54 protein-coding genes, 3 tRNA genes and 1 pseudogene (1 of these 58 running past the window's edge) are annotated in these 56,681 nt (G+C 67.9%); 26 read left to right on the top strand and 32 right to left on the bottom strand.

Features of this window, described 5'->3' with window-relative positions:
- From ACT3UN_RS10915 to ACT3UN_RS10905, 3 genes are all read right to left on the bottom strand, one after another.
- A protein-coding gene (locus ACT3UN_RS10915; protein ID WP_444657050.1) for a helix-turn-helix domain-containing protein crosses the window boundary here: on the bottom strand, nt 1-198 show its 5' portion. It extends 156 nt beyond the left edge of the window; the window shows 198 of its 354 coding nt (coding positions 1-198); its start codon is at nt 196-198; its stop codon lies off the left edge, out of view.
- A complete protein-coding gene (locus ACT3UN_RS10910; RefSeq protein WP_444657049.1) occupies nt 198-434 on the bottom strand; it encodes a helix-turn-helix transcriptional regulator in 237 nt (78 codons plus the stop codon). Before ACT3UN_RS10910 ends, ACT3UN_RS10915 begins: the two co-directional genes overlap by 1 nt.
- Before the next feature lie 469 nt (nt 435-903).
- Entirely contained in the window at nt 904-1,143 is a 240-nt protein-coding gene (locus ACT3UN_RS10905) for a hypothetical protein (protein ID WP_444657048.1), read from the bottom strand.
- 151 nt (nt 1,144-1,294) lie between these two features.
- On the opposite strand from ACT3UN_RS10905, the gene ACT3UN_RS10900 reads away from it, so the two are divergent.
- The 4 genes from ACT3UN_RS10900 (at nt 1,295) to ACT3UN_RS10885 (ending at nt 4,267) form a co-directional block, all read left to right on the top strand.
- The gene (locus tag ACT3UN_RS10900) at nt 1,295-1,846 is read left to right on the top strand and encodes a hypothetical protein (protein WP_444657047.1); all 552 of its coding nucleotides are present in this window, start codon (nt 1,295-1,297) and stop codon (nt 1,844-1,846) included.
- A gap of 3 nt (nt 1,847-1,849) precedes the next feature.
- The gene (locus ACT3UN_RS10895; RefSeq protein ID WP_444657046.1) at nt 1,850-2,233 is read left to right on the top strand and encodes an ImmA/IrrE family metallo-endopeptidase; all 384 of its coding nucleotides are present in this window, start codon (nt 1,850-1,852) and stop codon (nt 2,231-2,233) included.
- 167 nt (nt 2,234-2,400) lie between these two features.
- Nucleotides 2,401-3,021, top strand: a complete 621-nt coding sequence (locus tag ACT3UN_RS10890) for a DUF4352 domain-containing protein (protein ID WP_444657045.1) — start codon at nt 2,401-2,403, stop codon at nt 3,019-3,021.
- 97 nt (nt 3,022-3,118) lie between these two features.
- Nucleotides 3,119-4,267 carry a tyrosine-type recombinase/integrase gene (locus ACT3UN_RS10885; RefSeq protein WP_444657044.1) on the top strand — a complete coding sequence of 383 codons (1,149 nt, stop codon included), beginning with the start codon at nt 3,119-3,121 and terminating at the stop codon, nt 4,265-4,267.
- Here ACT3UN_RS10885 and ACT3UN_RS10880 read toward each other — a convergent pair.
- Nucleotides 4,268-4,343 (bottom strand) — tRNA-Val (locus tag ACT3UN_RS10880).
- A gap of 51 nt (nt 4,344-4,394) precedes the next feature.
- Nucleotides 4,395-4,823 carry a DUF3052 domain-containing protein gene (locus ACT3UN_RS10875; RefSeq protein WP_301443325.1) on the bottom strand — a complete coding sequence of 143 codons (429 nt, stop codon included), beginning with the start codon at nt 4,821-4,823 and terminating at the stop codon, nt 4,395-4,397.
- Nucleotides 4,824-5,175: 352 nt separating this feature from the next.
- Here ACT3UN_RS10875 and aceE point away from each other — a divergent pair, with 352 nt between their 5' ends.
- The 3 genes from aceE to ACT3UN_RS10860 all read left to right on the top strand — a co-directional run bounded on the left by aceE (nt 5,176) and on the right by ACT3UN_RS10860 (nt 9,335).
- Nucleotides 5,176-7,989 carry a pyruvate dehydrogenase (acetyl-transferring), homodimeric type gene (gene aceE, locus ACT3UN_RS10870; RefSeq protein ID WP_301443324.1) on the top strand — a complete coding sequence of 938 codons (2,814 nt, stop codon included), beginning with the start codon at nt 5,176-5,178 and terminating at the stop codon, nt 7,987-7,989.
- Nucleotides 7,990-8,098: 109 nt separating this feature from the next.
- On the top strand, nt 8,099-8,452 hold the full coding sequence (locus ACT3UN_RS10865) for an acyl carrier protein (protein WP_301443323.1): 354 nt from the start codon (nt 8,099-8,101) through the stop codon (nt 8,450-8,452).
- 4 nt (nt 8,453-8,456) lie between these two features.
- On the top strand, nt 8,457-9,335 hold the full coding sequence (locus tag ACT3UN_RS10860) for a serine hydrolase domain-containing protein (RefSeq protein WP_301443322.1): 879 nt from the start codon (nt 8,457-8,459) through the stop codon (nt 9,333-9,335).
- Here ACT3UN_RS10860 and ACT3UN_RS10855 read toward each other — a convergent pair.
- The 3 genes from ACT3UN_RS10855 to ACT3UN_RS10845 form a co-directional block, all read right to left on the bottom strand.
- Entirely contained in the window at nt 9,320-10,345 is a 1,026-nt protein-coding gene (locus tag ACT3UN_RS10855) for an SRPBCC family protein (protein WP_301443321.1), read from the bottom strand. The genes ACT3UN_RS10860 and ACT3UN_RS10855 overlap by 16 nt on opposite strands.
- 69 nt (nt 10,346-10,414) lie before the next feature.
- Nucleotides 10,415-11,017, bottom strand: a complete 603-nt coding sequence (locus ACT3UN_RS10850) for a hypothetical protein (protein ID WP_301443320.1) — start codon at nt 11,015-11,017, stop codon at nt 10,415-10,417.
- A 220-nt stretch (nt 11,018-11,237) separates the two neighbouring features.
- Nucleotides 11,238-11,309 (bottom strand) — tRNA-Asn (locus tag ACT3UN_RS10845).
- 205 nt (nt 11,310-11,514) lie between these two features.
- Here ACT3UN_RS10845 and ACT3UN_RS10840 point away from each other — a divergent pair.
- The 10 genes from ACT3UN_RS10840 (at nt 11,515) to ACT3UN_RS10795 (ending at nt 20,088) form a co-directional block, all read left to right on the top strand.
- A tRNA-Ile gene (locus ACT3UN_RS10840) sits at nt 11,515-11,588 on the top strand.
- A gap of 145 nt (nt 11,589-11,733) precedes the next feature.
- On the top strand, nt 11,734-12,960 hold the full coding sequence (locus ACT3UN_RS10835; protein WP_444657043.1) for a tyrosine-type recombinase/integrase: 1,227 nt from the start codon (nt 11,734-11,736) through the stop codon (nt 12,958-12,960).
- Complete coding sequence (locus ACT3UN_RS10830; protein ID WP_444657042.1) at nt 12,957-13,520, top strand: hypothetical protein; 564 nt, start codon at nt 12,957-12,959, stop codon at nt 13,518-13,520. The genes ACT3UN_RS10835 and ACT3UN_RS10830 overlap by 4 nt, the downstream gene beginning before the upstream one ends.
- 144 nt (nt 13,521-13,664) lie before the next feature.
- Nucleotides 13,665-13,859 carry a helix-turn-helix domain-containing protein gene (locus ACT3UN_RS10825; RefSeq protein WP_312978339.1) on the top strand — a complete coding sequence of 65 codons (195 nt, stop codon included), beginning with the start codon at nt 13,665-13,667 and terminating at the stop codon, nt 13,857-13,859.
- Nucleotides 13,860-13,861: 2 nt separating this feature from the next.
- On the top strand, nt 13,862-14,473 hold the full coding sequence (locus ACT3UN_RS10820; RefSeq protein WP_444657041.1) for a hypothetical protein: 612 nt from the start codon (nt 13,862-13,864) through the stop codon (nt 14,471-14,473).
- Nucleotides 14,474-14,817: 344 nt separating this feature from the next.
- Nucleotides 14,818-15,894 carry a DUF3631 domain-containing protein gene (locus ACT3UN_RS10815; protein WP_444657040.1) on the top strand — a complete coding sequence of 359 codons (1,077 nt, stop codon included), beginning with the start codon at nt 14,818-14,820 and terminating at the stop codon, nt 15,892-15,894.
- The gene (locus ACT3UN_RS10810) at nt 15,891-16,361 is read left to right on the top strand and encodes a hypothetical protein (RefSeq protein ID WP_444657039.1); all 471 of its coding nucleotides are present in this window, start codon (nt 15,891-15,893) and stop codon (nt 16,359-16,361) included. Before ACT3UN_RS10815 ends, ACT3UN_RS10810 begins: the two co-directional genes overlap by 4 nt.
- Complete coding sequence (locus tag ACT3UN_RS10805; RefSeq protein ID WP_442338100.1) at nt 16,358-16,600, top strand: hypothetical protein; 243 nt, start codon at nt 16,358-16,360, stop codon at nt 16,598-16,600. Before ACT3UN_RS10810 ends, ACT3UN_RS10805 begins: the two co-directional genes overlap by 4 nt.
- Nucleotides 16,584-16,982 carry a hypothetical protein gene (locus ACT3UN_RS10800; RefSeq protein WP_444657038.1) on the top strand — a complete coding sequence of 133 codons (399 nt, stop codon included), beginning with the start codon at nt 16,584-16,586 and terminating at the stop codon, nt 16,980-16,982. Before ACT3UN_RS10805 ends, ACT3UN_RS10800 begins: the two co-directional genes overlap by 17 nt.
- Nucleotides 16,983-17,256: 274 nt before the next feature.
- The gene (locus tag ACT3UN_RS10795) at nt 17,257-20,088 is read left to right on the top strand and encodes a DNA methyltransferase (RefSeq protein WP_444657037.1); all 2,832 of its coding nucleotides are present in this window, start codon (nt 17,257-17,259) and stop codon (nt 20,086-20,088) included.
- A 330-nt stretch (nt 20,089-20,418) separates the two neighbouring features.
- Here ACT3UN_RS10795 and ACT3UN_RS10790 read toward each other — a convergent pair whose 3' ends face one another.
- The 3 genes from ACT3UN_RS10790 to ACT3UN_RS10780 form a co-directional block, all read right to left on the bottom strand.
- Nucleotides 20,419-20,715 carry a metal-sensitive transcriptional regulator gene (locus ACT3UN_RS10790; RefSeq protein WP_367620321.1) on the bottom strand — a complete coding sequence of 99 codons (297 nt, stop codon included), beginning with the start codon at nt 20,713-20,715 and terminating at the stop codon, nt 20,419-20,421.
- 182 nt (nt 20,716-20,897) lie between these two features.
- Nucleotides 20,898-21,566, bottom strand: a complete 669-nt coding sequence (locus ACT3UN_RS10785; protein WP_301443667.1) for an MBL fold metallo-hydrolase — start codon at nt 21,564-21,566, stop codon at nt 20,898-20,900.
- Entirely contained in the window at nt 21,563-22,675 is a 1,113-nt protein-coding gene (locus ACT3UN_RS10780; RefSeq protein WP_301443666.1) for an S-(hydroxymethyl)mycothiol dehydrogenase, read from the bottom strand. The genes ACT3UN_RS10785 and ACT3UN_RS10780 overlap by 4 nt, the downstream gene beginning before the upstream one ends.
- 147 nt (nt 22,676-22,822) lie before the next feature.
- Here ACT3UN_RS10780 and ACT3UN_RS10775 point away from each other — a divergent pair.
- A pseudogene (locus ACT3UN_RS10775) lies at nt 22,823-23,053 on the top strand (hypothetical protein); the annotation flags it as partial.
- Between the two features lie 161 nt (nt 23,054-23,214).
- Here ACT3UN_RS10775 and dnaG read toward each other — a convergent pair.
- Entirely contained in the window at nt 23,215-25,200 is a 1,986-nt protein-coding gene (gene dnaG / locus ACT3UN_RS10770; RefSeq protein WP_441582168.1) for a DNA primase, read from the bottom strand.
- A gap of 66 nt (nt 25,201-25,266) precedes the next feature.
- Here dnaG and ACT3UN_RS10765 point away from each other — a divergent pair, with 66 nt between their 5' ends.
- Nucleotides 25,267-25,713: a ribonuclease domain-containing protein gene (locus ACT3UN_RS10765; protein ID WP_441579680.1), complete on the top strand. Its 447-nt coding sequence runs from the start codon at nt 25,267-25,269 to the stop codon at nt 25,711-25,713.
- A gap of 8 nt (nt 25,714-25,721) precedes the next feature.
- Here the strand turns inward: ACT3UN_RS10765 and ACT3UN_RS10760 are convergent, their stop codons facing one another.
- Nucleotides 25,722-27,023 carry a deoxyguanosinetriphosphate triphosphohydrolase gene (locus tag ACT3UN_RS10760; RefSeq protein ID WP_301444138.1) on the bottom strand — a complete coding sequence of 434 codons (1,302 nt, stop codon included), beginning with the start codon at nt 27,021-27,023 and terminating at the stop codon, nt 25,722-25,724.
- A 40-nt stretch (nt 27,024-27,063) separates the two neighbouring features.
- Nucleotides 27,064-27,732, bottom strand: coding sequence for a YdcF family protein (locus ACT3UN_RS10755; RefSeq protein WP_301444137.1), 669 nt, complete (start codon nt 27,730-27,732; stop codon nt 27,064-27,066).
- 50 nt (nt 27,733-27,782) lie between these two features.
- On the opposite strand from ACT3UN_RS10755, the gene ACT3UN_RS10750 reads away from it, so the two are divergent.
- Both ACT3UN_RS10750 and ACT3UN_RS10745 read left to right on the top strand, forming a co-directional pair.
- A complete protein-coding gene (locus ACT3UN_RS10750; protein WP_441579678.1) occupies nt 27,783-29,879 on the top strand; it encodes a TPM domain-containing protein in 2,097 nt (698 codons plus the stop codon).
- A gap of 110 nt (nt 29,880-29,989) precedes the next feature.
- Complete coding sequence (locus tag ACT3UN_RS10745) at nt 29,990-30,511, top strand: dihydrofolate reductase family protein (RefSeq protein WP_301443418.1); 522 nt, start codon at nt 29,990-29,992, stop codon at nt 30,509-30,511.
- A gap of 20 nt (nt 30,512-30,531) precedes the next feature.
- Here the strand turns inward: ACT3UN_RS10745 and ACT3UN_RS10740 are convergent, their stop codons facing one another.
- Together ACT3UN_RS10740 and ACT3UN_RS10735 are read right to left on the bottom strand one after the other, a co-directional pair.
- Complete coding sequence (locus tag ACT3UN_RS10740; protein WP_301443417.1) at nt 30,532-31,125, bottom strand: hypothetical protein; 594 nt, start codon at nt 31,123-31,125, stop codon at nt 30,532-30,534.
- A gap of 19 nt (nt 31,126-31,144) precedes the next feature.
- Nucleotides 31,145-32,527, bottom strand: a complete 1,383-nt coding sequence (locus ACT3UN_RS10735) for a glycine--tRNA ligase (protein ID WP_301443416.1) — start codon at nt 32,525-32,527, stop codon at nt 31,145-31,147.
- Between the two features lie 483 nt (nt 32,528-33,010).
- Between ACT3UN_RS10735 and ACT3UN_RS10730 the strand changes: the two genes are divergently transcribed.
- Nucleotides 33,011-33,427, top strand: coding sequence for a Fur family transcriptional regulator (locus tag ACT3UN_RS10730; protein WP_301443415.1), 417 nt, complete (start codon nt 33,011-33,013; stop codon nt 33,425-33,427).
- Between the two features lie 44 nt (nt 33,428-33,471).
- Here ACT3UN_RS10730 and ACT3UN_RS10725 read toward each other — a convergent pair whose 3' ends face one another.
- From ACT3UN_RS10725 to ACT3UN_RS10650, 16 genes are all read right to left on the bottom strand, one after another.
- A complete protein-coding gene (locus ACT3UN_RS10725) occupies nt 33,472-34,626 on the bottom strand; it encodes a VIT1/CCC1 transporter family protein (RefSeq protein ID WP_301443414.1) in 1,155 nt (384 codons plus the stop codon).
- Nucleotides 34,623-35,348 (bottom strand): isoprenyl transferase, encoded by a 726-nt coding sequence (locus ACT3UN_RS10720; RefSeq protein WP_301443413.1) that lies wholly within the window; start codon nt 35,346-35,348, stop codon nt 34,623-34,625. The genes ACT3UN_RS10725 and ACT3UN_RS10720 overlap by 4 nt, the downstream gene beginning before the upstream one ends.
- 25 nt (nt 35,349-35,373) lie before the next feature.
- Complete coding sequence (gene recO, locus ACT3UN_RS10715; RefSeq protein WP_301443412.1) at nt 35,374-36,177, bottom strand: DNA repair protein RecO; 804 nt, start codon at nt 36,175-36,177, stop codon at nt 35,374-35,376.
- A gap of 64 nt (nt 36,178-36,241) precedes the next feature.
- Complete coding sequence (locus tag ACT3UN_RS10710) at nt 36,242-36,886, bottom strand: DUF4282 domain-containing protein (protein WP_444657036.1); 645 nt, start codon at nt 36,884-36,886, stop codon at nt 36,242-36,244.
- 269 nt (nt 36,887-37,155) lie between these two features.
- Nucleotides 37,156-38,079 carry a GTPase Era gene (era, locus tag ACT3UN_RS10705; RefSeq protein ID WP_441579722.1) on the bottom strand — a complete coding sequence of 308 codons (924 nt, stop codon included), beginning with the start codon at nt 38,077-38,079 and terminating at the stop codon, nt 37,156-37,158.
- A 65-nt stretch (nt 38,080-38,144) separates the two neighbouring features.
- Nucleotides 38,145-39,548: a hemolysin family protein gene (locus ACT3UN_RS10700; RefSeq protein ID WP_301442233.1), complete on the bottom strand. Its 1,404-nt coding sequence runs from the start codon at nt 39,546-39,548 to the stop codon at nt 38,145-38,147.
- Complete coding sequence (gene ybeY / locus ACT3UN_RS10695; RefSeq protein WP_301442232.1) at nt 39,541-40,155, bottom strand: rRNA maturation RNase YbeY; 615 nt, start codon at nt 40,153-40,155, stop codon at nt 39,541-39,543. The genes ACT3UN_RS10700 and ybeY overlap by 8 nt, the downstream gene beginning before the upstream one ends.
- The gene (locus ACT3UN_RS10690; RefSeq protein WP_301442231.1) at nt 40,152-41,267 is read right to left on the bottom strand and encodes a PhoH family protein; all 1,116 of its coding nucleotides are present in this window, start codon (nt 41,265-41,267) and stop codon (nt 40,152-40,154) included. Before ACT3UN_RS10690 ends, ybeY begins: the two co-directional genes overlap by 4 nt.
- A gap of 52 nt (nt 41,268-41,319) precedes the next feature.
- Entirely contained in the window at nt 41,320-42,141 is an 822-nt protein-coding gene (locus tag ACT3UN_RS10685; protein ID WP_301442230.1) for a 16S rRNA (uracil(1498)-N(3))-methyltransferase, read from the bottom strand.
- Nucleotides 42,142-42,153: 12 nt separating this feature from the next.
- The gene (gene dnaJ, locus ACT3UN_RS10680; RefSeq protein WP_301442229.1) at nt 42,154-43,299 is read right to left on the bottom strand and encodes a molecular chaperone DnaJ; all 1,146 of its coding nucleotides are present in this window, start codon (nt 43,297-43,299) and stop codon (nt 42,154-42,156) included.
- Nucleotides 43,300-43,425: 126 nt separating this feature from the next.
- A complete protein-coding gene (gene hrcA / locus ACT3UN_RS10675; protein WP_441579655.1) occupies nt 43,426-44,460 on the bottom strand; it encodes a heat-inducible transcriptional repressor HrcA in 1,035 nt (344 codons plus the stop codon).
- An 87-nt stretch (nt 44,461-44,547) separates the two neighbouring features.
- A complete protein-coding gene (gene hemW, locus ACT3UN_RS10670) occupies nt 44,548-45,828 on the bottom strand; it encodes a radical SAM family heme chaperone HemW (RefSeq protein WP_301442227.1) in 1,281 nt (426 codons plus the stop codon).
- 61 nt (nt 45,829-45,889) lie between these two features.
- Nucleotides 45,890-46,552, bottom strand: a complete 663-nt coding sequence (locus ACT3UN_RS10665) for a hypothetical protein (protein ID WP_301442226.1) — start codon at nt 46,550-46,552, stop codon at nt 45,890-45,892.
- A 127-nt stretch (nt 46,553-46,679) separates the two neighbouring features.
- Nucleotides 46,680-48,506, bottom strand: coding sequence for an AMP-dependent synthetase/ligase (locus ACT3UN_RS10660; RefSeq protein ID WP_301442225.1), 1,827 nt, complete (start codon nt 48,504-48,506; stop codon nt 46,680-46,682).
- A 219-nt stretch (nt 48,507-48,725) separates the two neighbouring features.
- Nucleotides 48,726-48,941: a hypothetical protein gene (locus tag ACT3UN_RS10655; RefSeq protein ID WP_441579654.1), complete on the bottom strand. Its 216-nt coding sequence runs from the start codon at nt 48,939-48,941 to the stop codon at nt 48,726-48,728.
- 35 nt (nt 48,942-48,976) lie between these two features.
- Nucleotides 48,977-51,097 carry a M3 family metallopeptidase gene (locus ACT3UN_RS10650; RefSeq protein WP_441579653.1) on the bottom strand — a complete coding sequence of 707 codons (2,121 nt, stop codon included), beginning with the start codon at nt 51,095-51,097 and terminating at the stop codon, nt 48,977-48,979.
- A gap of 81 nt (nt 51,098-51,178) precedes the next feature.
- On the opposite strand from ACT3UN_RS10650, the gene ACT3UN_RS10645 reads away from it, so the two are divergent.
- From ACT3UN_RS10645 to ACT3UN_RS10630, 4 genes are all read left to right on the top strand, one after another.
- Nucleotides 51,179-51,910: a TetR/AcrR family transcriptional regulator gene (locus ACT3UN_RS10645; protein WP_301442222.1), complete on the top strand. Its 732-nt coding sequence runs from the start codon at nt 51,179-51,181 to the stop codon at nt 51,908-51,910.
- 4 nt (nt 51,911-51,914) lie between these two features.
- Nucleotides 51,915-53,444, top strand: coding sequence for a carboxylesterase family protein (locus tag ACT3UN_RS10640; protein ID WP_444657035.1), 1,530 nt, complete (start codon nt 51,915-51,917; stop codon nt 53,442-53,444).
- Nucleotides 53,445-53,516: 72 nt separating this feature from the next.
- Nucleotides 53,517-54,731 carry a MalY/PatB family protein gene (locus ACT3UN_RS10635; RefSeq protein WP_301442220.1) on the top strand — a complete coding sequence of 405 codons (1,215 nt, stop codon included), beginning with the start codon at nt 53,517-53,519 and terminating at the stop codon, nt 54,729-54,731.
- 17 nt (nt 54,732-54,748) lie between these two features.
- Entirely contained in the window at nt 54,749-56,671 is a 1,923-nt protein-coding gene (locus tag ACT3UN_RS10630) for an ABC transporter ATP-binding protein (protein ID WP_444657034.1), read from the top strand.
- Nucleotides 56,672-56,681: the final 10 nt, after the last annotated feature.

The following is a 56,681-nucleotide window of genomic DNA, read 5'->3' as shown; positions in this document are numbered from 1 at the left end:
GATCAGGTCAGCCAGGTCGACGTGCAGGGCTGAGGCCCAGAGGGCAATGCCGTTGAAGCGGGCCTTTGAGGCGTCTGCCTCCATCTCGGACAGGGACGAGCTCGAGCAATGTGCGTCGGTGGCGACGGTGCTCTGGGACAGGCCTCTTTCCTTACGGACGTAGGCGAGGTACTGGCCGATTTTCTGTGCGTGGGTCATCAGCCCACCGCCGCATCGCGGTCGCTGCGGGTACGGATCTGCGACTCTGACCAGGCGTCGACGTCGGCCTGTCGGTAGTAGACCCGGCGCCCGATCTTCGCGAAGTCGGGGCCGGTGCCCATGTAGCGGCGCTGGGCCCAGGTCTGGGCGGTGGTGCCGGGGAACTGCTCGCACAGGTCGGCCGGGGTGAGCAGGCGCGGGGCGCCGGTGGAAGTGACTGGCGTTAGGCTAGTCATGGTCTCCTCCTCATTTCTCAAGGGGTGTGTGACTGTGCACCGCCGACGCGCACATGTCCTGGCAGACAGCGTCGGCGGTGCTCGTATGTAGGGGGTCGAGGTGCAGCGAGCGCCTCTCAGGTGAGATTGGACCTGGTCCTGGGGCGCGTCCGTCGAGGTGGTTGTGAGCCCCTCGGTGTCACGGACGGCGACGCCTGTTGATCAGGTGTCCGCTGCTTTCTCCGGCAGAGGGAAGCGCTGGAAAACCTCCAGCCGTGCGCACACCTCGACCCCGGTGCCCTACCCCGGTCATGAACCGGTACCGGACCTGGTCCGGCAGTAGGGCGAAGGTGTCTTACTTGCACTGTTCAGTTCTCAAATATCGAGGACACGTGTGGTCCTGGTGCTCTACGTCGGCCATGACGCCGGTGACAGCCTGCGCTGCGCGTGGAGCGCGCCCCTGCCCGCTTCCCCACGGACGGGGACGGAGTCAGGCGGCCGTGGTGGTGCGGGAAGGCACGTACTCAACCCACTTGCTCAGGTCGAACCCGGTTCCCTGCACGACGGCGACCTGGGCCGCCATGATCGGGCTGATCGCCTCACCTCGTCGCATCCGATCAACCTCTTCGACGCTGACTCCGAGGATCGCCGCGACCCGGTCGTCGGTATCGAGCGCGCGGTCCTGCTTGATCTGGTCGATGACGCCTCGGCGGAGTCGCATCTTCTGCATGTCCTCACCTCCCTAAGCGGATCATTTCGGTCTGTCTAGGATCATTATGGTCCTGATTGGATCGAAACGCAAGGCGTCGTCCCCGAATCGGGAGCATTCTAGATCCCTACCCCTATTGACATGCTGAAACAAGAAGTGCAAAATGATCCTCATGGAACATGAGACCTGGATCAAGAGCATCAGCCCCGACCTGAGCCCTACCGCTGCAGCGAAGACTGCCGGCCTGTCCCACACCACGGTGCTGCGGCAAGTGGAGAAGGGGCGCCTGAGCGCGGACAACGTCATCGCCATCGCGCGCGCCTACGACGCGAGCATTGTGGATGCCCTGGTCGACACCGGGCACATCCAGGCAGGAGAGGTGGAGATCGTCGGGGTAGTCCAGGCGCTCGGATACGCCACCAATGCGGAGATGCTCGACGAGATGCACAAGCGCGTTGATCCGGAAGCCGTCCGCCTATTCCACGGCGAGGACGGCGAAGTGACCACCCACTTCGACGACGAGGACGCCGACGTCCTCAAATTCCCCTCAGATGACGCCGATACCCCCGAGGGTGTTTCTGGTGAGCAGCAGGAGCACGAGGAATCCACCCCCGATGTCCATGGCGAGGGGCATGATCTCGACGAGGTGCTCCGTAAAGCGAACCAGCTGAAGGGCGCCGCACAACGACGGACCCCACGACTCGAGGAGCCTGAAGATCCCTAAACCATGAAGCAGCTGAAAGCTAAGGCCAAGGAGCTCGGAGTAGCGGTCTACGAGACGAACAAACTTCGCGGCGACCTGAACGCGATCTACATGCACGACGACCGGGTCATCCTCCTACGGGACGATCTCGACCCCTACACAAAGCGATCGGCTCTGGCGCACGAGATCGGGCATGCGCGCTACGGGGACGAGCACTCGGATGACCCGCGCCTAGAACGCCGGGCGGACCTGTGGGCAGCGCAGCTGGTCATCAGCGAGCCTGCCTATCGCGAAGCCGAGCAGGACTACGGGCCCCATCCCGGCGCGCTGGCCTGGGCCCTCGGTGTCACCCGCGACGTGGTCGACACCTGGCGCACTCTGACACTCAAGAGGCGGGAAGCGTCATGACCGGCACATCGTGATCTAAGTTCACCCGACCGCCCCTGCTTATACCCCCCGTGGCTTAAGATAATACGGATCTGGAAACTACCAGAATCAGCCAGAACGCCGAGATGCTCGGCCCCCACGATCTCGCCGTGACGTGGCGAGTGACCGTTCGAGAGGACCTATCCCCTATGACTGACCAGAACCAGTACGGGCAACCCCCGCAGCAGCCCGCCAAGGAGAAGAAGCCGTTCTATAAGCGCGCATGGTTCATCATCCTGCTAATCATCGTTGTGATCATCGTCCTGGCTTCCGCGCTCAGCGGCGGCGACGATGACGACTCGAGCAGTTCCGACAACTCGTCGAACAGCCAGGACAACAGCGGTGACAATGGCGACAACGGTGATGATCAGGCCAACGGAAACGGTGGCGGAGACGAGGGTGCCGCACAGCTCGGCGACACCGTCCACACCGATAAGGCCGACATCACCGCCAGTAACCTTCGCCCGTCCAGCAGTGCCCTCGGCGGCGAGTACCTGTGCGTCGACGTGAGCTTCGAGGTGACAGGTGACGACTCACTGAGCCTGAACGGTGCGATGGACTGGAAGCTCACCGACCCCAACGGGGTGACTCACAGCCAGACGTTCACCGAAGAGGCGAACTACGACACCGTGGAGGTCGGCCCCGGCGGTAACTACTCCGGGACCGCGTGCTTCGAGTCAGCAGCCGCCCCCGGCGACTACCGTCTGAACTTCGAGGAGGCCATGGCCTTCCTCAACTCAGCCGAGGCGGAGTGGAACGCCACTCTCTAAGAGAGACTCCACACGACTGAAAGGCCCCCACTGCCGGGCAAGGGCGGTGGGGGCCGGAGTGTCCACATGAAGCAGCAGACATGAGAGAGGCTACATCATGGCTGATCCAGAGCCGTACATGACCAATGCGGGGAAACGGTACAAGATCCAGTACCGCAAGCCGGACCGGAAGCTCACGACCAAGCGCGGTTTTCGCACGAAACGCGACGCACGCGAGTGGCACGCACAGAACGTCGTCGACATCAGCGACGGGTCCTACACGAGCCCGACCGCCGGGCGCGTGACCTTCACGGCCGTCGGTGAGGACTGGCTGGCGACCAAGCACAACATCCAGCCCAAGACGAAGCGGGCCTACGAGCAGGCGCTGGCCCGGATCGGCAAGACCGGGTACATCGGCGAGACGTACGTCAAGGACATCAACGCCAAGCTCGTGCGTGACTGGGTGAAGCAGGCCAAGGCGGACTTCGCGCCGCGCACGGTGGTGAATGACCACGCCGTGCTGCACCAGGTGCTCAAGATGGCGGTGACCGACAAACTGATCAAGACGAACCCTGCCGTCGGTGTCGACCTCCCGAAGATCGTGGAGTCCGAGATGGTGCCGCTGACCGTCGAGCAGCTCTACGCGATGGCGGATGCCGCGGGCCGGTATCGACCGGCAGTGCTGACCCTCGGCCTGGCGGGACTGCGGTGGGGGGAGCTGGTGGGCCTGCAGGTGCGCGACGTCGACGTGGCGAAAGGGCACATCTACGTCCGCCGACAGAAGTACGAGTCCGGTGGAGAATTGATCGACGGGCTGCCGAAGTACGGCAAGAAGCGGTTCGTCCCGCTGATCGCTGACCTGGTGCCCGTCATCGTCCCCCTGCTGTCCGGGAAGAAGAAGACAGACCTCGTGTTCGCCACACCGAGCCTGACGCCACTGTGGGTCGGCAATGCCCGGCGCGACTGGTTCGATCCGGCGGCAGAGAAGATCGGCATGGAGGATCTGACCCCGCACAAGATCCGCCACACGTATGCGTCGTTGGCGATCCGGTCAGGGGCCAACGCGAAGGTGCTGCAGCAGGCGATGGGTCACAGCTCTGCGAAGCTGACGATGGATCGATACGGCGAGTGGTTCCCGGACGACATGCAGTCGTTGGCCGTGGCGATGGGGAACATGATCTCCGCGGAACGTAGTCAAAATGTAGTCACGGAGGCCGTTTCCGGAGGGGACCAGGTGTCCAACGTCATCTCGTTGCCTGGTCAGTAGTGGTGCGCACTGACGGGTTCGAACCGCCGACCTGCTGGGTGTAAACCAGCTGCTCTTCCAACTGAGCTAAATGCGCGTCATCCCCACGCGGCCACTCCTGGGCCGACCGTCGGGAACCTGTAGAACTCTAGCGCTTCGTCCCGCCGGGGACCAGACAGGCCCCCTGCCAGGCGCCGAGGCGCGTCGAGATCGTCTGGACGAGGCCGGCGACCTGGGCGGACTCGGCGATCTCGCCCGGTTCCACCGTCCCCGGCGTGCCTGCGGCCGGGGTCAGCAGCCAGATACGGCCAGACTCCCCCAGGTTCCTGGTCGCGTCGACGAGTCCGTCGACGAGGTCGCCGTCATCGTGGCGCCACCACAGCAGGACGACGTCGACCATTTCGTCGGTCTCCTCGTCGAGGAGAGCCTCTCCGATGATCTCCTCGAGTCCCTCACTGATGGAGCTGTCGGCGTCTTCGTCCCAACCGAGCTCCTGCACGATCTGGCCGTTGGACACGTCCAACAACTCTGCCCAGTCCTGTCCTTCGTGCACTGCTGCGCCGGAGGCGTCTCCCACTTGCGGTTCCCTGACCTTTCCTCTGATATTTCTGGTGCCATTACTTCTTGCACCCCCAAGGAGGGTGCTTCGTGACGATCCCCCGAGTGGCGTATTTCACCATCCGGGCACTGCCCCGAGCCCGCGCGGGCCGCGCCTGGCGCGACACCCGCAGATCAAGGCACTGATCTCCCCTGCATAGTAGGGGAAGTATCTGGTCATGGCTAGGCGGTGGGCCAACTTGCCCGGCATCGCGCTGTAAATACCTACCCCGGTCTTCCGTAGTATCGAACAGTGACAGACCGTCGACAGGCCCCGCAGCCGCAGTCCAGGACCGCGGGCCAAGTCCTTTCCCGTACCCAGGAGGAGCGTCATGACATCTGCGTCCAGCAGGTCACCCAAGTCCGACAAGTCGGACAGCAATTTCAGCACCATCCGCGATGGCGTCGCGTCCTATCTCCGGGACTCCGACCCTGACGAGACCCAGGAGTGGATGGACTCCCTCGACGGTCTCCTCGGCGACGCGGGCCCGGACCGCGCCCGTTACCTGATGCTGCGCCTGCTGGAGCGCGCCTCCGCCAAGCGCGTCCCCATGCCCCCGCTGCTGTCCACGGACTACGTGAACACCATCCCCACCACCATGGAACCGGAGTTCCCCGGTGACGAGGACATGGAGAAGCGCTACCGCCGCTGGATCCGCTGGAACGCCGCGGTGATGGTCCACCGCGCCCAGCGTCCCGGCATCGGCGTGGGCGGACACATCTCGTCCTACGCCTCCGCCGCCGCCCTCTACGAGGTCGGCTTCAACCACTTCTTCCGCGGCAAGGACCACGCCGGCGGCGGCGACCACGTGTTCTTCCAGGGCCACGCCTCCCCCGGCATCTACGCCCGCGCCTTCCTCGAGGGCCGCCTCTCCGAGGAGGAGATGGACGCCTTCCGCCAGGAAAAGAGCAAGCCCGGCATCGGCATGCCCAGCTACCCCCACCCCCACGGCATGCCCGACTTCTGGGAGCACCCCACCGTGTCGATGGGCCTGGGCCCGATGAACGCCATCTACCAGGCGCGCTTCGACCGTTACCTCAACGACCGTGGCATCAAGGACACCTCCCAGCAGCACACCTGGGCGTTCCTCGGCGACGGCGAGATGGACGAGCCGGAGTCCCGCGGCCTCATCCAGCAGGCCGCCCTCTACAACCTCGACAACCTGACCTTCGTGGTGAACTGCAACCTGCAGCGCCTCGACGGCCCGGTCCGCGGCAACACCAAGATCATCCAGGAGCTCGAGAGCTTCTTCCGCGGTGCCGGCTGGAACGTCATTAAGGTCGTCTGGGCCCGCGAGTGGGACGACCTGCTCGCCAAGGACAAGGACGGCGACCTGGTCAACGTCATGAACACCACGCCGGACGGCGACTACCAGACCTTCAAGGCCAAGGACGGCGGCTACGTCCGCAAGTACTTCTTCGAGCAGAACCCGGAGACCGCCAAGCTCGTCGAGGACATGACCGACGAGGAGATCTTCGCCCTGCGCCGCGGTGGCCACGACTACCGCAAGATCTACGCCGCCTACAAGCGCGCACTGGAGACCAAGGACCAGCCGACGGTCATCCTGGCCCACACCATCAAGGGCTACGGTCTCGGCCACAACTTCGAGGGCCGCAACGCCACCCACCAGATGAAGAAGCTGGCCCTGGAGGACCTCAAGCAGTTCCGCACCAAGCAGGAGATCCCGATCTCCGACGAGGAGCTGGAGAAGGACCCGTACCTTCCCCCGTACTTCAACCCCGGTCCGGACTCCCCGGAGGTCCGGTACATGCTCGAGCGCCGCGAGGAGCTCGGCGGTGCCGTGCCGGAGCGCCGCAACTCCTACACGCCGCTGAAGGTCCCCGAGGTCAAGGACGGCGTCCGCAGCGTCCTGAAGGGCTCCGGCAAGCAGGAGGTCGCCACGACCATGGCGCTCGTCCGCGCGCTCAAGGACCTGATGCGTGACCCGGAGATCAAGAAGCGCCTCGTGCCGATCATCCCGGACGAGGCCCGCACCTTCGGCATGGACTCCTGGTTCCCGACGCTGAAGATCTACAACAACCACGGCCAGAACTACACGCCGGTGGACGCCGACCTGATGCTGTCCTACAAGGAGGCCACCTCCGGCCAGATCCTGCACGAGGGCATCAACGAGGCCGGCTCCATCGCCTCGTTCACCGCCGCCGCCACGTCCTACGCGACCCACGGCGAGCCGATGATCCCGCTGTACATCTTCTACGCGATGTTCGGCTTCCAGCGCACCGGCGACGGCATCTGGGCCGCCGCCGACCAGATGGCGCGTGGTTTCCTCATCGGCGCCACCGCAGGACGCACCACGCTGACCGGCGAGGGCCTGCAGCACATGGACGGCCACTCCCTGCTGCTCGCGGCGACCAACCCGGCCGTCGTGGCCTGGGACCCCGCCTTCGGCTTCGAGATCGGCTACATCCTGCGCGACGGCATCCAGCGCATGTACGGCGAGGGTGCCGGCAAGGACGGCCAGGGCGAGAACGTGATCTACTACCTCACCGCCTACAACGAGCCGATCCACCAGCCGGCCGTGCCGGAGAACCTGGACGTCGACGGCCTGCTCAAGGGCATCTACCTCTACTCCCCGGCCGACCGTCTGATCGGCACCGGCGAGCAGTCCGCCGGCGACGTCGGAGCCGCCCCGCAGACCGACCTGGTCGCCAACATCCTGGCGTCCGGCGTGGGTGTGACCGAGGCGATCCGCGCCAAGGAGATGCTGCGTGAGAAGTTCGACGTCAACGTGTCGCTGTACTCGGTGACGTCCTGGACCGAGCTGGCGCGTGAGGGTGCCGCGCTGTCGCGCGAGGCCCTGCGCCACCCGTCGGCGGAGACCACGAAGCCGTTCGTCACCGAGGTGCTGGACAAGGCCACCGGCCCGTTCATCGGTGTCTCCGACTTCGCCGCGGACCTGCCCGAGCAGATCCGCGCCTACGTCCCCGGCGACTACACCACCCTGGGTTGCGACGGGTTCGGATTCTCCGACACCCGTGCCGCGGCACGCCGCTTCTTCAACTCGGACGCCGAGTCGATCGTGGTCGCCGTGCTCGCCTCCCTGGCACGCGAGGGCAAGGTCTCCTGGGACGACGTCAACGACGCCGCCGAGGAACTGAACCTGACCGACCCCACCAAGGCCTGATCTGGCCTGATCTGGCCTGAGCAGGCGCAAGCGGGTTCCATCCACCTGATTGGTAAAGTGGTCCCCGACAGTGACGGGACCGCACGACCCTCTAGAAAGGTGGATGTCCGTGGAGATTTCACCGGATGCCCGAGACAAGCTCGCCGAGAAGCTCGGCGGGGAACCTGCCGACGATGCCGCGAAGGGGTCACGCCCCGCGCGCAACGCCCGCAGCGCCTCGGTCGACCCGGTGACCAGGATCTCCATGATCATCGAGGACGCCACCGGTGTCGACGTCGAGGAGATCAGCGCCGACAGCGACCTGACCGACGACCTCCACATCGACTCGGTCTCGCGCATCGACATCGCCATCCGCATCGAGGACGCCTTCGGCGTGCGCGTCGAGGAGGAGGACCTCGACTCCGCGCGCACGGTGCGTGACATCGTCCGGTTCGTGGAGGCCCGCTCCACCACGGACGCGTAGGTCCATGACAGCGCAAGACGCCGCGAGCGCCGACATCCTCGCCGCGGTGGACGCCTGGCCGGTCGACACCGTCGCCGCCGGCCTCCTCGCCCCGGGCGGTACGGCCACCCACGGGGATGTCGACCGGTTGTTCCCGCTGGCCAGCGTGAGCAAACTGATCACCGCCTACAGCGTCCTGATCGCCGTCGAGGAGGGCGCCTTCGCCCTCGACGACACCGTCGACGACGTCGTCGCCGAATACGGTGCGACGGTGGACGGTCCGTCCGACGCCACCGTGCGTGAACTGCTCAGCCACGCCTCCGGCGTAGGTATGAGCTCGCGGGAACGCGAGAAGCCCGCACGGACGCGGCGGATCTACTCCTCGGCCGGATACGAGATCCTCGCCGACCTCGTCTCCGCCACCGGTATCGACTTTGTGGACTACACGCGCGCCGCCGTGTGCGAGCCGCTGGGTATCCCGGAGGCCGACCTGGACCTCTCCGGCTCGGCCGGGCACGGTTTCAGCGCCACCGTGGCGGCGATGACACGCATCGCCGCCGAGTTCCTCTCCCCCACCCTGATCTCCGGGCAGACCTGGGACGAGGCGCTCACCGCACAGTTCGCCGACCTGGACGGCATCGTGCCGGGCTACGGGCGCCAGACGCCGTGCCCCTGGGGGCTGGGCGTGGAGATCCACGGCACCAAGTCACCGCACTGGGTGGGTTCCTCGATGCCTCAGGACGTGGCCGGGCACTTCGGTCAGTCCGGCACCTTCCTGTGGTTCCACCGTCCCAGCGGGCAGGCCGCCGTGGTGCTGACCGACCGTGCCTTCGGCCCGTGGGCGAAGGAACGTTGGGCCGGCTTCAACGACGACCTGTGGGACGCGCTTCAGACCTCCAGCTGATCGAGGCGGGCGTAGCTCGTCTCCATGCCGTCGACCATGCCGGTGCCGAGGATCATGTCCCGGGCCGCGACGCCCGGGTAGGTGATCAGCAGCGTGAGCAGCGTACCCTCCGCCACCGGGGCGAGGGACAGTTCATTGCGGGTCACCGGGCCGTCCGGCACGGGCGTGCCCTCCCCGTCGGTCATCATCTCGGTGGTGACCGCGCGGTAGGGTTCCTCGGCCTCCAGGACCTCGCCGGTGAAGCCGAACGCCGGGGCGGGCTCGGCGGTCGCTGAGGCGTCCGGCGTGGCGTCCGGCGTGGCGTCCTGCTGCCATCCGAAGCGGTAGGACTCCCCGACGGTGCTGGACACCTCGCACACGGGCATCGACCAGCCGTCCGGGCCCAGCTGCCACCTGCGCAGGACGTCCGCATCGTGGTGCGCCCGCCAGGCGTGCCGCACGTCGCCGGCCAATACCCGGGTGATGCGCACGACGGTGTCGGAGATGACCGTCAGCTGCGTCCCGGTCCCGGGCGCGGCGGAGTCCGGGTCGGCGAGGACGCCGTCCAGCTGCCCCATAGCTGCCTCCAGACCCTCCGCCATGCCCATGCCCACGAGTTTGTCCATGTCCTCGGAGCTGGCGAAGGAGGTCACCATGGTCACCGTCGCGCCCTCCTCCGTCGCGTCGAACCGGAAGGACATCGTCATCTCCGGGGCGTCGGTGTTGGGGTTGCCGGAGGCGTCGGCGAAACCGTCCGTCACCACGAAGGAGTGTGGTGCGTGGACCTCGGTGAAGGACCAGTACCCGTGGGAGGTGTCCCCCTCCGGACCGGTCATGTAGTAGTGCGTGTGGCCGCCGACGGCCATGTCGTTGCGCACCACGGTGGCGGGGTAGGTCGGTGGTCCCCAGAAGCGTTCGAGCTGCGAGGGGTCCGCGTAGGCGTTCCAGAGACGGGACGGGGAGACGGGGTAGTCGCCGGTGATCTCGATGCTCGAGGTCTCCGGTCTCATACTGACGGTTCTGACAGGCATGACGACGCTCCTTAGGCGGGAGGTCCAGTATATGCACAGCGCACAGGCCTGGAACAGGGCCAAACGGACTCACGCGTTGCGTTGCTTCAACTCACGTTCAGCGGGGACGGCCTCAGTTCCTGTGGGCGCGGGGCTGTGCCGGAGAAGGTCTGCGAGCACCCACACGACCAAGAGCACGTGAAGGGTGATCATCACTACCAGCGCGACGATATCCGTCCCAGGAGTCTGGATACTCGCCGGTCCGATCAGCCCCTGTGCCGAAATCCACAATCCGTAGCTGGAGACCAGGACGACGCCGACGGCGCCGAGCGCAGCCAGTGGGCGTGCTGAACGCTGCAGGCCGGCGCACAACCCGGTCACGCATCCCACGGCCACACCCGTGAGGGTCCAGTACGCAACGGCTTCGACTGCGAAGTCCTCCAGCGTGCCTAGTGCCAGCTGTACCGGGTAGTACGTCGCGCCTGCTATTCCGGTGGACGCTGCGCCGAGCACCGCGGCACGAAGTGGTCGGGCCTGCCGGTCGACCAGGCGAACAACGAGATAGCCCCACCAGCTCCAGAGCCAGGCAACTCCGAAGATCTGGCTGAGTACCGCCGACCCGGGAAGCACGCCTGTGTACGTCACAACAGTGACCACGGTCAGGGCGACACCCGCGCCCAGAGCGATGAACACGGATCGAATGAAGGAAGAAACGGTGAACCCCCGGATATAAGAGCGGTACCCCGCAGGAGCGAGGTCCTACTTCAACGTGACAACGACGAGACTACTGGGGCAGACCAGTAGGAGTTGCCGGTTCCGTCAACCTGGATCCCTGCTGGTTGGGCTGAGCGAAGCAACTAAACGAAGAACCCCAGGTGGCACAACCATTGGTCGCACTACCTGGGGTTAGATGCTCCTCCAGCTGGACTCGAACCAGCAACCCTTCGATTAACAGTCGAATGCTCTGCCATTGAGCTATGGAGGATTATGTCGGCGGGGCATGCTCTGCCCTGCAACGGAATGGAACTTTACAGAGCGTGGCGCGAAGGATCAAATCAGTGCCTTCACCTGCAATGACACCGGTGTTCGCCGCACCCTGCTCACGGGCGCCGGCACGGGCGGAGAACCCCCTCGGCGACCAAGGGGCACCTGCCCGGAGGGCTCATCGCCGTGTGCTTAAATGTGCCTACGGGGCTATAGCTCAGTTGGTTAGAGCCGCGGACTCATAATCCGCTGGTCGCGGGTTCAAGCCCCGCTGGCCCCACAACATACCCCCGGTTCCCACCCACGGGACCGAGGGCTTTCTCGTATCTACCTGCAGGAACGGTTTAGGGGTACGGTGGACACAAGGGGACAGGAACCCCCATAAACTCCCACCCATTTCCCACGTATCTCCCACGGAGGATGACATGCCGAGGAAGAAGGCGCGTACCCGCCGCTCATTCGGGCAACTCGACCGGCTCCCCTCCGGGCGTTGGCGCGCCCGCTACACCGCACCCACCCAGGAACGGGTTACGGCACCCCACACGTTCGCCGAGCAGATCGACGCCGAGGGGTGGCTCGCCGAGGAGCGACGCCTCATTGATCTAGGCACATGGATGCCGCCTCAAGAACGGGAGAAGAAGAGGGCAGCGGACGCCCTGACCGTCCGAGAGCTCTGTGACCGGTGGTTGTCCTCCGGCTACCTCAAACAGTCCACCGTTGCATCCCACCGCCGGAAACTCGCTAGTCGCGTCCTTTGCACCTCGTTGGCAGAGGAACCCGTGGTCGGGGTGGACCGCGCCCGCGTCGCCCTGTGGTGGTCTGAGGTACAAGAGAAGTGGCCCGACACGGGTAACACGAACTCGACCTCGTACAAGCGACTGCACACCGCGTTTCAGTTCGCCGTGGACACCCTCGACATCATCCCCACGAACCCGGTGCAGGTGAAGGGGGCGGGGAAGGCTCCCCGCCCGAAGACGAGGGACCGACCCCTGATCACCCTTGCCGAAGCTGGGGCACTGACCGATGGGATGCCTGACCGTCTCCGCGTCCCGATGCTGCTGCTGTTGTGGTCCGGGCTCCGGCTGGGGGAACTGCTGGAACTCCGGCGTAAGGATCTCCGTGGCCTCACCGGGAGCGAACTGGTGACCTTGCAGGTCCGTCGGACCGCTCAGCGCATGGAAGACCCTGACTCTCACCGACAGGTCATGGTCCCGTTCGACACTCCGAAGACGGAAGCCGGGAACAGGGACATCGTGCTCCCGAAGACCGTCTCGACGGCACTCCGCTCCCACTGTCGGGACAACGTTGCCGACGGTGCTGAGGCGTTGATCGTCACGACGACGACGGGCGCGCCGATGCTCGACACGACGTTTCGGAACCGCCTCGCCCCCGTGAAGAAGGCGGCGGGTAGGCCAGACATCACCCCGCATGACTGCAGGCGGTTCTACGGCACGCAACTCGTCACCGAAGGTCGGGTATCGCTGGAAGAGGCTAGGCGTCTCATGGGGCATGAAACGGTGGAACAACTGCTCGACTACCAGCGTGCCGCTGCAGGGTACGAGAAGCGGGCGGCGGCGGCATTGGACGCCCTCGTTCCGCCGGTGAAGGCGAACGAGAAGAAGGCACCGAGGAAGACGGAGGACGCGGCATGACTGACAACGACGACTGCAAGAACTACACCGATGACGAGGTGGAGGACATCGTGAGGAAGAGTATCTCCTCGTTCCCCGGGCCCTCGTATGCTCAGTTCGATGGCCCGCCGCCAGTGCCGTTCACTCCGCCCTTGTATGTGAGGATCACGGACGGAGACGAGGTGCGGGCAGTGTTCCGACTCGTCCCGGTCTACGACGATGACGAGGGTGTCCTCGTTGACGAGAAGGCGGGTATCCGGGTGCGCCTCGACCAGATCGAACCGGGGAATGATGCAGGGGCAGGTGACCGCGTAGCCCGGCGCGACCGGCCCACCGTGGTGACCTACGACGCCGAGGAGCGTACCGCCCGGCGCCTGCCGATGCTGTGGGTGATGTACGACGAGGTGCAGGGCATCTACCGGTTCGACATGCGCCCCCTCAACGAGAAGAGGGAGCGTGCCACCACGGGGCACCTGTTCGATGCCCGTGCTGACCGCCTCGCGTGGGTGCTGTGGGTGCTCAACGAGGAAACTGTCGCCGTGGACCTTTTGCGCGCCGGGCTGGACCGACGCACCCCCTGACGGTGGACAGATAGGCCCATAGGAGGGCATACTGGCCGTGCGGACATAGGGCCGTGGGACAGAAGACCTGCTCTCAATCGCGCTGCCACCCGAAAGGATGTGGCAGGGCGCAAGCGTGCCACCGGCACGAGAGAGTAGGCACCGTTGTCTACGACGACCACCGAATACCTGTCCTTGAAAGAAGCCGCTGACCGATGGGGGGTCAGTTCCAAGACGGTCCGCCGTCGCATCGCCGAGGGAAACCTCCCCGCCTACCGCTCCGGGCGCATCATCCGCGTCCGTGCTGCAGACGTTGACGAGATGATGCAGCCGGTCAACCCGTGGGCGGCGGTGAAGTAACCGTGACGATCACAGAGAAGACCCCGCCGCGGGGAAACGACGGGGCCGAAGTGCTGGGGAGCAACCACCCCCAGGATACCAACACGAGGCCCACCACCCGATACGTGGAACTGACCCTCGTCCGCGCCCTGCTCAACGCACGATCAGGCGACATCGTCACCTTGTGCGCCGGGCAGAGCATCCGTGCCCTGTACTCCGATGATCGCCGTCTCGTTCTCCGCGAACTGCTGGCCTACGCCGCCGAGCAGGTCCGTGATGGGCACCCGGAACAGCCTATGGCGCCTGCAGCCGTCATGGCTCGCGTACAGGCTGCCGGTGGGGGCACTGCCGCGATGCAGGAACTCACCGACGCACTCACCGGCCCGATTGACGGGATGCAGGCGGGCACGGCCGATATCTTCGCCGTCCCGGATCTCTGGCGGGCCGTGAACCTTGAGCGCCTGTGGCGCGCGATGGACTCCCACGGCTATGCCCTCCGTGAGGCCGCCGCCAGTCGTGATGTTGGCGCCGTCCCCCGGCTGCTGGACTCGCATGCGCCCCTGCTCCTCGATCTCGCCGAGGTCGCTGGACTCGTCCCGAACATCTCCGACGCCGAGGGGAGGGAAGACCGATGACCGAGATTCAGACCGCGGGCAGTCACCTGCTCGATACGGTCACCGAGTGGCTGGGAACCTACATCCGGACCGCGAACACCGGTGACCTGCACACCCTGACCCTGTGGGCGGTACACACCCACCTCGTCACGGAGACGTACACCACCCCGCGCCTACTGCTGGACTCCCCAGCACCGGGAGCGGGGAAGACGACGACGCTGGACCATCTGCAGCGACTCTGTCACCACCCGGTACAGGCGGCGTCCCTGTCGTCGCCGTCGCTGCTCGCCCGACTGCTGCAGAACGGGCCGAGGACCATCCTCGTTGACGAGGCTGACCGCACCCTCAACCCGAAGAACGAGGGGGTGGGTGACCTGCTCGCCGTGCTGAACTCCGGGTACCGACGAGGTGCGTCTCGTCCCGTGCTGGTTCAGGTGGAGGGGAAGAACTGGGAGCCTGTGGAGATGTCCACCTTCGGGCCTGTGGCAATGGCGGGGAACTCTCCGAACCTGCCGGATGACACCCGAAGCCGGTGCATCCGCGTCCTTCTGCTCCCTGACTATGAGGGCACCGTCTCCGACAGTGATTGGCAGTACATCGAAGATGACGCGGCGCTGCTCCGGGAGCAGGTCGAAGCGTGGGCCGACGAGGTCCGGGACGAGGTGCGGACCAACCGCCCGACGTACCCGGACGGACTCACCGGGCGGAACCGGGAGCGGTGGGCGCCGCTGTACAAGGTCGCGCTTGCCGCCGGGGGTGCGTGGCCCGACCACTGCCGGAACCTCATTGCCGCGGACCTCGCCGACATGCAGGCGGACCGGGAAGACGGACTCACCCGGGTACCGCGGCATGTGCAATTGCTCCGGGACATCGCGGCGGTCTGGCCCGACGGTGAGACGTTCTTCCCCACCGGGGAACTGCTCGACGCGATACAGCGACGACAGCCCGGCATGTGGGGTGCCGCGTCTCACCTCGGTGCCCTGACTCCACAGGGCATGGGCCGGGTGTTGGTGACGCACTTCGGTATCCGCGCATCCCGACTGACCGGTAACCGGTCGCGGGGCGGAAGGGGTTACTACCTGCAGGTTTTCGTCTCCGCGATGTCCTCGTTCGGCATCCCGGTCCCCGGTAGACCGGGGGTCCCGGGGGAACCGGTCAGAGTGGTCCAGCCGGTCGAACCGGTCGTGAATCTGACCGGTCTGACCGCCTCAACCGGTTTGACCGGTTCACCTAGGACCCCCACCGAACCGGACGACGGGACCTCTGCCGCTGTCCTCGCCGCACTGTCCCCCACCTTCGGGCAGACCCTCGGACACCTCATGAAGGTGATCAGAGACAAGACCGGCGATGGCTCTCTAGTCCCCGATATCCTCGACCGACTCACCGCCGACGGCAGAGTCACCGAAACCGATGGACGCTACACACTCCGGGAGGACCTGTGACGAATCAGAAACGCGACCCCGCCCGGAACTCGCCAGGGCGCATCGAAGCGCGGGAGAAGGCGACTCAGGCGGTCACGCTCCGCACCCATGGGCTGTCGTGGGCCGAGGTCGCCCGGCGCGCCGGGTACCCCACCCCGGACGCCGCCCGAGTTGCCGTGTCCCGGACCCTCGACCGCGTGGAAGCACGCAACGTTGCCGATCTCCGCGCCGAGGAGGACGCACACCTGATGCTCATCCGACAGGCGGCACTGCCCTCCGCGCTCGACGGTGACCCGCACTCGTTGGCCGTGCTGCTCCGCATCTCCGAATCACGGCGGAAACTGCACGGTGCCGACCGGCCCGCGCACTACAACGTCAACGTGAGCCAACAGGAACAGGACCTCACCCGACAGTTGGTGGACGCCCTCAACGAGAAGTTCGCCCGGGAGCACGGCACGGCCCTGCTGACAGAGAGCGATGCCCCGTGAACCCTCCGAAGCACCATGACGCCACCACGGAGATGCAGCACCTCGACTACCTCCGTGCCGTCCTCGCCGAGGGAGCGCCCACCGCGCGTATGCGTGCCGCTGCCGCGGACCTCGCCGACACCTTCGCGGACATCCTCGCCGCCCCCTACGCCGTACAGGCACTCTGTCTGGAAGAAGTAACCCGCGCCCTCCGGCGCATCACCTCAATGGAAGGAACCACCCATGACGACGACAACTGACCTGACCGCCCTTGTTCGTGAAGCCGCGTACTCCGGCATCACCCTCCGCACCTCCGCGGACCGCAACGACGGCACCACCGAGTACATCGTCAACGGTCCCGTGGGTTCCCCGGCGCGGCATCCCTCCGCCGATACTGCTGCCGCGGACCTCACCCGCCGCATAACCTCCGTGCAGGACGCCGCCGACGCCGCCATGACCCGTGCGGGCCGATGGGCCGAGGTCCGTGCCACTGTCGCCGACGATGTGGAAGCGTGGCGCGTCCTTGCTACGGACATCAACGAGGTACTGCCGACGGGGTGCAGCATCCCGATGCCCAACGACATGGACCGGTACGGCGTATGCGGGTGGGGAACGATCACCTCGGGTCTGCTGCATGGATAGGTGACATCTGATCTGGCTTGCCTGGGAAGGCCGGCCTGGAAGGATGATCGTCATGACCAAGCCCTATCCCCAGGAGTTCCGCGACGATGTCGTGCGCGTCGCGAGAAACCGTGAGCCCGGAGTGACGATCGAGCAGATCGCGAAGAACTTTCATAGGAACAGATAGCCCACGGACGGTAGCTGACCATCAAGTTAGAACATGTCGAGGGAGGTCCAACGAGCCCGTGGGTGTCATGGTCCCCCCGGAGCCGTGTCATGGGATAGTTTTCTACCTGTGACTGCTTCCTCCCCCACCCAACTCGACCGTGGCACCGTTAGACGCAACCTCGACAGCTTCGCCACCGACTGGCGCGCCATCATCAACGACTGGCGTGTCACCGGGGCCAAGCACACCGAGAAGTCCCACGCCCAACAGTTCTGGTCGGACTTGCTGCGCTGTTTCGGCGTGATCCCCGAGCGCATCAGGCTGTTTGAGCGTGACGCCACCCGCGCTTCGACCGGCAACACCGGTTACATCGACCTGTTCTGGTCCGGCGTGGTCATCGGTGAGGCAAAGTCCCTGGGCAAAGATCTCGACGCTGCCGAACAACAGGCCCTTGACTACCTCGCCGGTGGTTCCATCGGCCAGCACGAGTGGCCCCGCTACGCCATCGTCGCCGATTTCGAGAACCTCCGGGTCACCAAGCTCGGCGATGACGGCTGGACGGTCGCCTTCACCATCGACGAGATCACCGATCACGTCGATCAACTGATCTTCCTTGCCGGCCAGGAGACCGTCACTAAGGCCGAGGAGGAGGAAGCCTCGATCCACGCCTCGAAGCTCATGGCGAACCTCTACACCGCCATGCTCGGCGACGCCGATGCTGACGAGGCTGTCGGTGACGACGCCCCCACCGACCCCGAGGAAGAGGACTGGCAGGTCCAGAAGACCTCGGTGTTCCTCACCCGCGTGCTGTTCCTGCTCTACGGCGATGACGCCGGACTGTGGGAGGAGGACCTGTTCTACCGCTTCGTCCTCTACGACACCACAGGCGAGACTCTCGGCTCGCGTCTCAACGCCCTGTTCCAGGTCCTCAACACCCCCGAGAACCGACGGCGGCGGGTACCCGAGGAGATGGCGAAGTTCCCCTACGTCAACGGCTCCCTGTTCGCCGACCAGTGGCCGCAGGACTTCTTCGACGACGAGATGCGCGACGCGCTGTTGGACGCCTGCCGGTTCCACTGGACGCGGATCTCCCCGGCCGTGTTCGGCTCGATGTTCCAGCTGGTGAAGTCGAAGGAGGCCCGCCGGGGCGATGGGGAGCACTACACCACCGAGACCAACATCCTGAAGGTCATCGAACCGCTGTTCCTCGACGAACTGCGCGACAAGGCCAACCGGCTGGTCCACAACAAGTCCACCACCGTCAAAGCCCTACGGGAGTTCCGGGACTCGTTGGCACAGATGGTGTTCCTCGACCCGGCGTGCGGTTGCGGCAACTTCCTCGTCGTCGCCTACCGGGAACTACGCGCCGTCGAGACCGACATCATCGTCGCGCTGCGTGCCAAGGAAGGGCAACAGACAGCGTCGATGGACGTGTCGCTGGACCAGCGGATGAACATCGGCCAGTTCCACGGCTTCGAGCTGAACTGGTGGCCGGCGAAGATCGCTGAGACGGCGATGTTCCTCGTCGACCACCAGGCCAACCGGGCGCTGGCCGCCGCTGTTGGTGATGCGCCGGATCGTCTGCCGATCACGATCACTGCCCACATCCGCCACGGCAACGCACTGCAGATCGGATGGGAGTACGAGATCCCCCGCACCACTGGGGCGACCTACGTCTTCGGCAACCCCCCATTCCGTGGGGACGGTCGGACCAAAGAACAGCTCGCAGAGCTCCAGGAAGTCTGGGGAGCCGACACCCAGATCTCCCGGATGGACTACGTCACCGGCTGGCACGCCAAGACTCTCGACCTCCTCGCCGACCGGACCGGCGCATTCGCCTACGTGACCACCAACTCGATCACCCAGGGCGACCAGGTCCCCCGCCTGTTTGTCCCGATCTTTGCTGCTGGTTGGCGTATCCGCTTCGCCCACCGCACCTTCGCGTGGAACTCGGATGCCCCAGGAAAAGCCGCGGTGCACTGCGTGATTGTCGGCTTCGACCGACAGAACGACCCCCGACCTGTCCTCTGGGACTACCCGGATGTGAAGGGTGATCCCGTCTCTGTCTCCGTGGATACAGCGATCAACGCCTACCTGGTCGACGGACCCAATGTCCTGGTCGAGAAGGCTTCCAAGCCAATATCTGGCGAAGTCCACCAGTCATTGCGTGGGTCGATGCCTACTGACGACGGAAACTTCATCGTTGAGCCCGAGGACTACGCTGAGGTTTCCGCAGACCCGGTTGCCGCAAAGTACCTACACCGCTACCTCGGGGCCAAAGAACTACTGCACGGAACAGACCGGTGGTGTCTGTGGCTCGACGGTATGGACCCCGCAGACCTCAACCGATCAACAATCCTCAAGAGCAGAGTTGAGGCGGTCAGGGACTTCCGCGCAAAGTCTAAGGCTGCGACGACCCGAGAGTTCGCACAGTTCCCCCACCTGTTCCGCCAACGCGCCAAACAAGACGTGAGCTTCCTCTGCATTCCGCGCCACGTCAGCGAGACCAGGCGCTACTTCACTGTCGAGCGTTTCGGCCCAGAGGTCATCGCCGGAGATGCCAATTTCACGCTGCCAGATCCCGGAGGAGACCAGTTCGCCCTGATGTCGTCGTCGATGTTCATCACCTGGCAAAAGGCCGTCGGCGGAAGGCTGGAGTCCCGGCTGCGGTTCGGTTCGACCCTCACCTGGTACACGTTCCCCGTTCCCGAGCTCGACGAGAAGGCCCGCGCTGCGCTCATCAAGGCCGGCCAGGGCGTCGTCGATGCCCGAGCGCTGCACCCCGAGCGCAGTCTCGCCGACGCCTACAATCCCCTTGCCATGGACCCCGCGCTCGTCAAGGCCCACGACAAGCTCGACCGGGAGGTCGATAAGGCGTTCGGGGCGGACCGGAAGCTCACGACTGAGCGTCAACGCCTGGAGATCCTCTTCGCCCGGTACACAGAGATGACGGACGATTAACTCATCTATCCTGGTCACCCGGTGCGCCGGGACCTGTTCGTCATGGGTGTGTTCGATGGGCCGTGGAATGGTGCCAGAGGGGCAAGATAGGCGGGGGTAGCGCCGCCCACTTCCCACGTATCTCCCACTAGGACACGTTTCCCACGGAAGTCACCCTCATTTACCTGCATTAATGGTGTAATGGGTTGGCCCCCCGCTGGCCCCACAAAAAGCAGAACCCCCGGTCGCCACCGACCGGGGGTTCCTCTTGCCTTGGAGGGACGCCAGGTTCACGTCTCCCGGGGCCTCTCAGTCAATGAGAATACCGAAGTACTCCGCACCAGCCCTCCCCTACTTCAACAGCCGCCCGACGGCCGCGGAGACCTCGTCGAGCTTCTCCAACGCCTCGTCCTCCCCCTGCTGTGCCGCGTGCAGCACGCAGTGCTGCATGTGGTCGTCCAGCAGGGCCAGGGCAACACCTTTGAGCGCCGACTGCACCGCCGACACCTGGGTGAGGACGTCGATGCAGTACGTGTCCTCGTCCACCATGCGGTGCAGGCCACGGACCTGCCCCTCGATCCGCTTCAACCGGGCGAGGTAGCGCTTCTTGTCCGCACTGTAGCCGTGCACACCGTCCTGCTCATCCACCCCGTCGCCGGCGCTACCGGAGGTGTGGGTGCCGCAGCCGCAGCCGCCCTTGTCGGCGTCAGTACCGGCGCCGGCGTCAGCACCGACCACAGCGTCGTCGGTCAACAGGTTCTCAGGCACGTCCCACTCCTTCATCCAAATATTTCTTTCACCCCCGACAATACCCCTGCAGGGTATGCGGATCAATAGCCGCGGGCGATCCACTCCTCCAGGTGCGGTGCCTCGTCACCGATCGACGTCGCGTCACCGTGACCGGTGTACACCTCGGTCTCCCCCGGCAACGTCAACACCTTCGACCGCAACGACTCGACGATCGTGTCGAAGTCACTGAACGAACGCCCCGTGGCCCCGGGACCACCGGCGAACATCGTGTCGCCGCTGAGCAGCACCTTCGCCTCCGGCAGGTACAGGCAGCACGACCCCGGCGAATGCCCCGGCGTGTTGATCACCCGCAGCCGGGTCCCGGCCACGTCGAAGACCTGACCGTCCGCCAGGTCCTCGTGCCCCACACCAGGGTGGGTCTGGTTCCACAGCATCTGGTCACCCGGGTGCACGTGGATCTGCGTGTCCAGACGCTCCGCCAGCTCCGGGGCCACCGTCACGTGGTCGTTGTGCGCGTGCGTGCAGATCACCCCACGCACCGTCCTGTCCCCGACCGCGTCGACGATCGCGTCGGCGTCATGGGCGGCGTCGACGACGACCACCTCGTCATCGTCACCGATGACCCAGATGTTGTTGTCGACCTCCCACTCACCGCCGTCCAGGGCGAAGACCCCGTGGGTCACCACCCGGTCGATGCGCAGCCCGGTACCCGAGCTGCCCGAAACCCCGGTCGATCCCTGCGCGTTCACAGCTCCACCACCGAACGCAGCACCGAACCCTGCTTCATCTTCTCGAACGCCGCCTCGACGTCGTTGATGCCCACCCGATCGTCGACGAAGTCGCCCAGCGGGAAACGGTCCTGCAGGTACAGCTCCGTGTACATCGGGAAGTCCCGCTCCGGCAGGCAGTCGCCGTACCAGGAGGACTTCACCGCCCCACCACGGGCGAACACGTCCAGGAACGGCAGCTCCAGGGTCATCTCCGGGGTCGGCACACCGACCAGCACCACACGTCCGGCGAGGTCACGCATGTAGAAGGCCTGGGTGAACGTCGCCGGCAGACCGACCGCGTCGACCACGACGTCCGCACCGACCCCGCCGAGGATCTCCTGGACGGCCTGTACCACCGGCTGGTCCTCCCCGGTGCCCTCGCCGGACAGGTCGGACGGGTTGACCGTGTGCGTCGCACCGAACGTCAGGGCCCGCTCCAGCTTCGCCTCCGACAGGTCCACGGCGATGATCGTCGTCGCCCCGGCGAGCTTCGCCCCGGCGATCGCGGCCATGCCGACACCACCGGCACCGATGACGGCCACGGTCTCGCCACGCTTGATCTCACCGGTGTTGACCGCGGCACCCAGCCCGGCCATCACACCGCAGCCCAGCAGCCCCACGGCCGAGGGGTCGGCCTGCGGGTTGACCTTCGTGCACTGGCCCTCGTAGACCAGGGTCTTCTCCGCGAACGCGCCGATGCCCAGCGCCGGCTCCAGCTCCGTGCCGTCGGCCAGGGTCATCTTCCGCGAGGCGTTGAAGGTGTCGAAGCAGTACTTCGGCTCACCCTTCTTGCACGCCCGGCACTCCCCGCACACCGCGCGCCAGTTCAGCACCACGAAGTCGCCCTCGGCGACGTGGGTGACGTCCTCACCGACGGTCTCCACGACACCGGCGGCCTCGTGGCCGAGCAGGAACGGGTAGTCGTCGCTGATCCCGCCGTCGCGGTAGGCCAGGTCGGTGTGGCAGACCCCGCAGGACTGCACGCGTACGACCACGTCGTTGGCACCGGGGTCCGGGACGACCACATCCACCAGCTCCACCTCGGCGCCCTTGCCGCGTGCGATGACTCCCTTGACCGTTGTACTCACTTGGCTGCTCTCCTCATGTCCGTGACTTTATGGTGCCCACGAGGATACGGATGATTCCCCGCGGTCGCGTGAGGTCCTCGGGGTAGGGTGGGGGTCGAACGTCACCTTGCCCGTCCTGCCCCCAGTACGCACCAGGAGAGAATTTTCATGATCCAGCTGGTCATCGGAGCCGCCGCCGGATACGTCTTCGGCACCAAGGCCGGACGCCGCCGCTACGAGCAGATCCGGCGCGGCTACGAGGCTGCGGTCAACTCCCCGGCAACGCGTCGCGCCGTCCAGGCCGGTCGCAAGGCCCTGGCCGACCGGATCGACCCGGAGCCGCGCATGCGCGAGCTCCGCGACGTGCGCGGAGTCAACGGCACAAACGGGATCGACGAGCTGGACGTCCTCGAGAACGACGCCGCCGAGTACGAGGAGGACATCTTCGTGGAGGCCGAGCAGCCGCGCATGCGCGACGCCAAGGGCCGCCCCGTCAGTGAGCAGGACGGCTCGGGTGCCGCCTCCACCGGACGGGCGGGCAGGTTCGCCCGCCGACAGGCCTAACCGCGCAGGTCGCCGTAGCTCTGCGCCTGCTCCTGCAGGGTGCGCCGGTACTTCTCCAACGCCATGAGGTCGGCGAAGGTGTTGTTGTACTCCTGCTTCTTCGCCCCGCCCTGGTCCGGACGCATGCGCTGCATCCGTGACTTCAGCTCGGCGATCTCCATGCCGACCCAGCGCTCCTCCATCCGGGCGACCACCGCACCGGCGTAGAACTGCAGCCGGTCGCGCTCGCACCGCGGCACCTCCACGGCCAGCTCGCTGATCACCGCGCGGCACATCACGTCGTCGGTGGCGGAGGTGACCGCGTCGATCCAGTCGGCACCGGCGGCGTGGCGTCCCCCCTCGCCCACCGAGCCGACCCCGCCGGCGGCGGCGAGCGCCGAGGCCACGGCCACGTAGGTGGGGTGCTCGAAGGAGTCCGGCAGCAGTCCGTCGGCGTCCGAACCCACCATCTCCGGCTCCTGCAGCATCAGCTTGAGCACCTCGCGCGCGGGCTCCAGGTACATGTCCGACGGGTCCGGACGGCTCAGCATCGAGGTCACGTTCGACCCGGCGGCCGCCCCGGCCTTCTCCGCCTCGGCTGAGCGGCGTGCCAGACGCGCCACGCCCTCCTTGAGCTCCGGGCCCTGGCTGCCGCGGCGTCCCTTCGCTGCCTCCGCACGCACCTGGCTGACGACCTCGGTGGGGTCCGGCCAGCTCAGCCAGCCGGCGGCCTGGCGGGCGTACTCGTCACGCAGGGCATCGTCCCGGATGCCGGCGAGCACCGGGACGATCCGGCGCATCGCCTCCACGCGGCCGTCGATGTGGTGGGTGTCGTAGCCGCGGATCACCGTGCGGATGACGAACTCGAACATGGGGATCCGGTCGGCGACGATCTCCCGCACCGCCGCATCACCCTTCTCCATGCGCACGTCGCAGGGGTCCATGCCGTCCGGCGCGACGGAGACGTAGCTGCGTCCGGTGAACTTCTGGTCGCCCTCGAAGGCACGCAACGCGGCCTTCTGCCCGGCCTCGTCACCGTCGAAGGTGTAGATGATCTCGCCGCGGAAGAACTGGTCGTCCACCATGAAACGACGCAGCATCTGCAGGTGGTCCTCGCCGAAGGCCGTACCGCAGGCGGCGACGGCGGTCGGCACGCCCGCGGCGTGCATCGCCATCACGTCGGTGTAGCCCTCCACCACCACGGCCTGGTGGTCCGAGGCGATGGACTTCTTCGCCAGGTCGATGCCGAAGAGCACCTTCGACTTCTTGTACAGCAGTGTCTCGGGGGTGTTCATGTACTTGCCGAGGTTGTCGTCCTCGAAGAGCTTGCGCGCGCCGAAACCGATCACGTCGCCGGCCACCGAACGGATCGGCCACAGCAGCCGACGGTGGAAGCGGTCGATCGGGCCACGGTTGCCCATCCGGCTCAGGCCGGCGTCCTCCAGCTCCTTGAACTCGAAACCGCGGCGCAGCAGGTGCTTGGTGAGCGTGTCCCACCCGGCGGGGGCGTACCCGCAGCCGAAGGTGTCCACGATCTCCCCGTCGAACCCACGGTCGCGCAGGAACGCCCGCGCGGTCTCCGCCCCGGCGTCCTCCTGATCCTTGAACCGCTCCATGTAGAACTCGTGGGCGGCGCGGTTCGCCGCCACCAGACGCTGCCGGGTCCCCGGCTCGACCCGGTTCACCGGGCCACCGCCCTCGTAATTGATGCGGAAGCCGATGCGCTCGGCGCACTGCTCCACGGCCTCCGGGAAGGTGACGTGCTCCATCTTCATCAGGAAGCTGAAGACGTCGCCGCCCTCGCCGGTGGCGAAGCAGTGGAAGTAGCCCTTGTTCGGGCGGACGTGGAAGGACGGTGTCTTCTCGTCCTTGAACGGGCTGAGCCCCTTCATCGAGTCCACACCACCCGGGGTGAGCTGGACGTACTCGCCCACCACCTCCTCGATCGGGGTCTGCTCCCTGATCGCGGCGATGTCGGTGTCCGGAATCCGCCCTCGTGCCATGCGACCATGATAGCCACCCGCGCCAAACCCGCCGCACATACACCGGATGTGGTCCGGTGTGGTCTACTGACCACCGTGGCTACACCGAACAACAAAGTCCTCGGCGGTCTCGCCGGCGCCGCGATCGTCCTCGTCGCCGGCTACCTCGGCATCGACGCCGTCACCGACGACAACAGCAGCGACAACAGCTCCGGCAGCTCCGGCAGCGAGGCCGACACCTGCGCGGTGGCCTCGCTGCCCGAGGACGCCGACGAGGTCATCGACTCCATCCTCGGCGACGGCACCTTCGCCCACCCCGACCACGACGGCAAGCATTTCGGCAACTACGAGGGCGTGCTGCCCGAGGAGTCCGGCGACTACTACCGCGAGTACACCGTCACCACCCCCGGCCTGGACCACCGTGGGGCGAGGCGCATCGTCGTCGGCGGTGGGACGGACACCGACCCGGACGTCTGGTACTACACCGCCGACCACTACGAGAGCTTCTGCGCCATCCCCGACGCCGAGGACTGACTCGGTACTTAACCCCAGGCGGCGCTGATCGCCGAGGCCGACCGGTCCAGCCGTTCCAGACGCGCCTCGGTCAGTGAGGCGACCTGGTCGATGACCACCCGCAGGCGGTCGGCGTCCGTCGCGGCGGCCTCCCACCAGGGACGGAACAGCAGGTCCAGGCTGCCCGGCGCGCCCTGCGTGAGGTAGTTGGTGACGCGGAAGATGCGGTCGCGCTGGCGCTCCTGGTCTGCCAGGTGGCGTCCCTCGTCCATGACGTAGAGCACCGCCAGGGACTTCAGCAGCACGACCTCGGCCTTGACCTCCGCAGGGATCGCCAGGTCGGCGGCGTAGCGCCCCAGCGGGACACGGTGATCACCGGCGCCGTCCGACAGGTGGGCCTGCCGGGTGGCGGTCACCGCCGCGGTAACGAAACGGCTGACCAGCTCACTGGTCAGGCCCTTGAGCGCGGCGAGGTCCTGGAGGGTGCCGTGGAAGTCCGCGGCGCGCGCGATCGGCGGCATGCGACGCAGGCGGTCCGCGGCGTCCAGCAGCTCCTCGGGGTCGCCGCCGAAGGCGCGCGCACCCTTCTCCGCCAGGGCGGCGAGTTCCACGAGGTCCCACAGCACGTTCATGCTGATGCGCCCGGAGACGATGCCGTCCTCCACGTCGTGCACCGAGTAAGCGACGTCGTCGGCCCAGTCCATGATCTGGGCCTCGAGGCACTTGCGTCCCTCCGGGGCGCCCTCACGGATCCAGGACAGCACCTCCAGGTCGTCGGTGTAGCAGGAGTACTTGCGACGCCGCGTCCCGTCGGGCGCCGTCGGCCCCCACGGGTACTTGCAGGCGGCGTCCAGCGACGCGCGCGTGAGGTTCAGCCCGTAGCTGCGTCCGTCCGGCCCGACGGTCTTCGGCTCCAGGCGCACGAGGATGCGCAGGGTCTGCGCGTTGCCCTCGAAACCGCCGCAGGACGCCGCGGCCTCGTCGAGTGCTCGCTCGCCGTTGTGCCCGTACGGCGGGTGGCCGATGTCGTGCGTCAGCCCCGCGAGGTCGGCGAGGTCCGGGTCCACGCCCAGGGTCTTGCCGATGCCGCGGGAGATCTGGCCGACCTCGAGGGAGTGTGTGAGCCGCGTGCGCGGGGTGTCGCCGGAGCCGGGCCCCACGACCTGCGTCTTGTCCGCTAGACGCCGCAGCGCCGCACTGTGCAGCACGCGCGCACGGTCGCGGTCGAAGTCGTCGCGGGCGTCGGGCACCGCGCCGTCGACACCGAGCGACTTGCCCGGCACCCCGATGATCCGGTCCAGGTCATGGGCGGTGTAGCCGTATCGTTGCACGGTGGTCCTGCTCCCTCTTCTCAGTGGTGGTCAGTCTTCGTCAGTCTTCGTCGACGGTGTAGTCACCGCCGCCTTCCTCGGTCGCCCGGTAGTACATCAGCCCACCGGTCTCGTGGATGATCGCGTCCAGCTGTTCCTTGCGGCTCGACACCGCCGGCCCCTGCCTGGTCGGCGAGGCGTGGGCGTCGACACCCTGGTCGCCGACCATGCTCGTGGCGCGCAGCGAATGGTTCGGGTCGGTGACGACCAGCACGCGGTCCCACCCGTTCTCCTCGGCGACCGGGGCGAAGGCCTCGGCCGAGCCGAGGGTGTCGGCCCCCTCGTTGATCTCGGTGATCGCCTCGTCCGGCACGCCCTGCTCTCGCAGGTAGTCCGCGCCGGCCTCGGCCTCGGTGTACACGTCGCCCTCGAGCTTGCCACCGATGGTGGTGATGTGCGCCGACACCCCCTCCTCGTAGAGGTCCACGGCGTGGTCGAGACGGGCGGCGAACCACTGCGACGGGGTGCCGTTGTACTGTGCCGCGCCGAGGACGAGGATCGTGTCCGCCTGCGTCCGGTCGTCCTGCCGGGCGTACGCCCAGACGTGCGCCGCCGTGGCGAGCGTGAGGACGATGGCGATGACGACCGTGCCGACGACCATGTAGATCAGTCCACGTATGCCCGCACCGGCGGTACGTCCTGCGGTGCTGCCCAAGGTTCTGCCGTTCATGGGCCTAAGACTACGCACCCGAGTTCGCGGATTTCGTTATTGTGGGATGCATGTATGCTGCGAATCACTCCCGGAATCTTTCCCGGCCCTCCCCCTCCGTCCGACTCCGGCGCTTCGCCGCCTCGGTCGCCGTCGCGGGGATGGCAGGGGCCGGTCTGGGACTGGGGCTGGGGGCCGGTTCCGCCGCCGCGGCACCTGCAAAGGACGTGGCCCAGAACGTGGCACAGGACGCTGCGACGACCGTGCTCGCGCAGGGCACCGCCACGGAATCCGACGCCTCCACCGACATCACCCTGGACTCCCAGGTCGTGGACCAGGCAGGCGTGCTCTCCGACTCCGAGCGCAGCTCCATCGAGGAGACCCTCGCCGACGGGCCGTCCGAGACCGGGGTGAAGGGGTACCTGGTGTACCTCGACGGCGTCGAGGACCGAGATTCCCTGGCGAACCAACTGCAGTCAGAACTCCAGATCAACAACGGACTGGTCATCGTCGTTGACACCTCAACGGGAGGAATCAGCACGGTTCCTGGCGAAAGCGTGCCCAACAGCGTCACCGAGGACGTGAACTCGACGATCAGAGACAACATGGGAGGTGGAAACTGGGCGGCAGGTGGTCAGGCCGTCGCCGACGTTCTCGCCGACGTCACCCCGGCCTCCACCTACGCCTGGGGCGGCGCTGCGGCCGTGGTCGTGGTCGGCGGTGCCGGCGGCGCTGTCTGGTACTCGCGCAAGAAGAAGCACGAGAACGAGGCCGAGCAGCTGGAGTCCGCCCGTACGATCACCCCCGACAACACCGACGACCTGTCCCAGCAGCCCACCCACGTCCTGCGCACGCTGGCCAGCGAGGAACTGCACAGCACCGACGAGTCGATCCGCAAGGGTCACCAGGAGCTCGACACCGCTGAGGCGGAGTTCGGTGAAGAGCGAACCCGCGACCTACGCAAGGCCCTGGAGGTGTCGAAGAAGGCGCTCGCACGCGCCTACGACACCCACCAGCGGCTGCAGAACGGGCTGTTCAGCGGCGAGCACGAGGAACGTGCGCAGCTGATCGACATCATCTCCTCCTGCGGCACCGCCGACGAGAACCTCGACGAACAGGCCGAGCGCTTCGCCACCCTGCGCGAGAAGCTGATCGACGCCCCCGAGATCGTCGAGAAGTTCTTCCAGCAGACCGTGGAGCTGCGCTCGCGGATCCCGCGGTCCAGGGAGATCCTGGAGTCCCTGTCCAGCAAGGTCGACCCGGAGCTGCTCGAGTCCGTGGCAGACAACCCCGACATCGCCGAGGCCGAGATCTCCGAGGCCGAGCAGGCGATCACCCGTGCCCGTGAACTGCTGAACCTGCCTGCCGGCCAGCAGGGCGAGCTCATCGACGCCGCCGGTTCCGCACACCTGGCGATCAAGCAGGCAGACAGTCAGCTCTCCGCCGTGGAGCACGCCGAATCCCAGCTGCACGAGGCGCAGGCCAGCCTCGACTCGCTCATCCAGGAGGTCGACGAGGAGATCACGGAGGCCACACACCTGGCCGCGAGTAACGCCGAGATCGACCGCGCGGAACTGGGCAAGGCGGTGGAGCGGGCGAAGACCGCGCTCGCCGCGGCACGTGAGAAGGGCGACAAGGATCCGCTGGGCACCTACTCCGAGCTGCTGGACGCCGACGGTGAACTCGACATCCAGCTCGACGAGGCCCGCGGGGCGGAGAACAACTACCAGCGCACCCTCGGGATGGTGGACCGCACCATCGCCGACGCCACCAACCACCTGCGCGCCGTCGAGGACACCATCCACACCCGTGGCCGCATGATCGGCGTGGAGGCCCGGTCGGCCGCACAGTCGGCCGGTCAGGCCCTGGACGCCGCACACCAGCAGCGCGACACCAAGCCCCGCGCCGCCTTCACTGCGGCTCAACAGGCCAATGCCCTGGCCCGCCAGGCCTCCCAGCTGGCCCGTCGTGACATCGAGGAGTACAACCGCCGCAACAACTACTACGGCCGCGGTGGTGGCGGAGGCGGAAACCTCGTCGCCGGCGTCGTGCTCGGTTCACTGCTGAGCGGCAACGGTGGATTCGGCGGAGGCTTCGGTGGTGGAGGCGGTGGCTTCGGTGGCGGGGGCGGTGGCTTCGGTGGAGGCGGCGACTCCTTCGGTATCTGACGCGCCACATCCCCCCCCCCAACCCAGGTCACAGGTTCCCCGGAAGGGATCAGAGGCCTGGGTTTCTCCATGTTCGAGGCCCACCGAGGTACCCGACTACCCTCGGCTCCATGACCACCCACTACTTCACCGCGTCCAGTCTCGACGGGTTCATGGCCACCGCCGACCACTCACTGGACTGGCTGACGTCCCAGGACTTCGACTGGGACGGGCCGATGTCCCCCGAGCAGTTCACCGAGGGGATCGGCGCGCTCGCCATGGGCGCCACCACCTACGAATGGCTGCTGGCCAACGCCGACGACTGGCCGTACAGTGCGCCGACCTGGGTCTTCACCCACCGTGACCTCCCCGGCGTCGAGAACGCGGACATCCGGTTCACCCAGGATCCGGTGGCCGAGGTGCACGCGGCGATGACGTCCGCCGCCGGTGACAAGGACCTGTGGATCGTGGGGGGCGGGGATGTCGCCGGACAGTTCGCCGACGCCGGTCTCCTCGACGAGGTGTGGATCCAGTACGCCCCCGTCACCCTCGGGTCCGGCGCTCCCCTGCTCCCCCGTCGCCTCGACCTGGAGCTCGTGGAGACAATGAGAAACCGGGCGCTGGTCTGCGCCCGGTTTCGTGTCGTCCGCTAGAACGGACGTCGGCTAGGACCTCAGAGGAACCCGAGGAAGTAGAGCACCAGGAACGGGATCAGCACGATCAGGAAGATCGACAGCCGCCAGGTAGTGGACAGCACCCGGGTCTCCATCGCGTGCCGTGCGACCCACGACAGGAACACCTGCACGTCCAACGGGAGCTTCTTGCCCGACCCCACGAAGGAGACGTGCACGTTCTTCAGCCCGCCGTTCTCCGAGCTGAACTGGCCGATCTTCCTCGCATTCGACAGGTCCAGCGGCTCGTCCGGATCCTCCGGCGCCTTGAACAGCACGAAGTCCTTCTTCGACTCCGCGTGGATCAGCACACGGTGCCGGTCGGCGACGCAGCTGACGTTCTTGGACGCGCCGAAGGTCTTGGCGTCCCCCACGGCGGTGAACACCTGCGAGCCGGTGTCCTCACCCGTCGTCGCCGTCATCCGCGGCCCCTCGTCCGCCTCGAGCTGCCAGGTGTCGCCACCGAAGCGGATCGACGCGACGTCGCGCTCCACGGAATACTCACCGACCCGGTCCATGTCGCTGGGTAGCCCGGCGTAGATCGGGAAGGTGTGTCCGTCGGACGGGACCGTCCAGCGGATGTCAGGGTTCGGCATAAGGGGATCCGTCCTCCGTCTAGCAGCCGGCGAGACGCTCGGCGAGGTATCCCTGCAGCTTGTCCATGCTGACACGCTCCTGGGACATGGTGTCGCGCTCGCGCACGGTGACCGCGTTGTCCTCCAGGGAGTCGAAGTCGACGGTGACGCAGAACGGCGTGCCGATCTCGTCCTGACGACGGTAACGACGCCCGATGGCACCGGAGACGTCGTAGTCGACGTTCCACAGGCCACGCAGCTCCTCGGCGACCTTCTCGGCCGTCGGGGTCAGCGTCTCCTTCTTCGACAGCGGCAGGACGGCGACCTTCACCGGCGCCAGACGACGGTCCAGACGCAGGACGGTGCGCTTGTCGACGCCGCCCTTCGTGTTCGGCGCCTCGTCCTCGAAGTAGGCGTCGACGAGGAAGGCCATCATCGCACGACCCAGGCCGGCGGCCGGCTCGATGCAGTACGGGATCCACCGCTCGCCCGACTCCTGGTCGAAGAAGCTGAGGTCCTCACCGGAGTGCTCGGCGTGGGTCTTCAGGTCGTAGTCCGTACGGTTGGCGACACCCTCGAGCTCGCCCCACTTCGAACCGGCGAAGTTGAAGGCGTACTCCACGTCCACCGTGCGCTTGGAGTAGTGGGACAGCTTCTCCTTCGGGTGCTCGAACAGACGCAGGTTCTCCGGGTCGATTCCCAGGTTGACGTACCAGTTGAACCGGTCGTCGATCCAGGTCTGGTGCCATTCCTCGTCCTCGCCCGGCTTGACGAAGAACTCCATCTCCATCTGCTCGAACTCGCGGGTACGGAAGATGAAGTTGCCCGGCGTGATCTCGTTACGGAACGACTTGCCGGTGTTCGCGATACCGAAGGGCGGCTTCTGACGGGACGCACCCATCACGTTCTTGAAGTTGATGAAGATGCCCTGGGCGGTCTCCGGACGCAGGTAGTGCAGGCCCTCCTTGTCGTCCACCGGGCCCAGGTAGGTCTTGAGCAGGCCGGAGAACTCCCGCGGCTCGGTCCACTTTCCGGGCTGGCCGGTGACCGGGTCGTTGATGTCCGCCAGGCCGTTGGGGGCCTCGTGGCCGTGCTTCTCCTCGTAGGCCTCCAGGAGGTGGTCGGCACGGTAGCGCTTGTGGGTGTACAGCGACTCCACCAACGGGTCGGAGAACACCTCCACGTGGCCGGACGCCTCCCACACCTGCGTGGGCTGGATGATGGAGGTGTCGACACCGACGACGTCCTTACGGGAGGTCACCATGTGACGCCACCACTGGCGCTTGATGTTCTCCTTGAGCTCCACGCCCAGGGGACCGTAGTCCCAGGCGGAGCGCGTACCGCCGTAGATCTCACCTGCAGGGAACACCAGTCCCCTGCGCTTGCAGAGGTTGACGACGGTCTCGATGTTACTTGCGGCCATGGGCTCCGGGCACTCCTCGAAAGACGGTGGGGTAGACGGTCGTTCAGACAATCACGCCCATGATACCGGGGACGTCACACGGAAGCACCCGGCGGGTCCGACCCCACCCGCCGCCGGCACGGGCCGGGCTCATCAAGGCATTAAAAAGGACCCGCGAAGGGGGGGGTTATCGCGGGTCCCGGCCACGCTGTCCTCCGAAGAGGATGGGGCCTTGTTCCCCGTTTGGTGGGATGGACTTAGGGGGGGGACAAGCCATCCCTGGGGAACTGGCCTTAATTTACGGGTGCCCAGCCACACCTGTCAAGTCCGACACCACGACCTCAGAGAAACCACCCTCACCTGCATTTTCCTCGGTCACCACCCGTCGCCTCCCCGTCCCCCGAAGGTCCCACCAGCGGGGCTGCAGGACGATGCCCCGCAATGTCGCTAATACGCGACTTTTCCTTCCCGCGCGCAGGCGCGAACGGTTAGGCTGGGGGCACGATGAACACACCCCAGATCGGACAACGAAACACCCGTCAGCGTGCCGCCGTGGTCGACACCCTCGACGGGATGACGACGTTCGCCAGCGCCCAGGACATCCACGCCACCCTCACCGAGCGCGGGCACAAGGTCGGTCTGACGACGGTGTACCGCACCCTCCAGCAGCTCAACACCCAGGGCATGATCGACACCCTGCAGGACGACAGCGGGGAGATGCTCTACCGCAGCTGCAGCTCCGTGCACCACCACCATCACCTGGTCTGCACGTCCTGCCGCAAGGCCGTGGAGATCGACGGCGGGCCGGTGGAACGCTGGGCCGCCGAGGTCGCCCAGCAGCACGGCTTCGTGATGACCGGGCACACCGCCGACGTCTTCGGCCTGTGCGCCGACTGCGCGAAGAATCAACGCAAGGGCTGAGCAACCGGCAGACCCGGACGGGTCACTCCGTCGCCACGTCGCCACTACGTCGCCGCGACGTCGAACAACGTGCCCAGCGCGAACGTCGCCGCCGCGGCACCCAGGCCGATCGCCAGCTGACGCAGCGCCCGCTTCCACGGGGACATCCCCGACAGCAGCCCGACCAGCGCGCCGGTCACCAGCAGCACGATGCCCACCAGCACGCACGCCACCACGATCGACGACAGTCCACCCATGCCGAAGATCAGCGGGACCACGGGCACCAGTGCGCCGACACCGAAGCACAGGAAACTCGACACCGCCGCCGACAGACCCGACCCGCTGGACTCCGCCTCCGCGACGACCTCGTCGTCGACCTCCGCGTCGAACTCCACGTCCGCAGCGTCAGCAGTGTCCGCGGAGTCCTTGATGACCTCCAGGCGGGCGATCTCGGCGAACACCTCGCGCGCCTTGCGTCCGGCGGCCTCGGAATCCATGCCACGGGCGCGGTAGACCAGCTCCAGCTCATTGCGGTCCACGTCCAGCTTCGGCACGGCCGTACTCGCGTTCGGGTCCGGGTGGGACGCCTCGAGCAGCTCCTTCTGGCTCGTCACCGAGACGTACTCCCCCGCCGCCATCGACAACGCGCCGGAGAGCAGCCCGGCGATGCCGGCGGTCAGCATCGTCGCCTGCCCGGCACCCGCGCCGTACATGCCGAGCAGAAGAGCGAGGTTCGACACCAGACCGTCGTTCGCCCCGAAGATCGCCGCACGGAAGTCGCCGGACATCTTCGCCCGCCCCCGGGCCGCCAGACCACGCACCACCTCGGCGTGGATCGCCTCGTCCGCCGCCATCTGCTCGGTGGCGTCCTCGTCGGAGAGGTAGTGGTTGCGCGACTCCGCCGACTGCAGCAGCGCCAGCACGAACACCGACCCGAACCGACGCGCCATCCACGCCATCAACCGGGTGTTGACCCCCGCCTTACGCGGCAGGCCGACGTCGTCGCCGAGCCGCTCACGCCAGTACTCCTCGTGCCGCGACTCCGCCTCCGCGATCGCCAGCAGGATCTCGCGCTCCTCCCCGGTCCGCTTCCGGGCGAGCTCGCGGTAGACCGCACCCTCCGCGCGCTCGTCGGCGAGGTAGCGGCGCCAGCGGTTGAGCTGCTGCCGCGTCGGCGCAGCGTCCGGTGTGTCGTCCGGTGTCTCGTCCGGTGCGGTCATTTCACACCCCCGAACCGTCGGTCACGTCTGGCGTACTCCAGCACCGCGGCCTGCAGGTGCTCCGGGGTGAAGTCCGGGAAGAGCACGTCCTGGTACACCATCTCCGCGTACACCGACTGCCACGGCAGGAAGTTCGACGTTCGCTGCTCGCCGGAGGGGCGCAGGAAAAGGTCCACGTCGGGCATGCCCGGGTCGTTCATGTAGGCCGACAGGGTCTTCTCCGAGATCTCCCGCGGCTTCATCCGCCCGGCGGCGACCTCCGCGGCGATGGCGCGGGTGGCGTCGGTGATCTCGGCGCGTCCCCCGTAGTTCACACACATGACCAGCGTCAGGCGGGTGTTGTCCTTCGTCTGCTCCTCGGCCTTCTGCAGCTCGGAGATCACCGAACGCCACAGCCGCGGCCGGCGCCCCGCCCACACCACGCGCACACCCTTGGCGTCCAGCTCGTCACGACGCCGACGCAGCACGTCCCGGTTGAAACCCATCAGGAAGCGCACCTCGTCGGTGCTGCGCCGCCAGTTCTCCGTGGAGAACGCGTACGCCGACAGGTAGCCGACCCCCAGCTCCAGGCACTCGTCGACGATGTCCATCAGCACGCCCTCGCCCCGCTTGTGCCCCTCGGTGCGCGGCAGCCCCCGCTCCTGCGCCCACCGGCCGTTGCCGTCCATCACGATGGCGACGTGGCGGGGAATGAACTCGGCGGGGATCTCAGGTCTACTCACGACCAATATTGTGCCAGACCACCACTCACAGGGACGAGAAAGCACGGCAGGGGGTCTCCGTCTGGTTGCGCACGTGCGACACCAGCAGCTCATGGGCGATACCCAGCACCCGGGGGCCGTCGGACGCCGCGGCGACCTCCGCGACGGCCGCCAGGTCGCCCGCCCTCCCGCGCGAGAGCAGCCACAGCACCCGCACCGACTGCGCCGGCGGCGTCGACGCCCCGGGAGGACGGCACGACGTACAGACCGCCCCACCCGCCAGCGGGTGGAACGCCCGGTGCGGGCCCGGGCGCCCGCACTGCGCGCAGTCCACCAGGCTCGGCGCCCAACCTGCCATCCCCAACGCGCGCAGGACGAACCGGTCCGCCTGCGTCCGCGGCGGGATCGCCGGGACGTCCTGCGCAATATCCGGTGCGGCGAACGCGGCGAGCGACTCGTCGAGCAGGTCGACGACGTGCGCGGCGTCCTCTCCCGACCCCTGCACCGTCAGCTCGGCGACCTCCAGCATCGCCACGCCGGCGTAGAACCGGTCGACGTCCGCGCTGACCTGCGGGGCGTAGGTGTGCACGGTGACGGCGTCGGTGACGTTCGCCAGGCCCCCGTCCGGCTTCGACCGGTTGCGCCCCGGATAGACCTGCACGTTGACCAGGCAGAACCGGTCCAGACGGGCGCCGAAGCGCGACTTCGAGCGTCGGACGCCCTTGGCCACCGCACGGACCAGGCCGTGTTCACGGGTCAGCAGCACCACGATGAGGTCCGCCTCCCCCAGCTTGTGGGTGCGCACCACGAAGCCCTCGTCCCGGTACTGGGGACGAGGGCTCCTGGACATGGTGACCAGTCTACGACTGGTCGGCCGGTTGCCGTCTACCGAGGCCTACCGAGGCCGGACGACGTCAGTGCCGGCCGGTGGAGCGGTCGTCGCGCTCCAGCAGACGCTGGTCGATCGCCTGCGCCGACTGCGCGATACGGATGTTGGAGAGGTAGAACTCCAGCATCATGCGCAACGACATCAGCATGAACAACATGCCGACGGTGAGGATGATGATCCCGAACAGGCCGAGGAAGAAACCGCCCACCCCGAGCTCGGCGGCCGGGACGAACAACGCGAAGAGCACGTAGCCCACCCACATCAGGGCGATGAAGGCGAAGCCCAGCGCGTAGGCGAACTTGATGATCGACGGGGTGGCATAGCGGGTGAAGCTGAAGTCAAACAGCGCGGAGAAGAAGGAGTCCTGGCCGGTACCCACGCCCTGCCCGGGGCCGGACGGTGCGGCATGGGCGCCGTAGGCGTAGGAGTCGTCCCCCGACTGCGGCTGGGCACCGAACGAGGGGAACGCACCCGGATTCGGGTTCGAACCTGCGCTGGAACCCGCGCTGGAACCCGCGCTGGAACTGCCGGCTGAGCCGTCGCCGGGGTTGCTCCACCGGTTCGGACGGTACTCGCCGTTGCTGTTTCCGCCGTTGTTGCCGTTCTCGTTGCCGTTCTCGTTGCCGTTCTCGTTGCCGTTCTCGTTGCCGCTGTCGCCGGGCGTGGTCATCAGTGTCTCCTGGGAAGCTGGTGATTGGTCCCGTCGAGAATATCACCACGCCCCCAGGAATCCGGGCCGAGCGCGCAGAGCGGAGAGTGACCCAGAAGGGCGGAAATCGAGCGTGGGATGCTTGAACCGGTCGATTCAACCATCCCACGCTCGATCTTCGCCCCTGCGTCTGCGGGCACCGGGTACCAAGTTGGACCTGGCGGCGTTGAGTTGCCCTAACTCACCGCCGCCAGGTCCAACTTGGTACCCCGGCAGAAGGTCGGTGCCCTCTAGAAGCCCAGGCGCCCGAGCTGCTTGGGGTCGGACTGCCAGTTCTTGGCGACCTTCATCCGCAGATCCAGGTACACGTTCTGGCCGAGCAGGTCGATCAGGCTCTGGCGGGCGTTGTGGATGATCCGGCCCCACCGGCGGTTGTCCTTGCCGCGCAGGATGCGCTTCTGGCCCTCGCGCTCCAGGAAGATCACCGCGTGGACCTCGAGGACGTTCTCTCGCTCCTCGGACGGCAGGACCTCGTCGATCTGGACCGCCACCGAGTGCGGCAGCTCGTCGTGCAGGCCCGACAGCGCGGCCTCGCGGATCAGCTCGGACATCCGGGTGTCCCGGTCGTCGTCGGTGACGTGGTCGTCCGGGTAGAACTTCGGCCCCTCCGGCAGCAGGCCGGTGAACACGTCCAGCAGGACGTCGAGCTGCACGCCGTCGGCGGCGGAGACCGGCACGACCTCGCCGGCGTCCAGCAGGTCGTGCAGCGCCATCAGCTGTGCACCGACCTCGTCCTTCGACGCCTTGTCCAGCTTGGTGACGATACCGACGACCGGGGTGCGCGGGGCGGCCTTGCGCACCGCGTCGAGGATCCAGCGGTCGCCGGGGCCGATCTTCTCGTCGGCCGGGATGCACAGCCCGATCACGTCGACGTCGGCGTAGGTCTCCTTGACGACCTCGTTGAGCCGCTCACCGAGCAGGGTGCGCGGGCGGTGCAGCCCCGGGGTGTCGACCACGATGATCTGCGAGTCCTCCCGGTGCACGATGCCGCGGATCGGGTGACGCGTGGTCTCCGGCTGGTCGGCGGTGATCGCGATCTTCTCCCCGACCAGCGCGTTCGTCAGCGTGGACTTGCCGGTGTTCGGGCGGCCGACGAAGCTGACGAACCCGCTGCGGAAGCCCTCCGGCGCACTGAAGTCCACCGGCGCCACCATGGCGTCGGACGGGACGTCCGCCTCGTCGGGGAAGTCCGGGAAGTCGGGGAAGTCGGGGGTCTCGCTCATGGTCGGTCCTGCTCTCTGTCGGTCATGCTGTCATTCTCGCTGTCGGTCATCTCAGTATCCCCTGCGCCGTCGCCACCGGCATCATCGGCGGGATCGTCGGGTTTCGTCGGCCCGGACACCACCACGGTGCGTACCTTCACCCGGCCTCGCCGGTCCCTGCCACCTTCGCACACCATGTGCAGTCCGGCGACGTCGAACTCCGCACCGGGCAGCGGCACCTTGCCCAGTTCATAGGCGGCCAGCCCGGCGACGGTGTCGACCTCGTCGAGGATCTCCTCGGGGAACTCCAGGTCCACGTCCTCGTAGAGTTCCTCGAGGTCACCGAGGCTCGTCCACGCCTCGACCCGGAACACGCCGGGGTCGAGGGGTTCGACGGCCACGTCGTCGCCGTCGTCGTACTCGTCGCTGATCTCACCGACGATCTCCTCGAGGATGTCCTCGATGCTCACCAGGCCCGCGGTCCCGCCGTACTCGTCGACGAGCACGGCGATGTGCACCTGGTCGCGCTGCATGTCCTCCAGCAGGTCGTCGAGGCTGCGCGAGTCCGGGACGAAGACCGGCGGACGCATCACGGTGCTCACGGGCACGGAGCGGTCGGCACGTGTGGCGTCGTAGGTCTCGGCGACGAGGTCCTTGAGGTACACCACACCGACCACGTCGTCGACGCTCTCCCCGACCACCGGCACCCGGGACAGACCCGAGCGCACGCACAGCCGCACGGCCTGGGCGGCGGTCTTGTCGTCCTCGATCCAGAGGATCTCCGGACGCGGCACCATGATCTCACGGGCGGTGGTGTCGGCGAGGTCGAAGACCGACTGGATCATCCGGCGCTCGTCGACCTCCACCACGCCACGTTCCTGGGCGATGTCGACCATCTCGCGCAGCTCGATCTCGGTGGCGAACGGGCCGGTACGCAGACCGCGCCCGGGGGTGACCACGCCACCCAGCCAGACCAGCACCCGCGCCAGCGGGCCCAGGACCTTGCGGAAGACCACCAGCACCGGGGCGGCGCGCAGCGACACGCTGTAGGGGTTGCGGCGTCCCACCGTGCGCGACACCACCCCGACGATCACGTAGATCAGCAGGGTGACCAGCACGATCGCGGCCACGAGGGCCCATCGGCGATCACCGATAACCTCGAGGGCGACCATGGTGACCAGCACCGCGGCGGAGGCCTCGCACACGGTGCGCAGCAGGACGAGGAGGTTGATGAAGTCCGGTCGTTGCTGCACGACCTGCAGCAGCCGGGACGCCCCCGGCCGCTCGTCCTTGACCATGGACTCCACACGGGCCACCGACAGCGAACTCATCGCCGTCTCGGTCGAGGACAGCACCCCCGCCAACGGCAGGATGACGAGTAGCGCCACCACCGCCGCGAGGATGACCGCAGGATCAGGCATCCGGTTCCGGCTCCCCCGCCGACTCCCCCGGCTCACTGAACGGCGGCGGCACCGGGTTCACCCAGCGGTCCGTCCCGGCGTCCGAGGCGCTGGGGAACGCCGCGGCACCGGTGGGCTTCGGCCCGAAGGACACCCCGCGCTCCTTCTGCGAGTCGTACCAGTTCACCAGGATCTCGTTCTGCAGCGCGAACATGCGCTGCTCCTCCTCCGGCACCACGTGGTCGAAGCCGAGCAGGTGCAGCACACCGTGCACGGTCAGCAGGTCCAGCTCGTGGGCCAGGCCGTGGCCGGCACGTTCGGCCTGACCGCGGGCGAACTCCGGGCACAGCATGATGTCGCCGAGCACGCCCGGTCCCGGGGGCGGGCCGTCCTTGCGTCCCCACCCCGGGGTGAGCTCGTCCATCGGGAAGCTCATCACGTCGGTCGGACCGGGCAGGTCCAGCCAGCGCACGTGCAGGTCGGCGATGGTGTCCAGGTCCACGACGTGGATGGACAGCTCCGCCGAGGAGTGCACGTCCAGGCTCCACAGGGCGAAGCGGGCGACGTCGATCAGCTCCTCCTCGTTGACCTCGCCGAAGCCGGACTCGTTGAAGACCTCGATGCTCACCGGGTACCCCTCTCGTTACGGTTCTTACGTTCCTGGCGTTCCTGCCTGTCGAGCCGGTCCTGGCGGGCCAGTTCCGCCTCCTCGGCCTGCTCCGTCTCGTAGCGGTCGTAGGCCTGGATGATGCGTCCGACCAGGTGGTGGCGCACCACGTCGGTGGAGTCGAAGTCGGTGACGGTCACGCCGTCCACCCCGGACAGTATCCGGTGCGCCACGCTCAGCCCGCTGGACTGGTGGTTCGGTAGGTCGACCTGGGTGAGGTCGCCGGTGACCACGATCTTCGTGCCGAAGCCCAGGCGGGTCAGGAACATCTTCATCTGCGCCGGGGTGGTGTTCTGCGCCTCGTCGAGGATCACGAAGGCGCCGTTGAGCGTGCGCCCACGCATGTAGGCCAGCGGGGCGACCTCGATCACGCCGGACTCGATGAGCCGCGGGATGGACTCCGGGTCGAGCATGTCGCGCAGGGCGTCGTAGAGGGGGCGCAGGTAGGGGTCGATCTTGTCGCCGAGGGTGCCGGGCAGGAAGCCCAGCTTCTCGCCGGCCTCCACCGCCGGACGCGTCAGGATGATCCTGCTGACCTCGCGCTTCTGCAGCGCCTGCACGGCCTTGGCGACGGCGAGGTAGGTCTTGCCCGTACCCGCCGGCCCACTGCCGACGACCACGGTGGACGCGTCGATGGCGTCGACGTAGCTGCGCTGGCCCACCGTCTTGGGACGGATCGACCGGCCGCGGTGCTCCACGATGACCTCACCGGTGACTGCGGCCATGCTGCCGGACGCTGCATCGGACGCGCCGCCGGGCAGCGCCTCGCGCGCGGCCTCGTCGGCGCGGCGGTCGGTCTCGTCGACCAGTTCGATGGTCCGGCGGGTCAGGTCCGGGCTCACCTCGGAGCCGCGCACGGCCATGGCCTCCAGCTCGCGCAGGACGCGACGGGCCCGCGCCACCTGCGAGGCCTCGCCCCGCACGGTCACGTGGTTGCCCCTGCTCAGCAGGTCGGCGTCGATGTGGTCCTCGATGATGCGGAAGTTCTCGTCGGCCATGCCCGACACCGTCTGCGCGGTCTCGGGGTCGAGTTCGACGGAGGTGGAGGCGATACGCCTTGGTGGTTGCTTCAAAACTCTTCCGGGTTCTCCTGTGGATGTGTGACTTGGTGTCGTCACGTGAAGTTTAGCGCCCCCACCGCGTGGTGAGCACCCCGATGGCGCCGAGCGCGACGGCCGCGGCCGTCGCCGTACGCAGCACCTCCGGGCCCAGGACGATCGCCTGACCGTCCTGCGCGCCCGTCACCGCCGCGATCTCCCGGTCACTGACACCTCCCTCGGGCCCGACGACCAGGACGACCTCGTCGACGTCGAGGTCGACGTCACGCAGCGGCGTCGCCGCGTCCTCGTGCAGGACGAGGACGCGCACGCGCGCCGCAGCGTCCTGTCCCTCGTGCTGGTCCTCGTCCTGGCCCCAGGGCCGGTCTGCCAGGTGCGCGGGTAGCTCGGCGATGTCGGTGAGCAGGTCGCCCACGTGGGCGCCGGACAGGCGGCGGGACTGCTTCATCGCAGAGACCGCGGTGGCCTCCCAACGTGACCGTGCCTTCGCGGACTTGTCTGCCTTGTCCGACTTGCCCGTCCAACGCGACACGCAGCGATCGGCCTGCCACGGGATGATCCGGTCCGCACCGGCCTGCACGGCCAGGTCGACGGCCAACTCGGCGCGCTCGGACTTCGGGATGGCTTGCACCACCGTGACCCGCGGGCGCGGGGTGTCCTCGTCGACCCGGCGCTGACCCGTCACTGTCCCACCGGAGCCACCGGAGCTGTTCCACGTCCCGGCGACACCCGTCCCGGAACCGTCGGTGAGCACCACCGCCTCACCCTGGCGGATGCGCTTGACCGAGGCGTGCTTCGCCTCGGAGGCGGGCAGGGTGAACTCGCCGGTCTCCCCCACCGCGGCGAGCTGCGCGGTGAGGTCGGGGACGACGAAGACGGGGTCGGTCACGTCAGTCCTCCGCTACCGGCCGAACTTCTGGCGCAGCCGCGAGAACAAACCGCCGGAGTGCTCGTCCCCGGAGGACTGCAGGCCGGCGACGTGGCCGGTCTCACCACGGAACTGCTCCAGCAGCTCGCGCTGCTTCTTGTCCAGCTCCGTGGGCACGGTGACGTCCACGTGCGCCACCAGGCTGCCGTGGCCCTCGCGGCGCAGGTGCGGCATGCCCTTGCCCTTGACGCGCACCACGGCCTCCGGCTGCGTACCGGGCTCCACGGTGACGGTGGCCACCGAGTCGTCCAGCAGCGGCACCTCCACCGTGGTGCCCAGTGCGGCGTCCACCATCGGCACGTTCACGGTGACGTGCAGGTCGTCGGCGTCGCGCAGGAAGTAGTTGTGCTCCTTGACCTGGACCTCCACGTAGAGGTCGCCGGCGGGGCCGCCGCCGGGGCCGACCTCACCCTCGCCGGACATGCGGATCCGCATGCCGTCGCGGATGCCGGCCGGGATCTTCACCTCGATGTCGCGGCGGGCGCGCACGCGGCCGTCGCCGGCGCACTCCTGGCAGGGGTCCTCGATGATCTCGCCGACACCCTGGCACCGCGGGCAGGCGCGGGCGACCTGCACCCGGCCCAGGATCGACTGCTGGATCTCCATGACCTGGCCCTGACCGTGACAGGTCGGGCAGGTCACCGGGGCGGACTTCGACTCCGAACCGGAACCGTCGCACTCCTCGCAGAGCACCGCGGTGTCCACGGTGACGTCCTTGGTCACACCGGCGAAGCACTCGTCGAGGGTCAGCTGCAGGCGCAGCAGGGCGTCGTTGCCCGGGCGCACGCGCGAGACCCGCGGGCCGCCGGCGCCACCGGCACCGCCGCCGAAGAAGGCGTCGAAGATGTCGCCGAAGCCGCCACCGCCGAACCCGCCGGCACCGCCACCGCCGCCGGGGCCCTGCTCCTCGGGGTCGCCGCCGGCGTCCACGATCTGCCGCTTCTGCGGGTCGGTGAGCACCTCCTGCGCCAGGGAGGCCTCACGGAACTGCTCCGCGGCCTCCTCGGACGGGTTCACGTCCGGGTGGTACTTGCGGGCCAGCTTGCGGTAGGCCTTCTTGATCTCGGCGTCCGACGCGTCACTGCTGACACCGAGAATTCCGTAGTAGTCACGTGCCAAGGTGGCTGTTTCCTTCTCACCGTTAGTTGGGGACTGTCCATCATCCGGCCCCGGGGCTTTCCCCGGCGGGCCGAAAACCGGGGCCCGAAAAGGCCCCGAAAATCACCCCGACAAGTGTAGTACGTCCTACTCGCCGGCGAGAATGCGGGAGACGTAGTGGCCCACCGCCTGCACCGAGCTGATCGTACCGGGGTAGTCCAGGTACGTGGGCCCAAGCACCCCCATACCGCCCATGACCTCGTCGCGGGCACCGTAACCGGTGGACACCACCGCCGCGGACTGCAGCTCGGCGGTGCCGTTCTCCTCGCCGATGGTCACGCTGACCCCGTGGTCGCGCGCCGTGGAGAGCAGCCGCAGCACCACGACCTGTTCCTCCAGGGCCTCCAGCACGCTCTCCAGCTCGCCGGCACGCACCAGGTTCGGTGTGCCCGCCAGGATCAGCCGGTCGGTGGGACGCTCCAGCATCGTCTCCACGAGCACCGTCGCGCAGTTCAACGCCGGGGCGCGCAGGCGCGGCGAGACCCGTTCGTCGTCGCCGGCGGCCATCTCGGCGATGGCCGCGGAGGCGTCGTCGAGGGTGTGGCCCACGAGGGTCTCGTTGATCAGCTCGCGCAGCTTCGGCAGGTCCTCCGCCGACAACGGGTCGGCGAGGTCCACGTTGCGCTGTTCGACCTGCCCGGCGTCGGTGATCAGCACCAGCAGCAGCCGGGTGTCGCCGAGCTGCACGATCTCGCAGTGCTTCACCCGCCCGCGACGCAGGTCCGGGATCTGCACCACCGCGACCTGGCGGGTGAGCTGGGCGAGCAGCTGCACGCTGCGGCGCAGCACGTCCTCCATGTCCACCCCGTCCTCGAGGAAGCCCAGGATCGCGCGGCGTTCCGGACGGCTCAGCGGCTTGATCTGAGCGATGCCGTCGACGAACGTGCGGTAGGCCTTCTCCGTGGGGATGCGCCCGGAGCTGGTGTGCTGCTGGATGATGTAGCCCTCGGACTCCAGCACCGCCATGTCGTTGCGGACCGTCGCCGAGGACACCCCCAGCCGGTGACGCTCCACCAGGGCCTTGGAACCGACGGGTTCGTGGGTGGAGATGAAGTCGGCGACGATGGCGCGCAGCACCTCGGCACGCCGTTGCTCGGTCCCCGTCATCGCCTTAGCCGCCATGGTGTGTGCCCTGCCTTTCTGTCTCCCGCCAGTATGGCACGCACCCCCGGGCACGTGTCATCCCTGCTGTGCTCATCCCTGCCGGGTTCATCCCTCTTCGGCGAGCAGGATGTCGGTGATGATGCCGTCGGCCAGCAGCCGGCCGCGGTCGGTCAGGCGGGTACGCCCGTCGACTCGCTCCAGCAGGCCGAGCTCCACGTGGTGCTCGACGGCGGACGCCGCGGACGCCAGCACCTCGTCCGCCAGCCCCTCGCGCAGCCGCAGGCCCAGCATGACCCGCTCAGTGTGCAGGTCGCCGCGGCTCAGCGGCTCCACGGTGGTCACCGGGCTGCGCCGCTCGGACGCTCCGTCAGTGCCGTCGGCCCCGTCCGTCCCTTCGCCGAGCGCCTCGGCGTAGCGCCGCGGCAGCTTGGCGTTGACCAGACGGGTGATACCGCTGAACTCTGTGCCGGACGTACCGGACGCGTCAGCCGCGACCGGCTCCACGCCGCGGCCGGTGACCGGGTCGTCCACAAGCCGCACACACCCGTGGGCGCCGGGGCCTGCGCCCCACCACTGCCCCGAGCGCCAGTAGACCATGTTGTGGCGGCACTCCCCGCCCGGGCGCGACCAGTTCGACACCTCGTACCAGCCCATACCCGCCTCGCTGAGTGCCGAGTCGATCATCTCGTACCGGTCGGCGTAGACGTCCTCGTCGGGCTGCGGCAGCAGACCCTTGCGCACCTTGCGTGCCATCGCCGTGCCGTCCTCCACGATCAGGGAGTAGGCGGAGACGTGGTCGACGCCGGTGGACAGCACCTGGTCGAGGGTGAGCCGCAGGTCGTCGTCGGTCTCGGTGGGGGTGCCGTAGATGAGGTCGAGGTTGACGTGCTCGAAACCGGCGGCCATCGCCTCGCGGGCGGCCTCCGTGGCGCGCCCCGGGGTGTGCGTGCGGTCCAGGACCTTCAGGACGTGGCCCGCCGCGGACTGCATGCCCAGCGACACCCGCGTGTAGCCGGCCTCCAGCAACGTGTCGAAGAACTCCGGGGACGTCGACTCCGGGTTCGACTCCGTGGTCACCTCCGCCCCCGGCGCCAGGCCGAGGGTGCGCTTGACGGCGCCGAGCACGCGCGCCAGGCCGTCCGCCCCCAGCAGCGACGGTGTGCCGCCGCCGAGGAAGACGGTGGACGGCGGGCCGGTGCGGTCCCAGTCACACGCGGCGAGGTCGAGCTCGGCCTCCAGCGCGGAGAGGTACGTCGACATCGAGGAGGAACCGGTCTCCCCCGGCGTGTAGGTGTTGAAGTCGCAGTAACCGCACCGGGTGCTGCAGAACGGCACGTGGATGTACAGGCCGTGACGGTCCTCGGGGATGCGGGTCATTGGGACCATGCTATCGGTCGGACGCCACGGGGCCGCAGCGGGGCCGCAGCGGGGCCGGGCCGGGGCAGTCTCAGCCGGCGGCGACGCGGCGTGAGCGGATCTTCGACAGCACCTGCTCCACCCGGGCGCGCTCGGCGAGGAAGCGCGGCGGGGCCTCGCCGCGTAGTTCGCCGACCAGCGCGGGGTGGTCGCCGACGACCTCGCCGCGCCAGCGCGACGCCACGTCGCGCGCGTGCTTCTCCGCCCTCGCCAACGCCTGCGGCAGCAGGACACTCTGATCCTCGACCGCCAGGCGGGTCTGCTCCACCGTCCACTCCGCCAGGTCGGCGAGCATGTCGGTGAGTTCGGTGTTGCGCCGGCGCAGGTTCACCCGCAGCGTCGCCGTGCTCACGATCGGTGCCGGCTGCGGCTCGACCGGGGTGACCGCGTGGTCGCGCAGGAAGGACAGGGTGCGTCCCGGGTGGTTGTCCACCACCGTGGCCGACAGTGACCCCGAGCGGATACCGGAGACGAACGCCTGACGCAGACCGTTGAGCTCGGCGAGCGCGGCACGGACCTCGGCGCGTCCCACGGAAACGGACTCCGCGAGTTCCAGGAGGCAGTCCTCCACGAGCTCCTCGTCCCAGTCCGCCATGGACTCGGAGAGGTTCTCGATGAGTTCGGCGACCTCGTCGCCGATGTCGTAGACGCTCTGGGTGAGCTCGCGCAGTCGCAGTCGGGCGGCGTCGTGCACGGATGGCTCCTCTCGGCAGCGTCAGAAGTCGGTTTATCTCGCGGGTCGCGACTGAAGGACAGTCTAGGACACGACGAACCCCGGCCCATGGAGGCTGGGCCGGGGTGGTGTCGGGGATTACCAGAATCTAGCGGGAGGTGTAGATCCAGGCGATGTCGTCGGCGAAGTGCTCGGCGACGGTGTGCCGCTTGACCTTCATCGACGGGGTGACCTCGCCGTCGTCCTCGGTGAAGTCGCGTCGGCAGATGCGGAACTTCTTGATGCCCTCGGAGTGCGAGACGGTGTCGTTGGCCTCGTTGATCGCGTCCTGGATCTCGGCGCGCAGCACCGGGTTCTTCGCCAGCTCCTTGACCGAGGTGTCGGCGTTGAGGCCGTTGCGCTTGCGCCAGCCGACCAGGGCCTCCTCGTCGAGGGTGATCAGGGAGCCGACGAACTTCTCGTTGTCGCCGACGACCATCGCCTGGGAGATCAGCGGGGCGGAGCGCAGGATGTCCTCCAGCGGCCCCGGGGAGACGTTCTTGCCACCGGCGGTGACGATGATCTCCTTCTTGCGCCCGGTGATCTTCAGGTGGCCGGTGGGCAGCAGCTCACCGAGGTCGCCGGAGATCACGAAGCCGTCGTCGCTGAAGCTCTCCTTCGTGGCCTTCTCGTTGTTCCAGTAGCCGTCGAAGACCACGGTGCCCTTCATCAGGATCTCACCGTCGTCGGCGATGCGCACGGTGTTGCCGCCGACCGGCTTGCCGACGGTGCCGATGATGTTGTCCGGCTCGAAGTTCACCGCGATCGCCGCGGTGGTCTCGGTCATGCCGTAGCCCTCGTAGATGCGCACGCCGATGCCACGGAAGAAGTGCATGAGCTCCGGGTTCAGTGCCGAGCCGCCGGAGATGGCGTACTGCAGCTCGCCGCCCATGGCCGCCTTGACCTTGCCGTAGACCAGCTTGTCGTAGACGGTGCGCTTGACCTTCAGGCCCAGCGAGGGCCCCTCGGCGGAGTCGAGGGCCTTGGAGTACTCCACGGCGGTCTTCTCGGCGCGCGGGAAGATCTTGGCGCCGATGCCGCCACCCTCGGTGGCCTTGGTCTTCACCCCGGCGTGCACCTTCTCGAAGACGCGCGGGACGCCGAGGATGAGGTGGGGCTGGGAGCGCTGGAACTCCGGCACCAGGGTGGACATGTCCGCCCAGTGCGACTGGGTCGCCCCACCGATCGTCGTGGCCAGGGAGACCGCGCGCGAGAGCACGTGGGCCAGCGGGAGGAAGGTCAGCGTGCGGTTGCCCTCCACGGCGATGCCGCCGATGGGGTGGGTCAGGATCGCGCGCGCCTCGCCGAGCCAGTTGGAGTGCAGCAGCCGACAGCCCTTGGGCCGTCCGGTGGTGCCGGAGGTGTACACCAGGGACGCCAGGTCGGAGGACTTCGTCGCGGCGATGCGCTCCTCGACCTGCGCATCGTCGACGTCCTTGCCTTCCTCGACGAGGGTCGCCACGGCACCCTCGTTGAAGGACAGGACGCGGCGCAGGTGGGCGGTGCCCTCCACCGGCTCACCCTCCTTGACGAAGGTGCGCAGGCGCACGGCGTGGCCGGACTTCTCGGCGATGCCGAGGCGCGCGCCGGAGTCCTGCACGATCCACTCGCACTGCGAGGTGGACGAGGAGGGGTAGATCGGCACGGAGACCGCACCGGCGGCCATGATGGCGAAGTCGAGCAGGCTCCACTCGTACCGGGTGTCCGACATCAGCACCACACGGTCGCCCTGGCCGATGCCGTTGGCGATGAGTCCCTTGGCGACGTCGTAGACCTCGCGCAGGAACTCGTCGGCGCGCACGTCGACCCACTCGAACTTCCGCGGACGGCTGTACAGGATGGTCTGGGGACGCTTCAGGGCGTTGTCCCTGATCGCGGTCAGACAAGTCTCGTTCTCGCCGACGGTGTACAGCGCCTCCGAGGAGTACTCCTGCATGTCTCTCCAATCACAGTGATGTCAGGTGGTCGTTCAGCTCACACCCGGGAACCCTGCGTGTTCCAGTCCACAACGCTAGCTGACGTCTGTATCGATATAATGAAAATCGCGAATCCCGTGGGGCGCAGGCGGGATGTCAGAGGAAGTAGCTGATCAGCCAGGCCACCACGAGCAGGACGATCAGCAGGATGAGGGCCTGCCTCACTCTGGAATGGTGCTTCACCGTTTCTGCCTTTCCTCTCGCGTCTCGCCGGACGGTCCGTCCGCCGGTCCGAAGGCCTGCCGCTCCTCGTGGCTGAGGGGAAGCAGGCCGAAGGCCACCTTCATCAGCACCACGGCGATGACGGAGGCCACCAGCACCAGGACGATCAGGACCAACGGGGTCTGCAGCCACAGCGGGAGGTCGAGGACCCATTGTTCTATGCCGTCAGTCACAGGAAACGATCCTACCTTCCAGTCCGCGCGGGAGGTTACCCCGCCGAGTCCGCCGCCCCTGCGAGCCCACGACGGCGCAACAGCGGCTCCACACTGCGCTGTTTACCGCGGAACATCCAGAAGGCGTCGTCGTAGTCGATCGTCGCCCCGCGCGACAGGACCATGCGGCGGAACCGGTCACCTGCGAAGCGCACGTCGTCCGGGTCGACCCCGTCACGCCCGGCGGCGTCGGTGTCGACGAAGCCCTCGAATCCGTCGGCGTCGAGCACCTCGGCCCACAGGTAGCTCCAGTAGTCCGCCGAGTAGCCCCCGGCGAAGATGTGGTTGAAGTAGGTCGAGGAGTACCGCGGCGCCAACGCCGGGGCGTCCGCGCCACCGCCCACCGCGCCGAAACCGGCGGCCTCCAGGGCGTCCTGCTCGAAGGACGCCACGTCCGTGACCGCCGCCGCCTGCGCGGGGGTGAGCCGGTGCCACGCCAGGTCCAGCCAGCACGCCGCGAGGTACTCGGAGGTGGAGAAGCCCTGACCCCACGCCGCCTGCCGGCGCACCGCGTCCACCATCTCCTGCGGCAGCGGCTCCCCGGTCTCCACGTGGCGGGCGTAGTTCGCCAGCACCGCCGGCTCCAGGGCCCAGTTCTCGTTGATCTGGCTGGGGAACTCCACGAAGTCCCGCGGCACGTTCGTGCCGGACAGGCTCGGGTAACGCACGTCGGACAGCAGCCCGTGCAGGGCGTGGCCGAACTCGTGGAAGACGGTCATCACCTCGTCGATGCTCAGCAGAGCCTCGCCCCCGGCCTCACCCTCAGCGGGTTTGGCGATGTTGAGCACGTTGACCACCACCGGCGTCTGGCCGAGCAGGTTGTTCTGGTCCACGAAGCTGCTCATCCACGCCCCGCCACGCTTGGTGGGACGGGCGTACATGTCGGTGAGGATCAGGCCGATCGCCTGACCGCCGGCCGCCTCTTCTTCCCTGACCTCCCAGACCCGCACATCCGGGTGGTAGCCCACGAGATCCTCGCGCGGGGCCACGGTGATGCCGTATAGCCGTTGCGCGGCGAAGAAGGCCCCGTCGCGCAGCACACGCTCCAGCGGGAAGTACTTCTTCATCTCGGCCTCGTCGACGTCGAGCTCCTCGGCGCGCAGCTTGGCCGCCCAGTAGGGCCAGTCCGACTCGGTGAGGGGGTCGCCCGCACCGGACTTGTCGAGTGCCAGCTTGTACTCGCCGGCGGCGTTGGCCACCGCCGCCGGGGTGAGCGTGCCCAGCAGGTCGTCGACCGCGGCGAGCGAGCCGGCGGTCTCCTCCTCGGCGACGAACTCCGCGTGGTTGGGGTACCCGAGCAGTTCCGCCCGGCGCGCCCGCAGCCGGACGATCTCCAGCACCACCTCGTCGTTGGTGCCGCGTCCACGGGCACGGGACGCCTCGGTGACGCGGGTGCGGGCGGCCGGGTCGTCGAGCTCCTCGATGACCGGCTGCACGCTCGGCAGACCCAGGCGCACCAGCCAGCCGTCCTGCCCGGTCTCGGCGGCGTCGGCGGCGAGCCGGCGCCTGTGCGCCGGGCTCAACCCCGCCAGGTCGTCCTCGTCGGTGAACAGGACGGCACCGGCGTCGGTCGCGGCGACGAGGTTGCGTCCGAAACGCGTCGAGAGTTCCGCCAGGCGAGCGTCGATGGTGGCCAGCTCGGTGCGTCCGGCGTCGTCGAGGGCGGCGCCGCCGCGGCGGAAACGCCGCAGCCAGTGCGTCAACAGAGCCTCGTCCTCACTGCCCTCGGGGAGCTGCGACCGGGCGGAAAGGGCATTCACCCGGGCGAAGAGGCCGGCGTCCATGTTCACCGCGCTGACGTGCTCGGCGAGCTCGGGGGCGACGGTCTCCTCCACCGCCACGACCTCGTCGGTGGCGTCCGTGCCGGCGTAGTTGAAGACGATGGCGAGCACCCGGTCGAGCAGCTGACCGCTGGCCTCCAGGGGCTCCATGGTGTTCTCCCACGTGGGCTCCTGCGGGTTCGCCACGATGGCGGCGATCTCCGCCCGGTGGTCGACCACACCGGTGCGGAAGGTCGGGACGAGGTCGCTGAGCGCGATCGCGCGGAAGTCGGGCAGCTCGTGGTCGAGGTCCGAGGGTTCGAGCAGGGGGTTTCGTGAAGTGGTGTCGCCGGTCATGCGCGCCAGCTTAACGTGCCGCCCGACGGGGATCAGGGGGCGGATACACCCGAGATATTTATTTTCCGTAGTATATCAACCATGTCAGCCCCGGTAGAATACAGCACCACCACCACGCCCACCGACGAGAAGGCGCCCGTGAGCTCGTCGAACACCACGTCAGACAGCTCGTCAGACAGCTCAAACGACAAGGCGAAACCGCGCCGCCGGGCACGAAACCGCCGTGCCGACGGGGAGCGCTCGCGCCAGCGCATCCTCGCCGCCGCCACGCGGATCGCCGCCGAGCGCGGGTACGACGGGACGAGCATCGCGGAGATCTGCCGGGAGTGCGGGCTGCCCGCCAGTTCCCTGTACTGGCACTTCCAGGACAAGGACGACCTGATGTCCCAGGTCATCTCGAAGAGCTTCGACGCCTGGAACAAGGCCTGGGACATCCCCGTCGACGAGGACATCCTGCAGCACCTCCCCCAGATCGCCGAGCAGCTCCTCGACGCCCTGGAGAACCACCCGGAGTTCATCCGCCTGTGCCTGCCTCTGGCGTTGCAGAAGCGCAGCGACGACCCCAGCCCGCGCCGCATGTACCTGCAGATGCGCGCCGACGTCATCGCCCGGCTCTCCGACATCGGCGCCGCCCACTTCGCCCACGTCCCGGAGCACCGGCGGACCGCCATCGTGACCTACATGGTCTCCGGGGTGGAGGGGCTGTTCGTGGACCACGAGATGAACGAGTCGTCGAACCTGCGCCGTCAGCTGGACCTGCACGCCATGGGGGTCATCTCGATCATCATGCAGGAAGCCAGCAGCCACCGCTGACCCGATGAGGACCGACCCCGCCACCGGCGACCCGTTGCTGTGCACCCCGTCCGGCACCGTGCGGGGATCCTGGCGTGAGGACCCCGACGCCGGACGCCACCGCGTCGCCGTGTTCCGCGCGGTGCCCGTCGCCGCACCCTTCGACAGTGGCGACGTCCTCTTCGCCACGCCGCGACCGGCCCCGGCGTGGGAGGGCACGCTGGACTGCACCGACACCGCCGGACGTCGCGGGCTGCGCGCCGCACACACGGCCACGGTGTACTGCCCGTCCGGCGGGCCCGGGGCACTGCCGGTGATGGCGTGGGTCCACGGCGGACGGTTCGAGACCGGCCACGCCGACGAACCCTGGTACGACGGCTGCGCCCTCGCCCGCGAGGGCTGCGTGGTCGTCGCAATGAACTACCGCAAACGCTTCGAGGGCTTCCTGCCCCTGCCGGGCCCGGGTGCTCAAGGAGCAGAAGAAGGTGCAGACGCCGCCACCTTCCGGGGCGTCGAGGACCTGTTGCTCGGTCTGCGGTGGATCAGGGACTGCGCCGGAATCGCCGGCGGTCTGGACGCCGACGCCGACCGGGTGACGCTGGCCGGCCAGTCCGCCGGCGGTGCCCTCGTCGCCTGGCTGCTCACCGACCCCCGTGCCACCGACCTGTTCCACCGGGCCGTGCTGATGTCACCGGGCGCCCCTCGTCGCGGCTGGACGCAGCGCCGGCTGACCACGCGTCTCGCGTTGCGCGCCGGCCGTGGCGGCCGTACCGGCCGTGGCGTCGCGCGCGCGCCGTCCGTCGACATGCTCGCGTCGTTGACCCCCACCCAGCTCAGTGCGTCCTACCGACGCTTCGCCCGTATGCACCTCACCGACTGCGCCGTGGGCGTGTACCCGCTGGACCCCGGCACGCTGCGTGCGGTGCCCGTGCTCGTGGGCACGATGCACGACGAGTTCGTGCGCTTCCCGCTCGTGCGCCAGACCGACGGTCTCCTGCGCCGCGTGCTGGGCCGGGGGCTCCGCCTGCCGGGGACGGTGGACGCCCGGCTCCTCGCCCCGTCGATGCTGGGCCTCGGCGTGCCGCTGCGCCACCTGCGTGCCTGGTGCCGGGTGGTGGGGACCACCGCCCCGGTGCACCCGTTGGGACGCACCGTCGGCGACCGGACGATCCGGCGCTGGGCCTCCGCCGTCGCCGAGGCGCTCGCGGGAACCGGCGGGCAGGTGTGGACCTACGAGTTCCGCGGCCGTCCCGGCATCCCGGCCCAGCACTGCGCGGAACTGCCGCTGCTCTTCGACCGTCTGGACGTGGACACCACCGAGGTCGAGGCCGTGTGCGGGCCGGACGCGCAGCACCGGCTCGGCCGGCCGGGCGGGGTCGGCGAACAGTTCCGCACCACCGTCGTCGACTTCGTCCACGGCCGGGACCCGGACTGGGAACCCTTCGGCACACCGGCGCGCACCGCGCGCGTCTTCGACATGGGTGGCGACGCGCAGGACGCCACCACGCGCGACCCCTGGCGCGCGGTACGTACCCTGCTGGGCCCGCTGTACTGAGGCCACCTGCAGCCTCCTCCCGCTGTCCCCTGCATCCTCCCGCGTCCGGGGGTGGCGGTTAGAGTTGTCGGCATGGCTCTCACCTTCCCCACCCTCGACACCCTCCGCAACCGCCGCACCATGAAGTGGACGGCCTACGAGCCCGACGTCCTGCCCCTGTGGGTCGCCGAGACCGACTTCGACACCTGCCCCGCCGTCGCCACCGCCGTGCGCGACGCCGTGGACCGCGAGTACTTCGGCTACCCCGAACTCGGTGCCGGCTCACAGCTGCTCGCCGAGGCGCTGGCGTCGTTCTCCCAGGCCCGCCACGGCTGGACGATCGACCCGGGCAACGTCACCGTGGTCCCCGACGTGGTCAAGGGCATCGTCGTGGCCGTCGACAACCTCACCGCACCCGGCTCGTCGATCGTGGTCCCGCTACCGGCCTACCCGCCGTTCCAGAAGGTGCCGGCCGCCACCCGCCGCCCCGCCACCTACGTGCCCATGGGCACCGGCGACGACGGTGAGGCCGTGTTCGACCTCGAGGCCCTCGAGCGCGCCTTCACCTCCACCGACAACCCCCACGGGGTGGGCAGCATGATCCTGTGCAACCCCTTCAACCCGCTGGGGCGCGCCTTCACCGCCGGGGAACTGCGCGCGGTCACCGACCTGGCCGCCAAGCACCACGTGCGCGTGATCTCCGACGAGATCCACGCCCCGCTGGTCTACTCCGGCAACCACGTGCCCACCGCCACCGTGTCCGACACCGCCGCGCAGGTCACCGTCACCGTGACCGCCACCTCCAAGGGCTGGAACACCGCCGGGCTCAAGTGCGCCCAGCTGATCACCACCAACAACGACGACACCCGCGACATCGCCCGGCTCTCCAACCTCGTCACCGGCGAGGCCTCCACCATCGGTCTGGCCGCCGCCACCGCCGCCTACACCGGGGGCCTGGACTGGCTCACCGAGGAGGTCGACTACCTCGCGGCGAACTGGCGTCACCTCGCCGAGCGCCTGCCCGAGGTGCTGCCCGGCGTGCGCCTGCCGCAGGAGGAGGCAACCTTCCTGGCGTGGCTGGACGTCTCGGACGTCGACCGGCTGCGCGGCGCCGACGGCACCGTCACCGCACCCGCCGCCCGGCTGCGCACCCTGGCACGCGTGGGACTCAACGAAGGCACCGACTTCGGACCGACCGGTGCCGGCCACGTCCGGCTGAACTTCGGCACCTCCCGCGAGATCCTCGACGAGGCCCTGGACCGTATCGCCGCCGCCGACCTGCGGAGCGGAGCCCCGTGCGAAGCCTGACCCGAATCGTCAGCTCCATGAAGGAGCTGTGGCCGTACTACACGATGGTCATCATCGCCGCGACGGCCACCGTGCTGCTCTCCCTGGCCTCGCCGTTCCTGATCAGCCACGCCACCGACACGATCGTGGGCTCGGTCGGCGGGTCGATCTCGACCGAGGCAGCCACCCGCACCGTCATCGGCGTGGCCCTGGGCCTGCTCGCCGCCGAACTCGCCCACACCGTGATCCACAACGTGGGCGGCTGGTTCGGCGACGTCATGGCCATGCGCATGCGCCAGATCCTGTCGAACCGCTACTTCGCCAAGCTGCTGGCCCTGCCGCAGAGCTACTTCGACCGGCAGATCACCGGCACCATCATCTCCCGGCTGGACCGTTCGATCATGGGGCTGACCCAGTTCCTGCAGTCCTTCGCCAACAACTTCTTCTCCATGGTGCTCACCGTGATCGTGGTGCTGGCGATCTCCGCCTGGTACTACTGGCCGCTGGCCCTGCTGCTGATCATCATCTTCCCGATGTACCTGTGGCTCACCGCGCTGACCAGCAAACGCTGGATGCGGTGGGAGAAGACCAAGAACGAGCACATCGACACCGCCCAGGGCCGCTTCGCCGAGGTCGTCGGCCAGGTGAAGGTGGTGAAGTCCTTCGTCTCCGAGCTGCGCGAGCTGCGCCTGTTCCAGACCCACTTCGCCGAGACCGTGGACGTCACCAAACGCCAGTCGCGCTGGTGGCACATGATGGACATCGTCCGCATGGCCGGCATGAACCTGGTGTTCTTCGCCATCTACCTCGTGCTGTTCCTGCGCACCCTCAACGGCTCCTTCACCATCAGCGAACTGGTGCTGCTGGTGCAGCTGGTGGCGATGGCGAAGCAGCCGGCCACGATGATGAGCTGGATGGTCGACTCCGCCCAGCGCGCCGCCGCCGGCTCGAGGGAGTACTTCGAGGCCATGGACGAGCTCGAGGAGCCGACCACCTCGCCGGTGCTGCTCGCCGCCTCCCGCGAGTACGGCCCCTCGGTGGTCGACGCACAGGCCGTGGAGGACGCCGTGCCCTCCCCGCCGGAGCCCGTCCCCGGCTGCGACCGTCCCGGCGGCACCCCCGTGTTCGAGTTCGACGACGTGAGCTTCGGCTACGACGCCGACGAGCAGGTCATCCACCAGGTCAGCTTCGCCGCCGGGCACAACGAGAAGGTCGCCCTGGTCGGCGAGTCCGGCGGCGGCAAGTCCACCCTGGTCAACCTGCTGCTGGGGCTGTACCGTCCGACCGACGGCACGCTGCGGGTCTGTGGCCACGACATCCGCGAGCTCTCCGCCGCCCAGCTGCGTGGCATGGTCGGCGTGGTCTTCCAGGACGCCGCACTGTTCTCCGGCACCATCCGGGAGAACATCGCCTACGGGCGTCCCCACGCCACCGACGAGGAGATCCGCGAGGTCGCCGAGCGTGCCAACGCCGACGCCTTCATCCGCAACTTCCCCGCCGGCTACGACACCCTCATCGGTGAGCGCGGCCTGCGGCTGTCCGGCGGGCAGAAGCAGCGCATCGCCGTGGCACGCGCCATGCTGAAGGACGCCCCGATCCTCATCCTCGACGAGGCCACCTCCGCCCTGGACACCCGCGCCGAGCGCGCGGTGCAGGCCGGTCTGGAGGAGCTGATGGTCGGACGCACCACCCTGGTCATCGCCCACCGGCTGTCCACGATCGCGACGGTGGACACCATCGTCACCCTCGACGCAGGACGGGTCGACGAGACCGGTTCGCCCGCCGAGCTGGCGACCAGTGGCGGCATCTACGCCGAGCTGCTGCGCCTCACCGCCAGTTCCTCGGACGCCGACCGCGCCCGGCTGCGCCGCTTCGGCTTCCACGGCGACGGTGGGCCGGAGGTCGACTCGGAGGAGAGCGGGGAGAGCGGGGCCCACCCGGAGGAGTCGGCAGACTCCTGACCCTCCTCAC

This window comes from Corynebacterium sp. AOP12-C2-36, assembly GCF_052379185.1.
Taxonomy (GTDB): Bacteria; Actinomycetota; Actinomycetes; order Mycobacteriales; family Mycobacteriaceae; genus Corynebacterium.
The sequence above is the reverse complement of the archived record's forward strand: the minus strand, read 5'-3'. Positions and strand labels throughout refer to the sequence as shown.

Bases quoted from the DNA above. Each gene is read 5' to 3' on its own strand.
- ACT3UN_RS10910 (WP_444657049.1), bottom strand. From the start codon at position 434: ATGACTAGCCTAACGCCAGTCACTTCCACCGGCGCCCCGCGCCTGCTC.
- ACT3UN_RS10905 (WP_444657048.1), bottom strand. From the start codon at position 1,143: ATGCAGAAGATGCGACTCCGCCGAGGCGTCATCGACCAGATCAAGCAG.
- ACT3UN_RS10900 (WP_444657047.1), top strand. From the start codon at position 1,295: ATGGAACATGAGACCTGGATCAAGAGCATCAGCCCCGACCTGAGCCCT.
- ACT3UN_RS10895 (WP_444657046.1), top strand. From the start codon at position 1,850: ATGAAGCAGCTGAAAGCTAAGGCCAAGGAGCTCGGAGTAGCGGTCTAC.
- ACT3UN_RS10890 (WP_444657045.1), top strand. From the start codon at position 2,401: ATGACTGACCAGAACCAGTACGGGCAACCCCCGCAGCAGCCCGCCAAG.
- ACT3UN_RS10885 (WP_444657044.1), top strand. From the start codon at position 3,119: ATGGCTGATCCAGAGCCGTACATGACCAATGCGGGGAAACGGTACAAG.
- aceE (WP_301443324.1), top strand. From the start codon at position 5,176: ATGACATCTGCGTCCAGCAGGTCACCCAAGTCCGACAAGTCGGACAGC.
- ACT3UN_RS10860 (WP_301443322.1), top strand. From the start codon at position 8,457: ATGACAGCGCAAGACGCCGCGAGCGCCGACATCCTCGCCGCGGTGGAC.
- ACT3UN_RS10855 (WP_301443321.1), bottom strand. From the start codon at position 10,345: ATGCCTGTCAGAACCGTCAGTATGAGACCGGAGACCTCGAGCATCGAG.
- ACT3UN_RS10835 (WP_444657043.1), top strand. From the start codon at position 11,734: ATGCCGAGGAAGAAGGCGCGTACCCGCCGCTCATTCGGGCAACTCGAC.
- ACT3UN_RS10830 (WP_444657042.1), top strand. From the start codon at position 12,957: ATGACTGACAACGACGACTGCAAGAACTACACCGATGACGAGGTGGAG.
- ACT3UN_RS10800 (WP_444657038.1), top strand. From the start codon at position 16,584: ATGACGACGACAACTGACCTGACCGCCCTTGTTCGTGAAGCCGCGTAC.
- dnaG (WP_441582168.1), bottom strand. From the start codon at position 25,200: ATGGCACGAGGGCGGATTCCGGACACCGACATCGCCGCGATCAGGGAG.
- ACT3UN_RS10755 (WP_301444137.1), bottom strand. From the start codon at position 27,732: ATGAACGGCAGAACCTTGGGCAGCACCGCAGGACGTACCGCCGGTGCG.
- ACT3UN_RS10750 (WP_441579678.1), top strand. From the start codon at position 27,783: ATGTATGCTGCGAATCACTCCCGGAATCTTTCCCGGCCCTCCCCCTCC.
- ACT3UN_RS10745 (WP_301443418.1), top strand. From the start codon at position 29,990: ATGACCACCCACTACTTCACCGCGTCCAGTCTCGACGGGTTCATGGCC.
- ACT3UN_RS10740 (WP_301443417.1), bottom strand. From the start codon at position 31,125: ATGCCGAACCCTGACATCCGCTGGACGGTCCCGTCCGACGGACACACC.
- ACT3UN_RS10735 (WP_301443416.1), bottom strand. From the start codon at position 32,527: ATGGCCGCAAGTAACATCGAGACCGTCGTCAACCTCTGCAAGCGCAGG.
- ACT3UN_RS10730 (WP_301443415.1), top strand. From the start codon at position 33,011: ATGAACACACCCCAGATCGGACAACGAAACACCCGTCAGCGTGCCGCC.
- ACT3UN_RS10725 (WP_301443414.1), bottom strand. From the start codon at position 34,626: ATGACCGCACCGGACGAGACACCGGACGACACACCGGACGCTGCGCCG.
- recO (WP_301443412.1), bottom strand. From the start codon at position 36,177: ATGTCCAGGAGCCCTCGTCCCCAGTACCGGGACGAGGGCTTCGTGGTG.
- ACT3UN_RS10710 (WP_444657036.1), bottom strand. From the start codon at position 36,886: ATGACCACGCCCGGCGACAGCGGCAACGAGAACGGCAACGAGAACGGC.
- era (WP_441579722.1), bottom strand. From the start codon at position 38,079: ATGGTGGCGCCGGTGGACTTCAGTGCGCCGGAGGGCTTCCGCAGCGGG.
- ACT3UN_RS10700 (WP_301442233.1), bottom strand. From the start codon at position 39,548: ATGCCTGATCCTGCGGTCATCCTCGCGGCGGTGGTGGCGCTACTCGTC.
- hrcA (WP_441579655.1), bottom strand. From the start codon at position 44,460: ATGGCGGCTAAGGCGATGACGGGGACCGAGCAACGGCGTGCCGAGGTG.
- hemW (WP_301442227.1), bottom strand. From the start codon at position 45,828: ATGGTCCCAATGACCCGCATCCCCGAGGACCGTCACGGCCTGTACATC.
- ACT3UN_RS10660 (WP_301442225.1), bottom strand. From the start codon at position 48,506: ATGCAGGAGTACTCCTCGGAGGCGCTGTACACCGTCGGCGAGAACGAG.
- ACT3UN_RS10650 (WP_441579653.1), bottom strand. From the start codon at position 51,097: ATGACCGGCGACACCACTTCACGAAACCCCCTGCTCGAACCCTCGGAC.
- ACT3UN_RS10645 (WP_301442222.1), top strand. From the start codon at position 51,179: ATGTCAGCCCCGGTAGAATACAGCACCACCACCACGCCCACCGACGAG.
- ACT3UN_RS10640 (WP_444657035.1), top strand. From the start codon at position 51,915: ATGAGGACCGACCCCGCCACCGGCGACCCGTTGCTGTGCACCCCGTCC.
- ACT3UN_RS10635 (WP_301442220.1), top strand. From the start codon at position 53,517: ATGGCTCTCACCTTCCCCACCCTCGACACCCTCCGCAACCGCCGCACC.
- ACT3UN_RS10630 (WP_444657034.1), top strand. From the start codon at position 54,749: ATGAAGGAGCTGTGGCCGTACTACACGATGGTCATCATCGCCGCGACG.